This window comes from Rhizomonospora bruguierae, from assembly GCF_018397995.1.
Lineage (GTDB): Bacteria > Actinomycetota > Actinomycetes > Mycobacteriales > Micromonosporaceae > Rhizomonospora > Rhizomonospora bruguierae.
Genome location: NZ_BBQH01000020.1, coordinates 112745 through 159047, shown reverse-complemented (window position 1 = coordinate 159047; position 46303 = coordinate 112745). Strand labels below are relative to the sequence as shown.

Here is a 46303-nt window from a genome sequence, read left to right as displayed (position 1 = left end):
CGTTGCGTTGGACGTGGGTGTCCGCTGCGCCTAGGAACCCGCAGTCTACTGCTCGTCGGGCTGCCCGTACGTCGGCTCCCGGCGGGTGCCGAGCAGGACGCCCAGGACCGGCCAGCGCGACTCCAGCGCGCGGGCCAGCGCGTAGTAGGCGGCTGCGGCCAGGCCGACCGCGCCGGCAGTGAGCGCCGTCGACGTGCCGTCATCGAGCACGACGCCGAGCGTCGACGCCAGCCAGGCCAACGCGGACCCAACCGCGATCGGCGTCCACGTCCTGATGAGCGATACCAGGTGATCAGACATGCTCCCCCTCCTCAAAGCCTCGTGATGATCGACAGGGCCAGCGCCGCCAGCGCCAGCAGCACCGACACAGTTGGCAGCGGCCACAACCGGGCCTCGACCGACCGCATCCGCTCCTCCAGGTCCCGAATCCGGGGGCCCGGCCGCACGTCCTCCACTAGCCGCAACCGCTGCTCGTGGTCAGTCAGGTCACGGCTGGTGGACTCCGCCCGGTCCGCGAGCCGCTCGACGGCGGAGCGCACGGCGACCATTTGGTCGCGCACGGCGACCATTTGGTCGTAGATGTCCCGCGGTGTGATCTGCACCGGCCCGAGCGGGTCGTGCACGGTCACGACGTGACGCCGGCCAGACGCCGGATCAGCTCGTCGACCACCTGGGCGACGGTCGCGGTGACGTCCCCCGGGGCGCCCTTGTCGCCCTTCGGGCCCGGGTCCCCCTTCGGGCCCCTGCTGGCCTGCCGCTGCGCATGCACCCGGAACAGGTGCTCCAACGCCGCCGGGGACAGCGTGTCACCCGACGTGGCCGTGGTGCCGACACTGCGGCGCAGCGCGAGCAGCGCCGCCGCGGTCTTCGGGCCGTAGTCGCTGTCCACGTCACCCGGGTCGTAGCCGGCAGACCTGAGCATCCACTGGAGCCACTCGACGTTCACGCCCTTGTCGCCCTTCTTGCAGAACAAGTCGCTCACCCCTCTGGTAGCGGTCGATGGTTCGGGCAGTGCCTGCCCGTCGACGGGCAGCCCCGCGTGCACCCACCGGTGCAGCGTGTTCCCCGGGCACTCGGTGGAGGCCAGGTCCCGGTGACCGTCGCGGGTGAGGTGCCGGCCGGCCAGCCGGTCCGCCTCGTCGGCCAGCCAGCGGATCGCCTTCTTCGCCGCCTCGGTCACGTCCGCGTCGCGGCCGATGAAGCACACCCCGATGCCGGCGGTGTTGTGGCCGGCGATGTGCGCTCCGAGGTTCGTCCAGCCGCGGCCCTCGAAGATTTCGCCCTTGGTGTTGACCAAGAAGTTGTAGCCGATGTCGGCCCACTTCCTGGTGTCCATGTGGAAGTCCTGGATGACCCGTGGCGTCTGGGTGGCCGGCCCGGCGCTGTAGTGGACATCGACGCGTTGCCGCTTCGGCCAGGGCACCGTTTCGGTGCTGCGTGGCGGGCGGGCGCCCCACTGGGCGCGGGAGATGATGACCATCACGCCGACTCCCCTGGGTCAACGGCGGGCAGGACGGGCAGGACGTTGTGGGTCGGGATGAACTCCCGCAGTGCCAGTGTCATGAGCGCTCCCGCTAGCCGATGACGAGGACGACGAGGTTGGTGTCGGCGAGGGTGGCTGACCACACGCCGGCCGTGACGCACGATCCGCGCAGCTTGAAGGTGTGGTTGCCGGCGGAGGCGAGGGTGCCAGAGAAGGCGCGGGCACAGGTAACGGTGGCGAGGACTGCCGAGTTCAGCCGCACGGGCACCTGAGGGGGCAGGTCGACGCCGGCGACGTTCAGGCGGCCGATGCCGTGCGCCGAGCTGTTGGCCGTGGACCGGTCGAACCTGAAGGTCGCGAGCGCGATGTAGCGGGCGCCGGCGGCCTGCGCGGTGACGGTGACGGACGCGCCGGGCACGTCGGTCAGCGTGGGCGTCAGCGGCAGGTCCGCAGAGGCTGCGCCCTCGTAGTGGCGGACCGCGGCGTCGAGGCGCTGCACCTCGGCCTCGACCGCCAGGGCCAGGGCCTGGCCGAGGATCGGTCCGTCCGGCGGGTCGTTCGTGCCCTGGTAGGGCAACCCGTAGACCGGGGTGGTGGGCATGACAGAACTCCCTCACTGGGTTCTAGAACGGCAACACGACGAGGACGCGGTGATTGAAGAAGGCAGATCCGTTGCTGACCCGGTATTTCGCGGTGAAGGTGTAGTCACCGGCCGGCAGACCACCGATGAAGTCCACAAAGGAACCTTGCTGGACGTTGATCGACGCTGACACGGTGGGGCTGAACGAGGCACCGTCGCCCGCGCCGCGGGCGGATGCGCCCGAGTAGGCGTAGCTCACGTACGCCTCCAACTCGGTGAAACCGCCGCCGTCGCCCCACATCACCATCGCGCCGATCATGACCAGCGCCCGGCCGCTCGGCCCGATCTGCACCGTCATGGTGGGGCCGACTGTCGCCAGGTCCGCGTAGGCGGTGCTGTTCGTGCTCTCACTGTTGTGCACCACCCGCCCCTCGGTGCGGCCGAGCGCCAGCGCACTGGCCGCCGCCGGGGTGCCTGGCACGGTCACCCGGCCGAGGATGAACCAGTTTCGACCGCTGGCCAGCAGTCCCACGACGGCGCCGGGAGTGAGGCTGACCGCCTCGTTGGTGTTGAGGATCGGGACGTCGGTCAGAGTCGCGCCGCGCACCATGATCATGTTGCGAGCCGTGAGCGGATCCCACTCCACGACGACACCCTGCCGGAACCGCACCCCCGGGCCCGGAGCCTGTCCCGGGCCAAGTAGGGCAGCCAGGTCGTCTGCGGTGGGCATTAGAGCATTCCGATCAGGATGCGGGCCTGCTCGCGGGTCTTCGCGGTCACCGGCTCCTCCACAGTCAGCGGGATGGTCAGCGACTCGAGCACGTGCGTTTCCGGGGCGCGCCGGCTGGAGTAGGTGATCCGGACCGGATCGCCGGGCTCCAGCGCCGGGTTCGGGACCGCGGCGAAATCAACGGTGTAGGGCAGGCCGAGCTGTTGACGCAGCATCGACACGGCGGCGGACCGAGCCTGCGCCACCGTGGTGATGAACGGTGAGCTGTAGTAGCGAGGCACCTTGCCGAACCGGCCATACCACCACGTCGGCGACCGAGAATCGTCGTCCACGGCCACAGCCCGCGGTGGGGTCTCGGTGTCGGCCGCCTCCCCGTAGGCCGCGACCCCGTTGTAGACGCTGTCACGGCTCAGCTCCCGCGCCATGGCAACCAGCACCCCGCCCTCGCCGGCGTTGACCTCCCACACCGGGGCGGCCGGGTCCGGTGGGGTGCGGATCACCAACACACCCCGGTGGTCCCAGTGACCGGTCTTGCCCACTGAGTCCCACAGCTCCTTGAGGACGTCGTACCGCTCCTCCTCGGCGATCACGGACCGCCCGATCTGCCGATCCCGGGCCGCAGGGTCGTCCCACTCGATCGTCGCTTCCGGGCACACCTCCCGCACGAGAGCCTCGGTCACAGCCCCGAAGGTGTCGGTAGCGGCGAACTGGATCGGGGCCAGCAGCCGCGCGTCGACGATGCCGGCCATGCGGTCTCGGGCTGAGAGGCGGATCGGCCCGTCCGGCGCATTCTCCTGCTCTGCCGCCTGGATCCGGTGGTACCCGAGGCTGACCCACTCGGTGGTTCCGTTGCCGAAACTGATCCCGCGGGCGATGTGGAGCTCGTTGCCGTACGGGGCGAGCAGCCCATCAGCCCGCTCTGGCCACATCGCCCGCCCATCGGTGGTCAGATCCAGGGTGGAGCGGATCGCGGCGGCACCGTCCATCTGCACGTCGCCGGCGACGATGGGGATCTCCACGCCCACCGGGCCGACCCCGGTCTGCCACGTCGCGCAGATCTTGGCCCTGAACACCGCGGTGTGTGAACCGCGGACCGTGCGCAGGAAACGGTCGCTGACCGGCCTCACGGGACGATCACCTCAGACGGGTCACCGATGAGGGTCATGAGGTCCACCCACGTCGGGTGCGCGGCGAGCACATCCGCCCACGTCGCATACCTAGCCAACACGGTCTGCCATGTGACCGTCGCCCCCACCACGTCCGGCCCGGGCGCCGCCACCTCCGTCAGCGGCAGAGCCACCTCCGACACCGCATCGAAGGCGTGAATCTGTTGGCTGGTGTCGCCAACTGACACATAGCCGGCCGGCACCCGGCTCCCCGCAGGGACCTGCACGAGCAGCGTGTCGCCTGTGGCGAGCAGCAGTTCGAGGTTCCACCGCTGCTCATCAGTCAGGGTGACCACGCTCATGGTCCACTGTCGGCTGCCGCGCACATCCGACACGGCAACCGGAAGGGAGCGGCCCTTCACGTCGTGGATGCCCCTGCGTGCCGGGCGGGCAATGTCAGACACGTCGGAGACGGTCACCGTCCGGTTCAGGAACGGGCGGGCGATGGACTTCAGCCACACCTCGCCGATGACCGGCGTGATCTGCGCGGACTGTGAGTTGTTACCGCGCACCCGATACCAGTTGGCCACCCCGGGAGCGAACTCGTAGTCATCTGCGGCGACGCTGCCGGAGGTGACGGCAACGGCGGCGCCGCCGCGCACCGCCGTCCACCGGATCTGATCCGTCGACCGCTCCACCACCGCGGTGTCACCGGTCACGCCGCCAGCGGACAGGCGCACCCGGGCCAGCCGCGGGTCATAGGTGAGAGTGACAGCCATCAGCGCGCTCCCGCCAGTGCCCCGCGGGCGGCGGCCCGCCGCTTGATCTGCCGGTTGTTCTCCCGCAGGTTGATGCGCACCACCTCGCGGATGCCCTCACCCAGGTCGAGCGTCAGCTCCAGCACGTCCGGGCCGCCGCCACGACCGCCGAGCATCCGCTCCAGCTTGTCCAGCGGCGCGATCGCCTCGGCCTTGCCCGCCTCGGCCACCCGCACGATTCGGCCTCCTGGCGTCGCCGGCACGATGCCACCCTCGGCCAGCTTCGGGATCTGCGCGGTCCGCAGCGTGAAGCCCCCGATCTTGCCGATGCCAGGGATGTGCGTATCAATGGATGGGATCTTCAGCGACAGCCCGTTCCACTTGCTGATCAGCCAGTTCAGCGCCGACCGGAAAGCATTCTTGATGCCGTCCCACATGCCCGACGCCGCCTTGCTGATCTTGCCCGGCAGGCCCTTGACGAAATCGACCAGCGACGTGAACTTATTGACCATCCAGTCCTTCGCCGAGCCAAGCCAGCCCTTGACCTTGTCGAAGATCAGCTTCCAGCCCTCAAGCGACTGCTTGATCTTGCCCCACAGCCAGGCCGCGAAATCCGCGATCTTCTGGAAGGCAGGCTTGATCGCCTTCTCCCACAGCCACTTCGCCGCCGCGCCAACGGCCCGGAAAGCAGCGTCAACGATCTTGCGGAACGTGTCCGATTTCTTGTAGGCCAGAATCACCGCGCCGACCAGCGCCGCGATCGCGAGCACAATCAGCCCGATCGGATTCGCATTGAGGGCGACATTCAGCACCCATTGCACGGCCGCCCACGCCTTCGTAGCTGCCGAAATGGCGAGCTGAACGGCCTTGTAGGCGACCAGCTTCGCCGCCTGCGCCACCCAATTCCCCGCAGCGACCGCCGCATTCAAGGCACGCTGCCCCACCGCCGCCGCCTTCGACGCCGCGCCGAGCGCCACCGTCTTCACCTTCAGCGCGGCCAGATAACCGGCGATCTGCGTGTATTTCGCCGCGTTCACCGCCGTCGTCCATGCCTTCTGGCTGGCCGTGGCCACCTTCGTGGCCGTCGAAAGCGCCTTCGTCCGGGCGGTGTTGATCGCCGTCCAGGTCGCCTTCGTCTTCTCCACCGCCGCCGCGCCGATGGACGCGAGGCGGTACGCAGTGTAGGCCCCCACTAGCACGGTCACCGTGCCCTCGTGGTCGGACATCCACCCAGCCAGGCCCTGGATCGCCGGCACCAACACGGAGTTCAGCACACTCGCCAGCGCGTCGACTGTGGTCAACAGCAGCCGCCACGTGCTCACGCCGATCTTGGCCGACGCCTCGCCCAGCGACTTGCCGATGCCCCCGACCGCCGGGGCGAGACCAGTCGCCGCCGTCTTCAACTTCTCAAAAATGCCCTGAATGCGGTCCCAGCTGCTGTCGAAAGCGTCGCGGACCTTCGACCCGATGGCGACCACGCCATCCAATTCGGATCCGAAATCACGTGCCTCATCCCGGCCCAGCGTGAAGCCGGCGATGAAGTCCATGACGTTCTGCTTGGTGGCAACCACGAAATCCTTGACCCGGGAGCCGACCTTCACCAGGCCGTCAAGGTCACCGGCCATCGCGCTAGCCTCATCCCGCGCGAGCGTGAACCCAGAAATGAACTGCTGTATCGGCCCCTCGCTGCCGAGGAAGAAGCCGCCCAGAGCCTCACCGAGCGGCTTGATCGCGTCGGTCGCCCAGTCCGCGAACCTGGTCACCGACCCGAACACCAGCTTCGCGATCGGGAAGACGCCAATCATCAGGGCAGCACCGAAGCGGCCAGCCGCCGCCATCATGTTATCGAAGGCGCCTTGCGTCGTGCTTCCGGAGGCCAACGCGGCACCCGCGAAGTCGCCGTTCATCGCGTCGGAGAAGTCCTTGAAGGACACCTTCCCCTTCGACACCATCTTGGCGATTTCCGCAGCATTTTTATTGTATTTCTTGCCAAGAATGTCATAAATGGGGATCTGCCGCTCCAACATCATATTCACGATGTTGCCGTCGATCTTGCCCTTGGCCGCGGCCTTGGACCAGATCATGCCCATGTCCTTGAGGTCGACGCCGGCAATGCTCGCCGAGTCAGCGACCCTCTTCAGCGTGGATTCCAGCTGCGTGCCAGGCTTGATGCCGGAGGCGACCAGGGTGGCCGCGAGACCAGCAGCATCGCCGAGCCCGAAAGCTGTTCCGCGCACCGATGCCAGGGCGTTGTCCATGATGGTCTTCACGGACTTCGCGTCATGGCCGAGACCTTGGAGCTTGGACTGGGCGTTCTCGATCTGGGTGAGCCGGCCCCAGCCCTTCCACAGGCTGGTGGCCAGCGCCCCGCCGGCGGCGGCGCCGACGGCGAGGACGCCACGCTTGAGGACCTTGCCGAGCGCGCCAGAAATCTTGCCGCCCGCGGACTTGCCGGCCTTCTCGGACGGGCCGCCCAACTGCTCGTTGAGCTTGCCCTGGACGCCCCTCATGCTAGGAATAATTTGCAACGTAGCGTAACCGACAGAGGAAATTTGAGTCACCACCTCTCGGTGTACGCAATTGCGCTTACGTCATATCCGGTTCGACTTCCGGATATTGCATATGAGATGAGCAAGCGCCAGATTCTCCGGCTCATCTGTTCCACCCCGGGACCGGGGTATGCGATGGTCAACCGACGGGCACATGAGGCTGTCCGTACGCCGGAGCTCCATGTCTATAGCGGCTCCGCAGATGGAACAGTCGGTGCCATCTCTCGTGGCCAGCTCCGAAATGGAGGGAATCCCGTACGCCTTACGGTTCCACGGCCTGCACTTATCGCACAGCCCGATCGAAGCCTTTCGCCGCCGGCCTTCCCCCACGACCAGCTGAATCGGGACCGAGCACTGGCCGCATACCGCAAGGCTTGGCACTTCGCCGTCATGCCTGATGAAAAGCTGTTCGCAGCGGGAAGAGCAGAAGCGGCGGCTCTTGATGGCCTTCGCTGTCTCCCCGCAGACGACGCAGGGCTGGTTCTCATGCCATGTTCGTTCGGCATGACTCGTGTCACCATGACGGCGCATGCGCGTGTAGTGCTTGAGGCAGAGCTTCTGCGCCTTCGCCGACGTTTCGCACCCTTCCACCGAGCAGGTTGCGCGTTCGCGCTTCTTCGGCGGCGTTTGGGATGGCGGCCTAGGCGTTGCCTGCCCCCACTTGTAGAGGAACGGCTTAGGCTCTTCGCCCGTCCGCTTCCATTGGGCGTAGTGGCTGGCACACCAAGTGCGCTTCCGCATCGGCTGGTCGCAGCCGTCGACCGAGCACGGCCCGACGTTCGGCTGCCGCTGAAGCGGCGCAAGTGGATCGCCGAGGGTCCTCGCGCGCTGGGCGTGCGCCCCGCACCAGCCCTTCGAGTGCGCCGGCTTTCCGCATCCCTCGATGCTGCATCGTGGGGCGGCGGCGGCGCGGTGCTCGCGATAGTGCGGCAGGCACATGCCCTTGCCGGCCTTCGGACTCCGGGGGCTGTCGCATCCGTCAACGACGCAGGTACGATCTGCCATGTCGACCTCTCACCAGGTTGGCCATGCCCCGGGGGTGTTACCAGCACCCGCCGGGGTCCCTTCATTCTATGTGATCTCGCCTGCTTCGATCTGCCGCTGCCGCTCGCGGGCACGGCGCTTGGCCTGGGCGCGCGCCTTCTGCCGCTCCGGATCAGCCTCCGGGTCGTGCTTCGGGAGTTGGTCGCGCAGCGGGTGGTCCTTGCCGGACCACGACTCGATCAGCTGCATCAGCAGCACCTCGGTACGCGACGGCGGAGGTGCGCCGCCGTTCTCGACCGCGGCGACCGCCGACTCATGCGCGGGGACATCGCGCAGCCGCACGTAGATCTGCCGCAACGTCAGCCGGCGGCGGCCATGCTCGTCGAACCGCCACCGATCACACAGGTCGATCTGGTGGTGCCGGGACAGGTCGGCCTCCACCGCGCCCTCATGCTCACGCAGAAGGCGCAGGAGGCTTCTCAGTTTCCCGCGTCGTCCAGGCCGGCGGCCTCGGCGAACTTCTCGAACAGGCCGGTGGTCTTGCGGTTCGGCCAGCTGTCGATGCCGAGCCGGTCGTAGCGTTTCGCCCCGATGAGCGCGCGGATCGCGGTGAACGCCTTGCCGTCCTCGAAGGCGCGCATCGCGCCGGTCGGCCAGTCCTCCGGGTCGGTGGGGACGACGAACTCGTGGCCCTCCCATTCGATGGTGACCGTGGTTTCGCCTTCGGCTTCACGCTGGGCGGCGGTCTTCTTCTTCGGCAGGTGGTCCTGCGGGACCTTCCTCGTGGTCATGGTGTGCGGTCTCCTTGCTGGTGATCAGCCCGTCTCGGGCGATGAGCGCCGGCAGCACGGTGGCGAAGATGGCGCCGGCGATGTCCTGGCCGTGGAAGCCCGCGGCAACCATCTCGGTGTGGAAGCGGTCCAGGGCCTGCGCGGTGGTCCGTGGCTCCGGCTCGTCCGGCTCGTCGGCGGGCAGGTTGCGCATCTTCATGGCGACCGCCGCCAGCTGGGTGCGCTTGTCGCGGGGGTAGTCGCCGCGCTCATCGACCAGGCCCAGCTCTGCGGCCACGGCCCGGATCTCGTCCTCGGTGGGCAGGGTGGTCACGGCGTGACCCGCTCGTACGTCGCCTCGAAGATGTCCGGCTTGCACGGGTAGTGCTCGCCCTGGACGCCCCGGATGATCCAGTCGCCGACGATGGCCCGCATCGTGCCTTCGAGCGTGTCGACGGCGATGTGCTCGGGGATCGGATCGCAGCCGTCGCCATCCTCGCCGGGCTCGACGCCGGCGACGAACTCGTGCCAGCGCGCCGAGCCGGTGCCGGTCGCCAGCACCCAGCCGATGACCTCGCTCGTGTTGTCGCCGGTCCACTGCACGGCTGCAATTTCCACGGGCTTCTTGCGGAACTTCATGTGCGGTTCCCTCCAGGTGTGCGGTTCGATGGACCGGGCCGGGGCGAACCGCACAGAACTCCCCGGCCCGGCGTCTACGGCTCAGTCCTCGGGCTCGTCGTCCTCGTCCTCGAACGTGAGGGTGTCCTGCGGCACGAACAGCACCCCGTTGCCGTCCGGGAAGATCGTCGACACGAGGCTGACCTTCGCCAGGTCGGTCTCGGTCTCGGTGATGTCCCCGTCGACCGACACCAGCGCGTAGTTCTTCGTGATGCGCCGCTTCTTCCGCCCGAACTTCCGCAGCTCGAAACCGAGCTTGACGGGCTCCGGCTTCGGGACGACGATCTTCGTGGAGTCCGAGCCCGGCCAGATCAGCTTCCGGGTGGTCGGGTTGTCCTCCAGCACGGAAAATTTCCGGGTCAGCTTGAACTTCGACTTCGTCGAGGCGACCAGGCCGCCGCCCCACGCGAAGTGGTCGGCGTCCTCGCCCCACTCCGGCGTCTCACCGAAGCCGTCGCCGCCGTCGAGCAGGCCCACGAGGGCCCACGCGGCGGGGAACGGGCTGTCGATGTCGGCGGGGTCCTGCGCGTCGAGAGGGCCGACGTACACGTCCGCGTCGGCCCAGATTGCAGCGTTGCTCGGGTCGCCGGCCATGGCGATCCCTCCCTCTCCGGGTAGTGGTGATTGGTGTGCGCGGTTCGCCCACCCGCGAGAGGGGTGGTGGTCAGAGCGGCTGCGCGAGCAGGTTCACGGCGGCCGTGAACGACGCCAGGCAGCCCTTCGTCGCCGGATCCAGCGCCGGCAGAATGCCGGACACCCCGTCGGCGGGCACGCTGGCCACCTGGTCGTCGCCCGGGTGAATCAGCACCAGCCCCAGGCACAGGCCAGCCAGCGCCTTGCCGCGACTCTTGTGGCCCGACCAGGTCGTGATCCGCACCGTCTTCCGGTGGAGGATCCGCTGATACACGGGACCGCCGTCATCAGCGACCTGCACGAAATCCGGCGACGCGGTCGTCCAGCCGCGTGGCAGCTCCGTGCCCACCTCGCGGTCATCGCCTCGCGCCAGCAGTTGAGCGGTCAGGTAGTCGACGATCGCCCGCTCAGCGTCCGGCGGCACCAGCAGCGGCTTCACTTCTTCTGCCTGACTTCGAGCCCCACTGCGGCGGCGGCACGGGTCAGCGCACCATCCCGGGCCTGCCGGTCAGCCTTCACCTTCACCAGCGCGGCAGCCCGGTCGGTGGTGTACGACTCCATCTCCCCACCAGACGCTGCCGCGACCTGCTTCGCCACCGCGTTCACTGCGCCAGCGAAGCCGGAAGACCTGAGCAGCTCGGCGATGCCACCGTGGTCGAGTGTCACCTTCGGTCCTGCCATGGCTCACCCCTCCGCCGCGTTCGCCCGGAACTGGCTACCGAACGCCGTCCCGGTCAAGGCGTTGCGCCAGAAGAACGGCCGGCCCACCACGTCGCACAGCAGCCCGCGGATCTCAACCTGGTCGGTGTGCAGCACCGCCGGCGCGTCCGCCGGCGGCAGCACCAGGTAGTCCGTCACAATCGGGTCGCGGCCGTAGGTGGCCGGCTCCAGACCGGCCGCCGAGCTCGTGGCGCCGTCCGCGACGATGCAACGCCCAATCGGGATGCGCTCCACGGTGGACGGCAGCGGATCGCCGTAGGGGTCCACGCCTGACGGCGCGGAGCGCACGATCGTCACCGTCTCCCCGCGGCCGTCCTGACCGTCGCCCGGCGCCCAACCCGTCGCCCGCACCGACAGCACGACCCCAAGGTCCGCAGCCCCCGAAGCGGGAGCCACGACCGGCGCACGCCCGACCGCAGCGACAGCCAGAGCGAGCGCCGCGCCGGCAGTCCCGGCGGACCGGCGGCCACCGACAGCGGCCACCTCCAGGTCAAGGCCCAGTGCGGCGGACCCCTGCGCGGGCTCCGGGGCGCCGCCGCCAACCTCGACGTCGATGCCGTACCACGCCCCGCCGCCGTTGCCGGCGGCGAACCCGACACCCTCCAAATAGCGGCCGTTAGCCAGCGGATCACCCGGCGGCTCAGTCGCGTGCCGGATCGCCGTGAGGTCACCATTGGTGACCGCGGCGGCGGTGAAACGCCCCGGCTCGGCGGCGTACGGGCCGTTGGAGCGGTACTGGGCGCAGTAGTGCTCACCCACCACCACCGGCACCGGCTCGTCGAACTGGACGAGGTTCCAGGCGCCGGACGTGAGCGGCGCGGCAGCCGCCTTGCTGGCCAGCAGCGTGCCGCTGATGTCCGAGGTCACCTGCCACCCAGAGACGGTCACCGAGGTGGGTGGTATGTCCGGCCCCCACACCCACACGCCAACCCACGACGTGTCAACCGCGGACCGCCACACCATCCCCAGCTCGATCGTGGTGCCGTCATCAAAGGTGGCGGACGGCCCCGGCGCACCGCCGAAAATCGTGGCCACGGCGAGCCCCCCGTCAGGCCGGCGAGGTGCCGGTGATCGTCAGGCTGGTGGCCTCGTAGCTGCCCGCGGCATTGAAAGCTTGGTCGCCGGCGAGGGGCACGAAGCCGAGGAACGTTCCGGACGTCTGCGCGGAGAACAGCAGCACGTGCGTTGCGGCGGCCTCCGGGTCGCCGGTGAACTGGAACGGCGTCCCCGACGCGGTCAGCACCGCCCCGGACGCCGGATTCCAGGTCGCCTGGATCCGCTCGTTGCTGGTCTGGTTGCCCGCGCCCGTGCCCGAGCCGACCGCCACCCAGATCGTGGCTGCGCGGCCTTGGTCGAGCAGGGCGTTGAGTCCTGCGGTGTTGAGCCCCACGGCCCCTCCTCACTCGTACAGTGGCTGGTCGCCGGTCAGATCAACACCACACGAGCAGTACACGGCGCCGAAGTTGAGCGAGCACCACGGCACATGCAGCGACCCGCCACCCGGGGCGGTGTCGACCGTGAACGCCCCCGACTTCCCCGCGGACCGGCACAACTCCTGCAACTGCTGGATCTCCGACGGCCACAGGTTGTAGCCCGTCCGCGGCCGGGTGTCGATCGTCGTCGTCGCGGCATATGGGCCGGCCTGCTCCGTCCTGCTGGACACAGCGCCCGAGCCGGCCTCCGACCACCGCGTCACCGCGCCGATGAGGATCAGCCGCGCCTCGGCCAGCTGATCCTCGGTCGGCTCCGGATCCTCGGCGATGAGACATGGGGCGACCCTGGCTGCCTTGGCGTTGGCGCCAGCGACCATCACGTCGACCAGCTCCGCAGACCGCAGGTTCGCGGGCAGGTCGGCCACCTTGATGATCTCAGCCATGAGTCGCCCCACCCCCTCACTCGTTGTCGGCGTCGTCCGCCTCGAGGGCGGCGACCAGGTCGGCCTTCTTCCCCTCGGCGGGGATCCGTTCTTCCTCGTCGCGGCCCTCGTTGCGCCGCTCGATCTCGGCCCGCAGCTCGGCGACCTTCATCCCGGCGTACCCGTCGACCGCCGCGGCTTCGGCGGTCGGCTTCGGCGCCGGCTCCCACCCCTCGGCGAGCAGCCGCTCCGCGGTGACGTCGTCGACGTTCACCACCGAGCCGGACTTGCCGCGCAGGCGTTGCAGCCGCATCAGCTCTCCAATGCCTCGACGCGGGCGGTCAGGTCGGCGACAGCCGCCGCCAGGTCCGCGATGTCGATGGGGTTGCCGTCGGCGTCGAAAAACGCCGTCGGCTCGAAACTCTGACCCGGGGTGGGGGTGGCCTTAGCGACCACCCGCACCTGCTTCGTCGACTGCGCCACCCGGTCAGCCCTCCTCGATGACAGCGAAGCGGTTCGCGAACACGTACCAGCCGTAGACGATCTCCAGCCGGAGCGCGATCTGGTTCTGCCGCTTCAGGTCGCCCTGCCCGTCCGGGTCACCGAAACGGATCAGCTCCACCGGCAGGTTCCGCTGCACACCCCAGCGGATGCCGGAGCGGAAGTCACCGACGACCGCCCGGACCTTCGTGTCGGTGGCCTCCGGGCGCCCCGACACGGTGTCGGACACCGACGCCGGCAGACCGCCGAAGTTGGTGATGTTCACGCCGAAGCCCAACTCCGGAAACTTCTTCCGGCCGTCGCTGTAGCGGGCCGTGGCCAGCTGCCACGCGTACGACGGGTCGAACGCGATGCCGTTCACCGGCTTCTGTGCGCCGATCACCAGACCGACCGCCGTCTCGACATCTACGTCGGGACCGGGGTCGTCGCTGCTGGCCTCCACGCGCATCGTGGTGGCGTTCAGGTAGTTCGTCCACCCCGAGATCGCGGTACCCGCCAGCGGGTTGATCCGGTAGTACAGACCCAGGTCCAGGGCCCGAGCCAGCGCCACCGCGCCGGCCGCCGACAGCTCGCTGAAGATGCCCAGCTGGTAATCCTCGCCAGCCCACTGAACCTCCTCGTTGAACCGCATCGTGACCTGCGCCTTCTTCGGCGTGGCGGTCACGTAGCCGAAGCCGTGCTTGCTCGACGACTTCTCCGCACCCTCAGTGACGAACTCCGCCTTCGGGAAGTCGTTGAAGGTGATGATGTCGGTGTCGCCGAACCGCATCGGCTCACGCCCGGACAGGGCGGCGACGGTGGATCCGGTCTTGGTGTCCTTCACCATGCCGTCGGCGATGCTCCGCGGCATGAGGACCTTGGCGTCGGTGCTACCGAACACGGCCATGGTGGTTGGTTCCCCTCGGATCAGCCGCCCGACCCGAACAGCTCACGCACGAACTCACGCTCGTCGCTCGCGCCGGTCCCGGCAGTCTTGGTTTTGTTGCCCTCACGGGGCACGTAGTTGCCCTTCTTCTTGCCGTCCGCGCCCAGCCGCGCGGCCAGGGCGCGCATCGCGGTTTCGTCGAGGATCGTGTCGAGCAGCGCCGCGTCGTCCTTGCCGAGCTTGTGCTCCAGGGCGACGTCACGTCGCAGGACGGCGGCCTGGGCGTCGGCTGCGGCCTTCTCCGCGGCAGCGAGCTTCTCGGCCGCCTTCTGCTCGGTGGTCTTGTTGGCCTCTTCGATCTCGCCGAGGCGCTTCGCCGCCTCAGCGTTCGCCTTGGCCTCGGTGCGGTACCTCGCGTTCTCCTTGCGGAGCTTCTCGACGTACTCGGCGTCGAAGGTCTTCGGCTCGCCACCCTCCGGGGGCGTCGGCTCGGTGACCTGCGGTTCGGTTTCGGTGCCTTCCGGCATGGCGGCCCTCCTGGGGTCCGTGCTTGGTGATGCCAACCCGCCACCTGGGCGGGGAGTCAGTTGATGCCCAGGTCTTCGCGCATCTGGGCGGCGATGGCGCGGGGATCCCCGCCGGCCTTCGCCCGGGCCGCGTTGTACTCCTGCAACAGCGCGTCCACGTCGTACGGCTCCGACTGGCCCGGCCAGATCGGCGTCGCCACGCAGCCGCACTTGGTGTGGTAGCGGGTCATCAGCGACCCGCCGGCTTTCGCCTGCGAGTGGTACACCGCCCCCCGACTTGCGGTCAGGCGGCAGAAGGCGCAGGCGTTCGCCCGCCCGGGCACTCGCGCCCACCGCACGCCGGCCGGATCCCGTCCGGCGCTGGTCGCGATCGTCGCCCGGGCCGGCTGCAAGACGAGGCGCTGCACGCCACCAGCAAGCAGCCGCAGCACCTGTGCCGGATCGGCCTGCTCGGCGTACAGCGGACCGGCAGCCCACCGTGCGACCGCCGATGCCTGCTCGGCCGGGGCCGGCGCCGCCATCGACGCCCGGAACCGGCCCGGCGCCTGCGCCTCGGCGCGCAGCTCGTCATACCAGTCCGCGGCGATCACCGAAGCCATATCCCCGTACGCGACGACCAGATCCGCGACGTACTGCTCCATGGCCACCGTGAGCGCGTCGGGCGCCCAGCCGGACACCTGCAACCACCAGCGGTTCAGATCCGCGGTTGCCAGCGTGACGATGTCCTGCTGCGCCGCACGATGCGCGGCGACGTCAGCCGCCGTTGCCACCGGTGCCCGCCTCGAGAGCCGCCACCGCCGGATCCTGGCGGGCCGCCTGCGCCGCCGCAGCCAGCTGCTCACGCAGCCGCTGCCCGGCCTGCGCCCGCTGCTGCTCCGCCATCGCCCGCTCAATCTGCTGCCGATCCAAGCCCAACAGCTCCAGGCCGACCTCCGTGTCGGCCAGCCACGGGATCGCAGAAAGCTGCTTCGTGCCAGCGTCCGCCTGGGCTGCCCTGCTCAGGTACCGCGGGTCACGCCACTTCGTGTCAATCGTCGCCCACTTGGCGGGGATGTCCTTGGCCGCGATGCCGTTCGCCATCGCCAGAGCCCGTATCCCGGCGCGGCGCAGATACGGCGACCAGTCGTCGGTCGCGCCCTCCGCCTCCGCGATCAGTTCATGCTGAGACGCGTCGTAGGATTCCGCGCTCGTCGGGTTCGCCATATCGGTGATCGCCACCGCCGTGTCCGGCAGCGACTTCGCCCGGGCGAACATCTTCGCGAACGCGTTCAAGGCTTCCAGATGCGGCGCCGGCGATGCTGCCGGGAACTGCTTCACGTCCGCCCGGTCGAGCTGGTCGTCGCGTGCGTCATCGCCCTCACGGTCAGGGACGCCCTTGATGCGGCCCATCACGACCTGCCACGCGGCCTTCAGCGACCCGTCGGCGTTCTTGAAAATCGACTGGTCGGCGCCGAGCAGCCACAGGTCCGGGATGGCGTAGATGTCGGAGTGCGCCTCCAGTCGGATCAGCGCCCGGGTCGCCTGATCTTGCAGCTTCATGGCCTCGCGGCAGATCCGCGACGACCCGAACGGCCGGTCCAACCGCGGCTTGTACGGCAGCGGCTCAGCCGGCACACGCCAGTCGTGTTCCTGCACGTCCACCGACCAGCCGGAGGAGTCTTTCTTGGCGGTGATGGTCCGGCCATCCAGGTACAGCGCGAGCTCCGTCGGCTGGTCCTCGCCGTCGCGGGCGATGATCGACAGCAGGCTGTCCAGCCGTCTGGTGCGGCCGTTCCACTCGCCGGTGGCGTTCTTCGCGTCCCGAAAATGGATCAGCGCATCCGGCTCGCCCTCGCCGCCCTGCGTGTTCACGATGAACGCCGTCGAGTGGATCAGCGCCGAGGTCGTGCCCTGCGACACCTCGGAGCGAAGGTTGTTGCCCTCCCACACCTCACGCCACCCAAGGCTGTTCAGGTCGCCGTCGGGCCACACGAAACCGTCAAGGTTGGTGCGGCGGGCCAGGATGTCCACGGCCTTACCCGACCAGCCGAGCACGGTGCCGAGCTTCCAGTACGTCGGCGGAATCACCGACCCGACCAGCTTCGTCATGTGCTTCATGTCGTAGTACGCCGACCGGAGCTTGTTCCGCCGGGCCTTCGCGTCGAGCTGCTCCAGCAGCAGATTCAGGGTGCGGTTGTCGTCGTCAGAGACGGCCGGCAGGGTGATCGCGTCCATCAGAGCAGCACCGCCTTCCTGCCTGCGCTGTTGCTACGCCCCGCGCTGCGCATGGGCTTCTTCGGCTTGCTCATCTGCGCCCCAACCAGCGCCAGGGTGCCCGCCTGAATCGGCGTGATATCCGACTCGGCCGTCTTGCGGGACCACACCCACATGCCCGTGTCCCCGAGCGCCCGCTTCCCTGCAGGGAGCGCCGCCGAGGTGAACTGCGGCTGCCCGATATGCCAGAGCCACCCGGTCACGATCCCGTCGAGCACCCGGGCGCATCCGGCGCCCAGCTCGGCCACCTTCACCGGCGTCACCTCGATGCGCGTGCCCTTGAATCGCCACCGGCCCGGCGAGTACTGCTCCAGCAGCGCCGCAATCGGCCCCGCCACATCCGCGACCACAGCGCGGATCTGCGGATTCAGCTTCAACACCGCCTCGAGATGCGGCACCACCCACGCAACCCCGCGGCCCTTCGTGTGCTGATCCTCGTCCAGCTCCATGTGCCAGCCGCCATCGGTGCGCTGGCCGGCCAGGACCACCGATGCCCAGGCGAGATCCGGGCCGCACTCCACGCCCAGGGCGAACCGGTCCGCGGCGACCGAATGCTCGTCGAGCTGGTCCTTCCACGACTGCTTCGGGATCACGCCGGAAGACTTGGTCGCGTCCCAGATGCCCAGCCCCTCACGAAGCCACGCCTCATCCGACGCGAGGTTCTCCCGCAGCCGAAGCATCGACACAAGCGGCGTGCGGTCCGGGAACGAAGGGTTCGCCTTCTCCCACTGCTCCCGATCGTCCGGGTCCGCGTCCTCGTCGGCGGAGCACTCGATGTAGACCATGTCGCGCGAGTCGCCCGACAGGGCCTTGGCCCGCTTCAGGCTGAACGCTTCGCCCGGGTCGATCGGCCTGGGCGGGGTGCCCATGTAGAACAGGAGCGCGCCGTGCGGGTGCCGGGACTGGTTCGTCGCGGCAACCATGTCCTCGAGGGCCTTCTCCGTCAGGATCTGCGCCTCGTCGAAAACTTCGACATCGATCTCGTCGAAGCCGCGACCGAACCCGGCCTCGCGGGCGCCGAACATGATGATCGACCCGTTGCGGAACGCGATCTCCTGCTCGCCGTTGGCGGTGCGAATCCCATCGTTCCTGCCCGACGCCAGGTACGGACGCACCCGCTTCCGGCGGGCGAACGCCTGCAAGTTCCTGAACGTCATCGTTGACGTGCGCGTCCGGTGCGCCGTCCACGCAACCTTCAGGCCGGGAAACAGCACGCACAAGGCGAAGATGATCCGGCCAACGAGGAACGTTTTCGCAACCTGTCGGGGGATGGAGAGGACCACCCCGCCGACCGTGGCCGCGTAGATGCCGTCGGCGCGCTTGCCGAGGATCGCCCGGCCGGCGCCCTCCTGCCACTCGTCGAAGACGTCCCCGAACTCGCGGCACTTCTCCCGCACAGCCGGCCAGCCCGTTGACACGATGCCGGACGGCAGAACGACGTGGCGGGCTACCTCAGATAGCCTTCGCGTCGAACGCTTCGTCGGAGACCGGGCCGTCACGCTCGACCTCCTGCTGTTCCCGGGCGTCGATCGCCTCGATGTCGCGCACCACCTCAACCAGTCGCTTCGTCAGTGCGGCCAGGTCACGCGGCGGCGTGTTGCGGTCCTCAACCGCCTTCGCGATCCGGGCCCGCATCGCCACCAGCAGCTCCCGGGTGGTGCCAGCGTCGGCGGCCTCCGTCACCGTTTTCGGCTTCATCGGCGCCGCCGGCTCATCGGCGGTGACCACCCGCAGCGTCCGGGCCACTCGAATCACCCCCTCAGGGCCGGAATCGGCCCCACCCCACGCATAGATTTCCGCCTGCGCGGCCTTCTCGTCCGCCACTGCCGAGCACCGAAACGCCGAGAACGGCCGGCACTGGACGACCACAGCCCGCTAGGGACCCCGCGTGGGAAAAACCCGGAGAGAGATGCCGCCTATGCCGGGAAGGAAGGCCAGGACCGGGGCGGGGGGGCATTCCCCCTGGTCTATGTCTTGCGTTTGAGGCTGCCGCTGCGTCGCAGGATCGGTCCGCCGTCAGCGCTGTCGCTTTTCTGCCTATTGCATCGCCAATGTGCTGGCTGCGTGTTGTCGAGCGTGTCTGTGCCGCCGCGGTTGAGCGGCACGATGTGGTCGACGACGAAACTCATCGGGTGTGGCACACAACCCTCACAGCCGGCCCTCTTGCAGCGCCTGCCGTGCTCGGGCAGCACCGTCAGGGTGAAGTCGATGGGCCCCCCGCACAGTGCACATGGGGGCTTGGCTCGGGCGATGACGGCGCGGTGCCTGTCGCGGATGGTGGTGCTGCGCCTGACTGCCACAGCACCACCCCCCGCTACCCCCGGGCCGCTGTGTTGACGGCGTCGGCGAACGCCCGTGCCTTGTCGATCTTGTGGGCGGGGACCTCGGCGGTCCACTCCCAGTCGGGGCCCGTGATGGTGAGGGTCTGGGCGCCGATGCGGCCGAGCGCTCCGGCGGCGGCGGTCACCGATCCAGTGAGGACCCGGGCCGCGGTGATGCCTTTCTTCGCCTTGCCCCGCTGGAGGTCGCCGAGCTCGGCGGTGACTCCGGCGACGGGTCGGCGGTCGAACAGCCCGCGCTGGATGTGCCCCTCGTCGAGGATGAACTTGCCGAAGGTCATCGGCCCGCTGGCCGGCTCCGCCTCGGGCTTCGCTTCGGCAGGCTGGGTGCGGATGGCGTCACGTCGGGCATCAAGGTCCCGTCGGGCCTCGGCGTGCTGGGCGCGGATCTCGGCAAGGCGTTCGTCGCGGCGGGCGTTGATCTGGTCGGCGCGCTCACGGTAGTCAGCCTTGACCTGCTGCATCTGCTCCCGGGCCTCGGCCTGTTTCCGCTGCGTCTCAGCGAGCTTGGCGGCGAGTCGGTCGGATATGGACATGGGTCCGCTCCTGGTGGTCTGTGCGGTTCGGTCGCAGACCACTGTGGCATCCGGGCGCACGTCGGAGTGTCGGGTGAACGACGAAGGCGCCCGCTTGAGCCGCCCCGCGGGGTCAGGGCCGGAATCGGTCACCCCACGCCCGGACCTCGGCGTGCGCCTGCTTCTCCAAGGCGATGGCGGGATGCGGGATCGGTTGGCCTTTCGCGTCGGCGACGACGAGCCCTTCGGCGTCGATGCGGGCCTGTGCGTCGCGCATGCGGGCGACCTGGACGCAGAACGCCTCAAGGTCGGGGCCTTCGATGACTGCCGGGTCGGCGTGGGCCTGGGTGATCTCGGCCCAGACGGCCTTGGCTGCGTCGGACAGGTGCGCGGGCGCGGCCATCAGCGGGCACCCATCTTCACGCCGTGCCCCATGGCGAGCTGGGCGACGGGGAGGATCTGGTCGACGCCGTCGAGGGTGGGAAGCGCTTGGGAGCGCAGGTCGGCGGCGGGCAGCTCGGCGAACAGCTCGTCGACGATGCCGAGCATGAACGCGGCGAAGTCGGGATCGTCCGTCACCTCGATGTTCTCCAACCGCCTGTTTTCGTTCAAGTTCATCGATGTGCGGATGACGACGTGCCACGTCTCGTTAGTGATCAGAACGAATTTAGCGTGCGTGCCCAGCGTGCGGATCGCACCCGCACCGAAGAGGTCGACGATGGTGGATGCATAGTCGGGTTTGCGGGTCAGGAACGACCCGTCGATCAGCCACCGCATCGCGCGGATGCGCTGGTCGCGGAGGAACTCCGCCGACCGGGACAGGTCGGCGGAGGCTGCGGTCCACGTCGACACGACCACGTCGGCCGGGCCGGTCTTATCCAGCACCGCCTCAACCGCGTCGAAGAGCGAGAATTGTCCGAATGTGAGGCAGTAGGTTTCCGTGCCGCGGCTGAAATCGGCCAGCGCGTCACGCGCGTTGCTGACCTTCGACAGTCGGGGGCGCCGCGTCGACGCCTTGCGCGTGTGCGACTGCGCGCGACGGGTAGACTGGGCCATGTCGATCTCCTTAGTGGGTCGGCCGCACCCCGGGGCCGTTGCAGCGGTCGCCGGGGCTTATCGATATCCATCTTACCAGGTCAGGGCCCAGATCGCGCCCCTCGCGCGACCCCGAATCATGGTGGTCGCGGGCCACTGTGGCAGGTGCGTGCACCCCGAAATGTCGGGCAGACGACGAAGGCCCGCTCGTGGCGGGCCTGTCGCCGGGCACGGTCAATCTGTCCCAGACAGCGGTCACAGTAGCAGATCATGGTCACGAAGCGCGTCGGACGGGCCCCTCCTCGGCGGGTCGGCTGAGCCGGTCGAGCACCTCACCGACGCGGTAGAGCGGGGCGCCCGCCGCGTCACGTCCGCGCATGGTGATCAGCGGGACACCACCCCTGCGGCGGGTGGCCCACACCGTGATGAGGTGCCGGACCCGGCGACGGTCAGCGTCCGGGTCCAGGTACAGCGCCATGGTGGCGATCTCGGCGGGGGTGGCGAGCATCTTGGCCAGGTGCCGACGCAGGATGTCTCGACTTTTGTCGACGTCCCACCGCTGGCCGCAGTCGCGGCAGGTGGCCACGGCGGCGCCGCGGGGCGCGTAGAGCCGGGCGCCGCAGTCGCAGGCGCCGACGATGACCCGCTCGGGTGGCCGGTCGGCGATGGTGGTGACGGTGCGCTCGGCGTCCCCGAACGCCTCGAACGCCTCGAACGCCTCCTCGCGGAAACGCAGCCACTCGACGTGTCCGGTCAGCCACCGCGCCGCCACCTCCAGCGGGTCGGCTCCGGCCGGCGTCGGCAGCCCACGCTCTCCGGCGACGTGCCGGGCCCAGCCGGTCAGCTCGTTCTGGGCGGCGTCAAGCCTCGCGGTAGCGGCGAGGTTGAGCGGCAGCCGCACCTCACCACCACCACCGCCGACCCGTCCCGTCCCGCGCCGTGCCTGCCCGTGCGCCACGTCCCGGGCGTCGCCGGTGAGGTCGGCGACGATGTGGAGGCTGCGCCTGGCCCGCCCCGCGCAGTCGTGGCAGCAGACTCCGCCGGTGGGGTCGGGCCGCTGGCAGGCGGCGCAGGTCGGGTCGGACATCGGCTCTCCCTCGGATGTGGTGCGAGCGGCGGGTTGGTGGTGCGGGTGGTGGGCGGTCAGGCGGGCTTGGATGCTTCCCGTTCGGCCTGGGCCATCTCGCACACCCGGGCGTAGGTTGCCCGGTCGCGCTGGCCCTTCAAGATCGCGGCGAGTAGCCGCATCCGGTCGAGCAGCGCGGCGGTGGCCTGGAACCGCCGGTACGAGCCGCAGCGGATGCACAGCCCGTACGGCTGACCCTTGGAGTCGGCATCGCCGCAGATCGGGTCGGCGCACAGGCACATCCGGTGGGCGCGCTGGATCGCCGAGCAGTCGATGTGCAGCAGACCGGGCTCGCCCCGCCACCACCGTCCGCGCTCCCGGCTGCCGCCATTGGAGACGTTGACCGCGTCGCCCTTGCGGGACCGACCGCCGCACCACTCACAGCGGGTCAGCAGCCGCCGGCGCCAGTGCTGGAAGGGGTGGATCTGAAAGCGCCAGTGCCACGCGTGCCAGCGCCAGCCGCGTAGCACCCGGGACGTCCAGGTGCCATCAGGCTGTCGGATGCGCTCGTAGTGTTTGCAGACCTCGCCGGAGTCGTGGCCGCCGGGCTCGACGTGCCAGATCGTGATGAGCGACGGCCAGTACCAGCCCCGGCCGGCGAGAACCCAGAACGCGGAGTAGGAGCCGGGACGCCACCACGGGAACGGGTTGGACGCTTCGTGTTTGGCGCGGTCGCTGCCGCAGTGGTCGCCGCAGGTGTGGTGGTAGCGGATCTGCCAGCGGGGCTTGCCGGGCTTCGCGTCGTGCATCGTGGAGCGTTGCGGCCAGGGTTGGCGGATCTCGAAGGCAACGGCCATCGGGTCATGCATGGCGTCAGTCCTTTCGGGTGGGTTGGGTTGGTGCGGTCCCCGCGACCGCACCGGCGTCGGGCCCGTCGGCCTGGCGGATGGCCTCAGTGAGGGAGATTCGCTCAGCGGCGGGAACGGCGGGCATGTTGCGGTCGCGGCAGATCAGGACGATGGCCCAACCCCGCCCGGCGGCGATGGCACGGAATCGGCCGGCTCCGCCGAAGAGGTGGGCCAACACGGCGATGCGGCGGAGCGGGGCCGAGCAGGTGGCGATGCGCATCACGCCACCTGCTCGGCCGGCAGCGCGTCCACGGCGGCGATCAGCGCGAAGTCCTCGTCGTCGGCCCACAGGTTCGGGTGCGACGTGATCCGCTTGCGCCAGGCGATAGCGGCGGCCACAACGGCCTCTGCCGTGTCCGGGCTCCCGTCACCCTCGCCCGCCCGTCCCGGGTCGCTGGCGGCCGTCTGGGAGGGCTGGGCGGCATCCTGCGCGCGGACCCGAGTGGCGTAGCGGGTCATCGCCCGGTCGCGCTTCTCGTCGAGGTCGGTGAGGGCGTCGAGCACCAGGGGGTGCCACTCCCGCCCGCCGTGAGCGCCCCCCAACGCCTCAGAATCGCTCTCAGCGGTCGCAGTGTGCTCGGTGGTCATGGGGCTCCTTCGAGTCAGGCTCGGATCAGGTCCAGTACCGGCCTCTGGGCCCGCCGTTGCTGGCGAGCGCCACGACGACGCGGGTCAGGGTGCGGGTCACGGGGACTCCTCGGGTTGGGTGGGTGATGTCCGGCGCAGCCCTGATGCCTTCGCCAGCGGTCGGAGCACGTCACGGCAGCGGGCCAGCCCGGCGCTGATCCGCACGGCACGCGCGGGGTCAGCCTCGAACCGGCTCGGCAGCGCCAGTGCCTCGCTTCGCTCGCGGCGTTCGGCGCGCACCTTCCGCGCCAGGCGGATCACGTCAGACGGCATCAGCCAGTCACGGGTGTCGCGGTAGTGCGCGGCGACGGCGGCGAGCGCGTCGTCAACGGCGACATCCGCGAGGATCTCGTGCCAGGCAAGGATGTCGGCGTCGCCGACGGTGCGCCGGTCGAACGCGGCGGCCTTGGCGAGCACGGCGGCGGCCTCGGCGACGTTCATGCCAGCTCCCTTCGCTGCTGCTGGTCGTGGATGGCTTGGAGGCGGGCGCCAGCGTCGAGGGCCTGAGCGACGCGTTCGTCGGTTGTGGATCGGGCCGGCCCGGCGGCGGGCCGGATGCGGGAGCGGTTCTCCTGAACGCGGCGCATCCAGTTGCGCCAGGTCGCCTCCCAGTCCCGCTTGACGGCTCGCTGCCCGGTCTGGGCGCGCCAGTGGTCGATGAACATCTCGTGGTCGGTTATGCCGGCCAGTGGGGCGTTCTCCCTTGCCCACGCCTTCATGGCGTCGGTGATGGCGAATTCCTCGGGGAGCCGCGTTCCGCGGCGACCGTCGGACGACGGCGGCGAGGATTCGGAGGGGGCTACAGGGGGAGGTTTCTGATGGTCCGTAGGACCATCAGGTCGGGACGGGTCGGGACGGGTCGGGGCAGCGTTTTGCTTAGCAACACCGCTAACACTTGCTTGACGCTTGCTAGCGTTTTGCTTGGCTCTCGCCAGACCCCCCCGACGGCCGGCTTCGGCCCGCTTCGCGCGGAGATTCCGCACGTCATCGGCGGTTGGTTGGTACTCCCGCCAGTCGTGGAACTGGTAGCCGCCATTCGTTCGCCTCCACAACCCGCGGCGCACCAACTCCCTGACCGCCGTCTCGTGGTCGTCGCAGAGGCGGGCGGGCAGCCCGGCCGGCACGAACCCGTCAGTGAGGTTGCGTGCGGACCAGGTGCCGGCGCGCGTCCACAACGCCACGGCGGCGTCAGGTGCGTCGAAAACCTTGGGATGGTCGTAGAACGAATCGTCGACCTTGAACCACGTCATCGGGCGGGTCGCTCCTTGCCTCGCTGCTCTGTGTCGTGCGCGCGTCTCGCGCAGCACCGTGTGGGCATGTCCGCGGCGTCCGGCCGCCCCCGCCACCGATACGTGCCCCGGCACGCCTGGCCGAGGACGCACACGCACGGGTACCGGCGGGCGGTGCTGGTGCCAGCGATCAGCCACCGTCCGGACCCCGGCGTCGGCTTGGTGGTCACGCCCCAACCGCCGTGCTCCGTGACCCAGTGGGCCTCCAGCTCCCCAGTCGCGACGTCGACAGGGCCGTACTCGCCGGTGGCGGTAACGGGCTGCCAGGTGTGCGCCCAGCAGCCCGGGTCGCCGCACCGCCACCGCGGCGTGCGGGACGGCTTCATGCGGCACCGGGCGTGGCCGCCTGCTGGCAGTCCGCGCACGGGGTCCGGTCGCAGTGCTGATGCCGCAGCGGCGGGATGCCGCGGGCCCAGGCGGTCAGCTGACGCCACGACCGGTCGGTGGGGACGGCGGCGGCGAGCACGAACAGCAGCCGCCACCAATCCGCCGCGTCGGGCAGCTGGGCGGCGAGCCAGCGGGCGTTGGCGTCCGGGTCGTCGTCGCGGACCCGGCCGGCGAGTTGCTGGGCGACGCGCTCCAGCTCCGTGACGGTGGTCATCGCGCACCCCGGCGACGGATGTTGCGACGCTGCTGCGGATTGAGACCACCCCACACGCCCCACTCCTGTCCGGTCCGCAACGCCCAGTCGAGGCAGGGTCGCCAGACGGGGCAGGCGGCGCAGATGGCCTTCGCGCGGGCGTCCCAAGCCGGTCCGGCGCCGCTACCGTCCGGTGGGAAGAAGATCCCCGGGTCGCTGTCGCGGCAGGCCCGGGTCGGGTCGGCGGCGACGGGTGGTGTGTCGCGGTAGTGCGCGGTGACGTTGGGCTGGTGCTGCCTGGTCACCGGGCACCGCCCTTCCGGGGCCGGCCAGTCGGCGGAACAAGACCCGCCTCACGCCGGCAGTCGAGGCACATGCCCTGACTCTTGGCCGGGTTGCGGATCTGCGCCCCGCACACCTCGCACGGCAACGGGCCGAGGCCCAACATCGGCAGCAGGTCCGTGTGCCCACGCCGGGTCAACCACCGGGCGGCGTCGGCGTCCCGCTCGGCGCGGGCCCGCCGCTCCGCGTCGGTGGTCGGCACCGGCACCCGTAGCGTCTCCGGGCTGTGCTCGATCGCGCTGACGGCGGCGCTCATCGGGCGTCACCGCCCGGGGCCCCGACCGGCGGCGGAGCGCCCTCAGCGCCGCCGGTCGGGGAGTCCCACATGGGCTGTCGGGTCACCGGTCAGCCCTCGCCCGACTCGCCGCCGTCGGGGCTGAGCACCATCTCCAGGCCGGTCGCGACCGCGTCCAGCTCGTGCCGGATCTCCGACGTGGCCAGGTTCGGCACGCCCAGGGCACGGCGGGCGTAGGACGCCCAGTGTGCGACGGCGGTCCGCCGCCGCGCCGCCTCGACGGCGTGCAGGAGACCGCTGGTGAGCTTGATGGTCCGCTCGGACAGCTCGATGTCGCCGTCCTCGCCGAGGGTGCCTTGGGCGGAGCGGTGCAGGTAGAGCGCCTCCATCGCCTGCCGGAGCGAGTCCTCCTGCTCGGGGTTGGCGACCTCCAGGTGGACGACGCGCAGCTTGACCGTGGGCTCCTTGTCCTCGTCCGGCGCCGGCTGGGTGCGCTCCACGTGCGCCAGTTCGCAGACGCCGACGATCCGGACCCCGGGCCGCGCGTAGAGCCTCTGGGCGTGCCGCTCCAGGGCCAGCGCCGCGTTCGTGGCGGGTTTCGTGTCGAGCTTGATGACGGTCACTGCTGCTGGTCTCCGATCAGGATGGGCTGGCCCGACATGGGGCTGGGCAGGCCAGCGGGGGACACGGTGATGTGCGCGCCGGGGGCGAGCAGCGTCCACCGCTTCGCGACAGCCAGGTCGACCACCTGGCTGTCGTTGCGGACGACCCCGGCGTCCTGGAGCGCGTCGAGGACGTTGCGGGCGTGCTTGTCGACGTCGCCGGTGTTGCCGCCGGACGGGTAACGCAGGTCCTTCGGCCGGGCCGGCTTCGGCAGCTCCAGCACGATCGCCACCCGCACAGCACCCAGGTGCGGGGCGCCCCCACCCCACGCGGCGTGCGCGGCGGCGACCACCGACGCCCGCCAGTCCGGCGAGCCGGCGAGCTGCTCAACCATCCGTCCGTGGCCGACGTGCCGCAGCGACCCCTTCGGCTTGGGCGTGCCGGGGACGTGGATCTGAAGGAGGGTCGCGGTCACGGCTGGCCGCCGCCCGGCTGGGCCGTCTCGGGCCAGTCCCCCTCGCCCACCGGTGGGTCTTCAACGTCGACCACATCCCCGTCGACGTAGTCCGTCTGCGCGGTCGCAGCCCCGGCCGGCGCCGACGGCGCGGACGCCACCCGCTGCGCCTCCGCCGCCGCGCGTAGCTGCTCCCGCCGGAACTCCGCGCTGGTGGGAACCCACTTCTGGAGCTGCCGCACCGCCGACTTGAGCCACATCGCCGCCTCGTGATTGACCCACGGCGAGTACTCGGACTTCGCGCCCTGCGATGACTTCTTGATCCGCTCGATGTCCGCCGCGTTCAGCACGACCACCTTGGACGTGCCGCCCTCCTTCATCCGCGCGTAGGCGTAGACCAGGCGCAGCGGTCCGCGGTCCTCGGCGTCCCAGTCGATCTCGTGGTAGGGCACCTCGTCCCGGCCGGGCTGGTAGCTGAACGCGTCACCCCGGTGCACCACTTCGGCTATGACGGACTGGACGGCGCCGGCCCGGTACATCAGCTCGATGTGGCCCTGGTAGCCGGTGATGCCGAGGATTTCCAGCCGGCCGGTGACCTTGCGCGGAGTGAGGTAGTACTGCTCCGTCCCCGGCTCCAGTCCGAGCCGGGCAGCGTCGAGCAGGGCGGCGAGGAACACGCCGGGGTTGTTCGCGGCGGCGATCTCCAGCTCGAACCGGTCGCCCTGCTTCTTGCCGCGCCGCAGGGCGCCCTGGGCGAGCCGAACCCAGGTCTCCGCCTTGACGTGCGACGGGAGCACCTGGGCGAAGCTGGCCGAGTACTGCTTGATGAGCCCGGCGGGGGTGTTGTCACGCTGGGCGACGGCGTTGCTCACGGTCTCAGCCGGCATAGGTCTTCGATCTCCCTGGGTTGAGCCGGTCCACGACCGGCCAGTCGGTCTCGATCGCGGTCAGCTCGGCGGCGTCGCCCGACTGGTCGTAGACCGACCGGGAGGCGACGAGCTTGCCGTTGCAGACCGCGCGGGTCTTGGCGCCGAGGGCGGCGCGGATGCGCGTCTCGTAGCCGTCGGCCACCGCCTCGACGCGGGCGCGGAGGGCGCGGGCGCGACGGTAGCCCTCGGCCAGGGCGACGGGCACCTCGACGTCGCCGGCCTCCAGCGACGGGTGCAGCGCCTTCAGCGCCTGCCCGGTGGCCGGGTGGTCGTCCACGTCCGGCGCCTCACCGGAGGCGAGCCGGGCCATGAATCGCTCCCCGGCGGCGCGCAGGAGGCGCAGGTCCCGCTCGTCACGGCGCACGACGTAGGCGCGGAACCCGCCGGGGCCGAGGACGGCGACGTGGCCCTCGTCGACGCCGAGGACGTCGATCTGCCAGAGGACCTGGCAGCGGTAGTAGACGGGGATGTCGTCGGTGCCGTCGTCGCCCCAGCCGTCCCACCGCCCGGTCCACTTGCACTCCAGCACGGCGCACGGCGGGCCGCCGTGCCCGGCGTTGAGGCAGTCGGCGCAGTTGCCGTACAGGCCGCAGACGCACCCGGCGGCGCAGCACGCGCAGGTGGGGTGCACCAGCCGGTCGGGGGTGGCGAGCTGCCACGGCCGCTCCGGGTGGGCGTACAGCCCGGCGTACGCGACGGCGAGGTTCTCCAGCGGGTCCTGCGTCTCCGCCCACCAGTCCGCGACGGCGGCTTCGAGGCGGTGCCCGTTGGTCATGTCCTCGGTCTGTTCGACCTTCCACCCGTTCGTCTTGCGCCAGTGCAGGCTGAACGCGGACTCCCATGGGGACAGTCCGACGACGGCGGCGATCTCCGACGCGGACAGTCCGGCGCGGCGCAGCTCGTGCCAGCGCGGGTTATCCGGCCGGGCCCCGGTCGGCGGCAGCAGTTCGACGGCTGTCACGCCGCCTCACCGCCAGCCGGCCACCACGCGGCATGCATGGCCTCCAGCTCCGCCCACACCGCGTCGTCGGCCAGGTCGGCGGCCACGATCCGCTCCCACGCCGGCCGGCTGATGCGGCCCACGATCGCGTCGAGATCGCAGCCGGCATGCGCCGGGCAGCCCCACGCCGGAGGCTCGGCGACGGACTCGTGGGCGGCGAACCCACACAGCATCCAGTGACCCCCATCGCCATCGGGCACGGACATGTGCACCAGCGGCTCGCTGGCCATGTGCAGGACGGTGAGGACGATCGAGCCCCGGCTGTCGCCGACGGTCCACCGCTTGAGCAGGTTGCCGCCGTCGGTGGGCTCGGTGGTGATGTCGCGGGTCAAGGTGCTCACGGGGATCTCCTCGGGACTGGCCGGGGCGCTGGGCGTCATGACACGGCCGCCATCTGCTGCGTGTCGCCCAGCTCCCGCATCAGCGCGTCGGCCTCATGCACGGGACGCACCGTCCACTCGGATGGGCGGTCGACTCCACCCCACGCGTCGGCGGGGATGATCCCGAGTGTGCGGTCGTGGTCGCAGCTGGCTAGGACCTGGCTGGCGGGGCGCGGGTGGTGGCGCATCCGGCCACCCTGCGGGCGGAGCGGGTAGGCGCCAGCGAGCAGCAGGGCGGCGGGGAAGACGGTGGCGAGCAGCGGCGGGAACAGTGTGGTCATCGGGGCACATCCGTCGGGTTGATCATGGTGTGGAACAGTTCGATCGCGGAGGTCTGGAGCTGCTCGACGGTCGGTCGCAGCACGGCCCTGGCGGCGGCCCAGGCGGCGGCCCAGGCGGCGGCCCAGGCGGCGTCCCTGGCGGCGGCCCCGGCGGCGGCCCCGGCGGCGGCCGCCTTCGTGCGTGCCTCGCGGACGATCGGGCCGGCGGCCTGCGCGGCGGTCAGGTCCACGATGCGGCGCAGATCCCGCAGCGCCCGGGCCTCATCGGCCAGCCCGGCCAGGTCCAGCCACGCCGGCGCGTAGGTGCGGATCAGCCAGTCCAGGGCCAAGTAGCCGCGGGCCTCGTCGTGGCCGTCGTCGCGGGTGCCGACCAGGGAGGGGATCAGCGGCACCAGCTGCTGCCGCTTGTCGTGGGGCAGCACGTCATTGAGACGCTGCCCAAAATTGGTCAGGACGGGGGATGCGCACTTGGGGCTGTCGGTGTGATGCTCACCAGCCCACCAGGCGACGGCTTCCATGAGGCATGTGCCCTGGTCGCGGTCGGTGTGGCCGCCCTTGGCGAGGGTGATCGCGTTGAGGTCAATGGTCATCGGGACTGCGCCTCCTGAGTGGTGTCGGGTGGGGTGGTCTGGTCGCGCAGCCAACCCTCGGTTTCCCGGGCGAGTGCCCGGCCGGCGTCCGCGATCAGCGCCAGCTCGGTCAGGCAGCCGTGGCAGCCGCACGCCTCCATGTCCACCGGCTCACCGCCGGTGACCAGGTCGTGGTCGGGGACGAGGATCGCGGCCGCCACCCGCTGCCGCGCCTCGGTCCGGGCAGCCGCGGCGTCAGCGCGGCGCCGCCCGGCGGTCGCCCCGACCCCGAACCCCAAGGCCAGCAGCCCGAGGGCGAGCCACGCGACGGCGATGATGATGGGAGTCACCGCGCACCGCCGCTCTCGCGCTCCCGCTGGAGCACCATCCACGCCTCGGCCTCCAGGGCCTGGCTGTCCGGGCGCGGGTCGGACACCATGTCGGCCTCGTCATCGACCGGCGCCGGCTCGGGCATCGACTCCATCGCCTGCACACACACCTCGACGCCGCCGAACACGAACCCTCCGGGGCGGGGGCCGATAGTTGGGATGTCTCCGGCGACGCCGCCGCCGGAGACGACGGTGCCGAACGCCTCCGCCCACGCCGCGACCGTCGCGCGCCGGTCCATGACGAAGGTGACGCTCGGCGTCACGCGCCGGTCGATCGGCAACCCGTCGACCGCGATCTTGTCCGCCAGCGTCCGGAGGCCGTCGACGATCCGCGACCGGGCCCGCGCCTCGATCTCCGCGTCGCCGGCCAGGCCGACCGGGGTGGCGCTGGCGACGCGGAGGATCTTGCCGCCCGCGACCACGGTGACCACCGTGTCGCCGCTGCCGGTCGGCTTGACGTGCCGCACCTCGTGCACCTGATCCCGCCACATCCCGCCGAACCGGTCGGTCAGGATGTGGTCGCCGGGACGCAGCTCAGAGACGAGCTTGTATGCCCGCTCGGCGTCCAGCTCGCTCTGGTTGGTGACGGTAATCTTGGTCATCTCGGACCAGTCCTCTCCGATTGATGGGTCCGGGGTCGCGGGTCGCCGGGGGTGGCGACCCGCGGCGCTGTCTAGGGGTCAGTCGCGGTCGCTGCTGGACCACGCCACGAGCAGGGCCACAACGACGAGCAGGAAAAACGCGGCCGTCACTGCGCCGCCTCCCGCTCCCACGCGAGCCGGTCCCGCTCCGCGATCAGGTCGTGCAAGAGGGACTCCTGCGGGGTCGCGTCGCGGTGCCACGTGGTGTGCGGCCCGGTCGGTGGGGCGGGCAGGTCCGCGATCGCACCAGCCAGACCGACCGCGAGCAGCCCAGCCAGGGCCACACCACGGGCGTAGGCCAAAAAGCGGTCAAGGGCGGTCATGCCGCGCCATCTTTGACGTCGGCGGCCATCACGCGGCTTCGCTCTCAGAGAGCGCCCGCTTGGTCGGCGGCGGCGGAGGGGGAGGCGGCGGGGGCGTGACTGGCCGCGTGGGGGTCGGCCGGGTAGGGGTCGGATGCGTCTTGCTCGCCTCGGGGCCGGCCAGGAAGCGGGTCACCGGCACGCCCAAGAACTCGGCGACCTGGATCAGCTCGGTCACGCGCCAGTCGACCGTGCCGAGCATCCGGTCGGACACCTGCGGCTGTGAGACGCCCAGGACGTCGGCCAGCTTGGCCTGTGTCACTCGCTGACGCCCCATCTCAGCCCGAAGCTCAGCCGCTATGTCGGCAGGGGACGGGTTGCTCATGGATGGGACTGTCTCATTCTGAGGATGAGACTGTCAAGTAGGGGAGGAAGGACATGGATAGGGGTTGACGGTATAGGCTCAGGCCATAACACTGTCCTTATGGCAGTGATACGCACCGACCGGGCCGCGAGCCTCTCGGCCGACACCGCAGCCGAGATCAGGGCATGGATGGGCCGCCTCTCCGTGAGGCAATCCGAGCTCGCCAGGCGGCTGGGCGAGACTGATCAGTGGCTCTCAATGAGGCTGCGGGGAAACACCCCGATCGACCTGGACGAGTTGTCGCGCATCGCTGACGCCCTAGGGGTACTCGTTAAGGACTTGCTGCCGTCACGCGCGATGAGTCGCGTTACCCCGGACGCGAGTGGGGATACTGTTCGGTAATGCCGGAAGCCGTCATCGTCGCCACCGCCCGCTCCCCCATCGGCCGCGCGGTCAAGGGTTCGCTGCGCGACCTGCGCCCCGACGACCTCGCCGCCACCATCGTCCGGGCCGCCCTGGACAAGGTCCCCCAACTCGACCCCACCCTGATCGACGACCTGTACCTCGGCTGCGGCCTGCCCGGCGGTGAGCAGGGCTTCAACATGGGCCGGGTGGTCGCCACCCTGCTCGGCCTGGACAAACTCCCGGCCGCCACCGTCACCCGGTACTGCGCCTCGTCGCTGCAGACCACCCGGATGGCCTTCCACGCCATCAAGGCCGGCGAGGGCGACGTGTTCGTCTCCGCCGGCGTCGAGACGGTCTCCCGCTACTTCCGCGGCAACTCCGACGGCCTGCCCAAGGAGGCGGCCGCCCTGCTCGGCGGCGGCTGGGAGAACCCCCGCTTCGCCGAGGCCCGCGAGCGCACCGCGACCGCGGCGCAGGGCGGCGGGCCCGCCTGGCACGACCCCCGCGCGGACGGCGACCTGCCCAACATCTACCTGGCCATGGGCCAGACCGCCGAGAACCTCGCCCAGGCCGAGAACGTCACCCGCGCGGAGATGGACGAGTTCGGCGTGCGCAGCCAGAACCTCGCCGAGAAGGCCATCGCGGACGGCTTCTGGGCCCGCGAGATCACCCCGGTCACGCTGCCCGACGGCACCGTGGTCAGCACCGACGACGGCCCCCGCCCCGGCGTCACCCGCGAGGCGGTGGCCGCCCTCAAGCCCGTCTTCCGCCCCGACGGCCGGGTCACCGCCGGCAACTGCTGCCCGCTCAACGACGGTGCCGCCGCGGTCGTCATCATGAGCGACACCAAGGCCCGGGACCTCGGCATCACCCCGCTGGCCCGGATCGTCTCTACCGGCGTGACGGCCCTCTCCCCGGAGATCATGGGACTCGGTCCGGTCGAGGCGTCCCGGCAGGCCCTGCGCCGCGCCGGCATGACCATCGACGACGTCGACCTCGTCGAGATCAACGAGGCGTTCGCGGCCCAGGTCATCCCGTCGTACCGCCACCTCGGCATCCCGATCGGGAAGCTCAACGTGCACGGCGGCGCGATCGCCGTCGGGCACCCGTTCGGCATGACCGGCGCCCGCATCACCGGCACCCTGCTCAACGGCCTGGACCGGCGCGACTCGACCGTCGGCCTGGAGACCATGTGCGTCGGCGGCGGCCAGGGCATGGCCATGATCGTCGAGCGGCTGTCCTGACCGGCCGCCCCGCGCGCCGATCAACCCGCCTTATCCCCGCCACCAGTCCGAGATCGCGGGGGCCCGGAACGGTCAGAGGTGGTGGGCGGTTTCGGTGATGGCGGCGACCGCCTCGGACAGCAGCGGCGGCGCGGGGTTCGCCGCGGCGAGGTCCGCGGAGACCACCCGGAACTGGTCCGGCAGGACGCGGTCGTTATCGAGGCGGGGTACCGGGCGGCGGTCGATGCCTTCCGCGTCGGCGGCGTGGTCGGCGATCCGCTGGACGAGCGCGTGCATGAGGTCGGCGCGCGAGGCGGACCCGCCGTCGCGGGCGGGCACGGGGCCGGACCATCGGGGCGGCTCCCAGTGGCCGACGCGGCGCACGAGGCGGTCGACGGCACGGGTCAGGTCGGCCATGGATACCACGCCGGGGAGGGTACCCCCGGGCGGCCCGGTGCGCGCCGGAGACGGCGACGCCCGCCACCGCGGTGCGCGGTGACGGGCGATCCGGTGCGGTTCCGGTGCCTCGCGGCGCTATTCGCGCAGGTAGCCGAGGAGGCGGAGGATCTCCAGGTAGAGCCAGACGAGGCTGAGCACGATGCCGAACGAGACGTACCAGGCGTAGCGCTCTGGCATGCCGTAGCGGACGGCCTGCTCCACCTCGGCGAAGCTGAGCACGAAGCTGAGCGAGGCGACGACGATGCAGACCAGGCTGAACCCGATCGCGAGCGGGCCGCCGCTGCGCAGGCCGCTGTCGATGTGGAAGAACCAGAGCACCAGGTTGACCAGCATGAGGGCGGCGCAGCCGATCATCGCGGCGATGACGCCTCGGACGAAGCGCGGCGTGGCCCGGATGGCGCGGACCTTGTAGAGGGCGGCCATCACGAAGAACACGCCGAAGGTGCCGCCCACGGCCTGGAGCACGATGCCGGGGTACCGGCTCTCGAACAGTTGGCTCCACGCGCCCATGAAGACGCCCTCGGCGACGGCGTAGGCGCCGATCACGAACGGGTTGGTGATCCGCGAGAACGCGATGACCAGCCCGAGGATGAGGCCCGGCACGCTACCCACGACGGCGGCGGCGAGGCTGAGTTCGACGGGGACGACCGCCCAGGTGGCGGCGCCGACGACGCCGATGATGGCGAGCATGGCGACGGTGCGGACGACAACGTCGTCCACGGTCATGGTGCGCACGGTGGGTGGCGCCGCGTACCCGCCCGCGGCCGGGTAGCCGGACCCGGCGACGCGCTCCCGCGCGGCCGCCTGACCCAGTCGGGTGAGGACCGGGTTGGACGTTCTCACTAAGGCCTCCCTCGCAGATGGTGAGACCCAGGGTAGACGCCGGAGGCCGTCGGTGGTATCCACTGAAAAGCGACGAACTGGATCGGTGCCCGGGGCGGGGATCGAACCCGCACGCCTCTCGGCAGCCGCTTTTAAGGCGGCCGTGTCTGCCGTTCCACCACCCGGGCAAGCTCGCGACCTGGGCAGTCGCGCCATGTCACGGTAACCGGTAGATCGCGAACACACACCGGCCGACCGGCCGGTGCCGGGGTATGCCATAGGGTCGATGTCGTGATGAGCACTGAGGCCGACCGGGTGGCTGACGCTGACCGTCCAGCGGAGCCCGGCGGGCCGCCCGCGGCACCGGCCGGGGCGCCCTGGCGCCGACCGTGGGCCCTGGACGCAGCCGTCTGTCTGGCATATCTGGCGATCGCATTCTGGCTCGCGAGTGCCCTGTGGCCGGACCCGCACAGCCGCGCGCTCGCGGACAACGCCGCCGACCAGACCCTCTACGAGTGGTTCCTCGCCCACGATACCCGCCTGTTCACCGGGGACTTCGGGTTTCTGACCCACCGGCTGAACTCGCCGGACGGGGTGAACCTGCTCGCCAACACCTCGGTGATCGCCCTGGGCGCGCTGTTCACGCCCGTGACGCTGCTGTTCGGGGCGCCGGTCACGTTCGCGGTGATCGCGGTGGCGAGCCTGGCCGGCACGGCCGCCGCGTGGTACCTGCTGCTGGCCCGGTCGCTGCGGCTGCACCGGGCCGCGGCGCTGGCCGGCGGCGCGTTCTGCGGGTTCGCGCCGGGCATGGTCTCGCAGAACAACAGCCACCTGCACATGACGGCGCAGTGGCTGGTACCGGCGATGGTCTGGTGCGTGCTCAAGCTGTACCGCGGCGGCCGGCCGTGGGTGGGTCTCCTGCTCGGGTTGCTGGTGTCGGCGCAGGTGTTCATCGGTGAGGAGGTTCTGTTCCTCACCGCGATCACGCTGCTACTGGTGGCGGTCGGGTACGCCGCGGCCGCGCCGGGCGAGGCGCTCCGGGCGGCGCCCCGGTTCCTGCTGGGCGGCGCGATCGCCGTGCTGACCGCGCTGGCGCTGCTGGCGTACCCGCTGTGGTTCCAGTTCGCCGGGCCGCAGAGCGTGCCGAACGCGCCGTTCTCGGCGGAGTACTACTCGGCGGACATCGTCAGCTACGTGACCAGTTCGCCGCTGGCGCTGTTCGGCTCGGCGCAGGACGCCCGCCTGGCGACCGGGGCGGCCGAGTACAACACGTTCCTGGGCTGGCCGCTGCTGGTGCTCGCGGCCGGGCTGGCGATCTGGCTCCTGTCGCGGCGGGCGACCCGGCCGGTCGTGGCGGCGATCGTCTTCGCCTCGGTGGTGATGGCGGCGTTCTCGCTCGGACCCCGGGTGGTGATCGACGGCCGGCGCACCGAGCAGTGGGCGCCGTTCTCACTGATCGTGGACGCGCCCGTGGTCTCGGCCGCCCTGCCGCAGCGGTTCGCGCTGGCGCTGATCCCGCTGCTGGGCACGCTGCTGGCGCTGGCCCTGCACCGGGCGCTGGCCCACCCGTCGGTGCTGGTCCGGTCGGGGGTACCCGTACTCGTGCTGGTCGCGCTGCTCCCGGTGGTCCCGCGCCCGCTGGACGGCATCGACCGGGCACCCGTGCCGCAGTTCATCTCGCAGGGGCATTGGCGGCAGTGCGTCGCGGAGAAGGGCGTGCTGGTCCCGGTGCCGCTGCCCACGCCGCCCGAGCCGTGGCCGATGCGCTGGGCGGCGGCGGCCGAGGGCCGGTTCGGGCTGCCCGAGGGATTCTTCATCGCGCCGTACGGGGCGGACGGAAACGCCTCGATGGGCACCTACAAGCAGCCCACGTCGCAGTTGCTGGCCGACGTGGCGGCCGGCAAGGGCGTGCCGGAGATCGTCCCGGAGCAGCGGGACCAGGCGCTGGCAGACGTCCGGTTCTGGCGCGCGTCCTGCCTGGTGCTGGCCGACGGCGAACCGTACGGCCCGGACCTGAAGACGGCCCTGGAGGGCCTGTTCGGACCGGGTCAGCGGCTCGCCGACGCCTGGTACTGGAAGGTGGGTTAGCCCGGGCGGCCGGAGCGGGCCGGCACCGCCGGGGTCACCTCCGAGAAGGACTCGCGCGGCTCGTGCAGCTGGCCGAGCGAGACCACCTCGCGCTTGAGGAACAGCGCCAGGGTCCAGTCCACGACCACCCGGACCTTCCGGTTCAGGGACGGGATCCGGCTCATGTGGTAGGTGCGGTGCATGAACCAGGCCGGCCAGCCCCTGAGCTTGATCCCGTACACCTGGGCGACGCCCTTGTGCAGGCCGAGGCTGGCCACGCTGCCCGCGTACCGGTGCCGGTACTCGACGGGCTCCCGCCCGCGGATGACGGCGCGGATGTTGTCCGCCATCCGCCGCGCCTGCCGGACGGCGTGCTGCGCGCTGGGCGAGCAGAACGCGCCGGGCGGGCCGGTGAGGTCGGGCACCGCGGCGCAGTCACCCGCGCTCCACGCGCCCTCGACGACCCGGTCGCCGTCGACCACCTGGAGCGTCGCCCGGCAGGTGACCCGGCCGCGATCGTCGCGCGGCAGGTCCGTGCGCTCCAGCATCGGGTGCGCCTTCACGCCCGCGGTCCACACGATCGTGTCGGCGGCGAACGAGTCGCCGTCGGAGAGCTTGACCAGCCCGTCCGCGCAGGACTCCAGGCGGGTGTCCAGCCGGATGTCCAGCCCCCGCCGGACCAGCTGCCGGACGGTGTACGCGCCCATGTCCGGCCCCACCTCGGGCAGGATGCGCCTGGTCGCCTCGACCAGCACCCAGCGCATGTCCTCCGGGTGCAGTTCGGGGTAGTACCTCAGCGCGTCCCGGGCCATGTCCTCCATCTCGGCGAGCGCCTCGATGCCGGCGTAGCCGCCGCCGACGAACACGAACGTGAGCGCGCACCGGCGGGTGTGCGGGTCGGCGGTGGCGGCGGCGATGTCGAGCTGCTCCAGCACGTGGTTGCGCAGCCAGATCGCCTCGCCGATGGTCTTGAAGCCGACCGCGTTCTCCTTCAGCCCGGGGATCGGCAGGGTGCGGGAGACCGACCCGGGCGCCACGATGATCTGGTCGTAGGGTTCCTCCCGCGCCGGCCCGATGACCGGCTGCACCATGGCGACCCGGCGGGCGTGGTCGATGCGGGTCACCTCGCCGGTGACGATCGTGCACCGGCGCAGCTCGCGCCGCAGCGGCACCACCGAGTGCCGGGGGGAGATGTTGCCGGCGGCCGCCTCGGGCAGGAACGGCTGGTAGGTCATGTGTGGCTGCGGGTCGACGACGATGACCTCGGCCTCGCGTGACCGCAACTTCCTGGACAGGTGCAGGGCGGCGTACAGGCCGACATGGCCGGCCCCCACCACGAGGATCCGCTGCCGCTTCACGTCATCAATCATTCCCCGTCCGCGCGGGGCATGCGCGTTCTCGGCGCCTGATGTGACTCAGGACGCCCCCGGCTCCCGCCGGTTCAGCCACGGCAGCAGCGCCACCAGGGCGATGGCCAGCGCCAGCCCGGCGAGGGTGGCGGCGAGGAAGCCCGGCCCGCGGGCGGCGCCGGTGACGATCAGCAGGCCCATCGAGACGACCCCCGAGCCGGCGGCCACCGCCAGCGCCCGGATGATCCATCCGCCCAGCGCCTCCGGGGCCACGATCGCGTCGTACGGGAGCACCGCGGCCAGCGCGGTGAGCGTGTGCGCCAGGTACAGCAGCGCGGAGAGGGCGACCAGCCGCCCGGGATTGACCCCCTCGGCGAAGACGGTGGTGGACATCAGCCAACCGAGGACGGCCAGCACCACCACGACCGTGGCCATGCGCCCGCGCGGCAGCAGCGCCGGCAGCGCGGCAATCACCAGCATCAGGGCGGCCCCGGGCCCGAAGACCAGCTTCGCCGGGTACGCGGTGACCAGCGCCGCCGCGCCGGTCAGCGCGACCGCGGCGCGGATCAACAGCGGGCCGGGCGTGCTGCGGGTGAACACCCGGTGCACGGCGCGGGCCCGCTCGCCGACCCCGTACGCGACGTCCTGGAGCAGGCTCATCGCGGCACCGCCGGCCCGCTCATCGCAGCACCGCCCGCGGTGCGCCAGGCGAGCCGGGACACGTCCCGCAGGACCAGGTCGAGGCTGCCGGCGCCGGCCCACGGCACCACCGGCACCCCGTGCTCGCGCAACTGGCCGACCACGTTCTCCCGCTCCAGCTTCCACAGCCGGTACGCGACGCGGGTCCACGCCCCCCGGACCGGCGGCTCGACCCCGGCCGGCATGGTGTCCACGGCGACCACGAACCGGCCGGAGCGGGCCAGCCGGGCCAGCATCGGCCCGGAGCGCTCGTCGATCAGCGGGGTGAACACGACCAGCAGCGCGTTCGCGGAGAGCGGTTGGAACGCGAAGACCCGCTCGTACGGGTCGAACGGGGTCGCCTCCGCCTTGACGTCGAGCAGCCACTCCAGCACGGTCAGGTACTGTCGCCGGCCGCTCGCCGGGCGCAGCCGGCGATTCTCGCCCCCGTACTCCAGCAGCGAGACCCGGTCCCCCCGCTGCAGGTAGTGCTCTGCGATGGCGGCGGCGGCGCGGACCGTGGTGTCCAGCACCGACGCCTCGCCCCGGATGCCGCCGGAGCGCCCCGCCTCGGCGAGCACGTCAAGCGCCAGGACCACCTCGGCGTCCCGGTCGGAGAGGGTGGCCGCGACGTGCAGGCGTTCGGTGCGCAGCGAGACCCGCCAGTCGATCCGGCGCAGCCGGTCCCCCGGGCCGAAGATCCGGACGCCGGCCAGCTCGCCGCCCTCCCCCGGCCGCCGGGAGCGGTGCCCGCCCACCAGGCCGGCGGCCCTCGGCATCGCCTCCACCGCGTCGAACGGTTCGGTGAGCGGGTACACCTTCACGCCGTGCGCGCCGGTGACCACCGGGCGGCTGACGAGCAGCCCGTCCGCGGCGACGAGCTGGGCGGCGGCGGGCCCGAACGTGTGCCGGCCCCAGCGCAGCGCCGTGCCGGTCAGCTCGATGTCGACGGTGCCGCCGCGGGGCACGGAGGTGGCGTGCGGCCGGTCGCCGTCCGGCACCCGCAGCCAGGACGAGACGAGCGTGCGGGCGATCACCAGGTCGTGCCCGACGTCGTCGGCGTTGCCGAGGCTGACCGTGGTGCCCACCTCGCTGCCCTCGGCGAGCAGCTCGTCCCGGGTGATCAGGCGCAGCCGGGGAGCCCGGCGGGGGCGGCGGCGCAGGCCGAACACGGTACCGAGGGCGAACGGCGCGGCCAGCACGACCAGGTCCACCCGGCCGAGCGCGACCGCGCCGATCAGGAGCAGGCCGACCAGCAGGACCGCCCGGCCCAGCGCCCGGGTCGGCGTCAGCTCGGGGCCGCCGGCGTCCGCAACCGGGCCCGGCTGCCGTGGCGGCGCGGCCGACCGCAGCGGCGGCCCCTCGGTCACCGTTCGCCCCGCGGCGGCGCCGTATAGCGGTACGGGTCGGGCTGGTCCTCCCGCGGCCCGCCGGGGACCGGCTCGGCACGCCGCTGCGTCACGGCCAGGCCGCCCTGTTCCGTGGCGTAGGACGGCAGCGCCCCGCTCGCGGGGGCGGGCGTGCCGGCCAGCACCTCACTGACCACGAAGGACGGGTTCACCCGGCGCAGCCACATCTCCGGCCGCAGCGTGATCCGGTGCGCCAGGGCCGGCTCGGCGACCTGCTTCACGTCCTCGGGGATCACGTAGTCCCGGCCGGCGAGCACGGCACCGGCCCGGGCCAGCAGCAGCAGCGCCAGCGACCCGCGCGGCGACGCCCCGACCAGCACCGACGGGTGCTCGCGGGTGGCCGCGGCGAGGTCCACGATGTACCGGCCGATGGAGTCCTCGACGACCACGTCCTCCAGCGCGGCCTGCATCCGCAGCAGGGTCGGGGCGTCCACGACCGGCTCCAGCACCGCCTCCTCGCGCCGGCGGCCCATCCGGCGCCGCAGCACGTCCCACTCCTCCTCCCGGCTGGGGTACCCGAACGACACGCGCAGCAGGAACCGGTCGAGCTGGGCCTCGGGCAGCGGGTAGGTGCCCTCGTGCTCGATGGGGTTGGCGGTGGCGAGCACGTGGAACGGGGCGTCCAGCCGGTAGGTGACGCCCTCCACCGAGACCTGCTTCTCCTGCATCGCCTCCAGCAGGGCCGCCTGCGTCTTCGGCGGCGTCCGGTTGATCTCGTCGGCGAGCAGCAGGTTCGTGAACACCGGGCCGGCGCGGAAGCTGAAGTCGTGCTGCCGCTGGTCGTACAGGAACGAGCCGGTCACGTCGGCGGGGAGCAGGTCCGGGGTGAACTGGAGGCGGCGGAAGTCCAGCCCGAGCGCCTGCGCGAAGGAGCGGGCGGTGAGCGTCTTGCCCAGGCCCGGCAGGTCCTCCAACAGCACGTGCCCGCCGGCCAGGATGCCGGCCAGGACCAGCTCGAGGGAATCCCGCTTGCCGACCACCACCGTGCCGACGGCGTCCAGGACCGCCCGGGCCAGGCGCCCCACCTCGCCGTTCGGCAGGGGTGCGTGCTGCTCGGTCATCGGTTCTCCTCACCTTCCACGGCGGTCAGATCCGCTCCACGTCGCCGATCAGCTCGGCCAGTGCCCGGGACGACTGCGGGCGGACCACCGGCTCGGTGAGGAACCGCCAGAGCCGCTCCCCGAGCATCTGCCGGGCGCGCACCGGGTCGGCCGCGCGGGAGATCCCGTGCCGCTGGCGCAGCCGCTCGTCGACGGTCTCCGCGATCTGGTCCCGCACCTTGCTGGTGAACCGCGGCGCGTCGTCCCGCACCCACGCCAGGCGGTTCTCCCACCTGCTCAGCGCGGAGCGTAGCGCGTCGCCGGTGCCGAACATGTACTCGCTCTCGTCCCGCGTGGCGCGGCGGCGGGCCCGCGGCACCGGCGCCGGCTGCACCTCGCGCAGCACCCGGCGCAGCACCAGCAGGGCGTATGCGGCCGCGAACAGCAGCGCGAACGGCAGCGTGACGCCGCCGGCGCGCAGCACCAGCAAGACGATCAGGGCCCCGATCGCCGCGGCGAACGCCGACTTGGCAATCCAGCCGGCGGCGCTGCCCGCCCGCCCGGGCCGCTGCTCGCCCTCCTCCGGGTCTTCGAGCAGGTCGTCGATGCTGGCCAGCCCGCCACTCACGGTGCCTGCCTTTCGCTCGCGACTGCGGTGCTTCCTGCGCGGTCGCGAGCCGGCACGCTCCGGGCGCTCCTCGCGCTCACAGTGCCTGCCTTTCGCTCGCGACTGCGGTGCTTCCTGCGCGGTCGCGAGCCGGCACGCTCCGGGCGCTCCTCGCGCTCACAGTGCCTGCCTTTCGCTCGCGACTGCGGTGCTTCCTCCGTGCGCCAGTTCGGCGCGCAGCCGGCGCAGGGCCGCGATGGCCTGCTGGCGCGTCTGGTCGTCCACCGCGTGCGTGGCGTACCGGGCCTCCCGGTAGACCGCCGCGAAGCCGGCCAGCACCTGCGGCGTGAGGTCGTGGCCCGACAGCAGCCGGGTCACCAGGTCGGTGGAGGTGTCGCCCGGCTCGCGCGGCACGCCGGCCGCCGCGGCCGCCTGCTCCAGCCGCACCCAGCAGGCGATCACCGCCCGGCGCGGGTCGGCGTCCTCGGCGGAAAGGTCCACCAGCCCGGCGTCGACCGCGGCGACAACCTCCTGCGCCGTTCGTTCCTGGCTGACCCGCGGGCGCTGCGCGGCGTCCACCCCCCGTCGCGACCGGAACCGGTCCCGCAGCAGCATGACCAGGATCGCCACCACCACCGCCACGACCAGCGCGACGCACAGCACCCCGACCAGCACGGTCACCCAGCGGGGAACGAGCGGCTGCCCCCGCTCGGCGGGCGGCACGTCCACGGGCGCGGTCGGCGGTGGCGCCGCGGTGACCTCGCCAGCGTGCCGCGGCGCCTGGTAGCTGATCTCGGGCGTCGCCACCCGGCCGAGCCGGGGCGTGCTGAACGCGGCGGCGGCGGCCACCGCGGCCAGCAGCAGCGCCGCCGCCGCCAGCGGCCACCAGCGGCGCAGCGCGTCCAGCGCCGTCGGCGCCCCAGCCTTCATGGCTACCGATTCAACCCGACATCGCCGGGCCCGGCGAACCCGGCCACCTCCCGGGCGGCGGTCAGAACCTCGTCCAGCATCGACGGGGTGAGCCGGCCGGTGAACGTGTTCTGCTGGCTGACGTGGTAGCAGCCGAGCAGGGCCGGCACCCCGTCGCCGCGCCAGACCGCGCCGTGGCCGAACGCCGGGCGGGGCACCGGCGGCCGCACCCCGTACACCGCGGTGAGGGTCGGCCACCAGGCCGCCCAGGCGAAGGCGCCCAGCGCGACCACCACCCGCAGCGTGGGCCGGATCAGCGCCACCTCGCGGTGCAGCCACGGCGCGCACGCGTCCCGCTCGGCCGGGGTCGGCTTGTTCACTGGCGGCGCGCAGCGGACCGAGGCGAAGATGCGGGTGTCGGTCAGCTCCAGGCCGTCGTCCCGGGACACGCTGGTCGGCTGGTTCGCCAGCCCCACCCGGTGCAGCGCGGCGAACAGCACGTCGCCGGAGCGGTCGCCGGTGAAGATCCGGCCGGTGCGGTTGCCGCCGTGCGCGGCCGGCGCCAGGCCCAGGATGCCGATGCGGGCGTCCGGCGGGCCGAAACCGGGGACGGGGCGGCCCCAGTACTCCTGGTCGCGGAACGCCGCGCGGCGGGTCGCCGCCACCTCCTCTCGCCAGGCGACCAGGCGGGGGCAGGCGAAGCAGTCGGAGACCGCAGCGTCCAGCGTGGCCAGCTCGGGCGCCGCCGCGGCGTGCGCCCGGACCTGCGCGGGGGTCTGCGTCCTCATCCGCGCACCCTCAGGTCAGCCTCGCGCGCAGCAGCTCCAGCGTGCGCGCCCACGAGGTGCGGGTCGCTTCCCCATCGAAGGTTTCCGGGCGGTCGTCGTTGAAGAACGCGTGCCGGGTGCCGGGGTAGTCGTGGATGGTCAGTTCCCCGCCGGCCGCCTCGATCGCCTTGCCGGCCGCCCGCACGCCGGCCGCCGTCGACGCCCCGTCCTCCTCCGAGCAATGGATCATCGCGGCCTTGCCGGCGTAGTTGCTCCACTCGGGACTCATCCGCTCCCACGGCAGGACGGGGTAGAAGCCCACCGCCACCACGATGTCCGCGGAGAGCGTGGCGGACCACAGCGCCAGGCTGCCGCCCGCGCTGAAGCCGACGCTGCCCACGCCGCCGGCGGTCTCCGGCCGGCTCCGCAGGTAGCTCGCCGCGCCGGCGATGTCCCGGGCCGCCTGGTCCATCGCCAGCCCCATGATCAGCTTGCCGGCCTCGTCCGGCTCGGTGGCCTGCACGCCGTGGTACAGGTCCGGGGCGAGGACCACGAACCCCGCCTCGGCGAAGCGGTCCGCCAGCGAACGGATGTGCGGCACCAGCCCCCAGTACTCCTGGATCACCACGACCGCGGGCCCGGTGCCCTCGTCCGGTATCGCGAGGTAGCCTTCGCTCTCGCCACCGTTGCTGGGGTAGCTCACCATCTCGCCCATGGCCCGTCTCCCGTCGGTCAGTCATCATTGGCTGGTCGACCAGTCGCCGCCGTGCGATGGCACGCCGCGTGGTTCGGGTAGCCAATCATGACCGGGGGTCGCGGGGAAGGAGTCGGCGACGTGGTGTTCGTCCCTGATTTGCCGGACGTACACCACGTCACCGCCGTAAACGCCTACTTCGTCACGGGCTCCAGGCAGAGCACGTAGCCCTTGCGCCCCGACTTGCCGCTCCAGAACGCCGTCTCGGCGCTCGGGAACGGCTCGCAGATCGCCTCGTAGTTGGCGTTGAAGTCGGACTCGGTCTTGCCGTCGACCTTGCCGACGACCTTGCCGGTCGCGTCGGCGCTGGTGCAGTCCGCGACCTTGATGTTGTTGGGGTCCTTCTCCGAGCCGGAGACGCAGTCGCCGACGCTCGCCGTCGACGGGTCACCGGTCACGTTGCGCCAGATGGCGCCGCCAACGACCAGGACGACGGCCACCACGACGAGGCCGATGATCCTGAACAGGAAGCCCTTGGCCTTACCACCGGACGTCGGGGTCGGAGTCGGGGTCGGCGTGGCGGCGGGCACCCCGGACGGCGCGGGTTGCTGCGGCGGGATGTCGCCACCTTGGTACTGGGGCGGAGGGGCTTGCTGGGTCAAGACACTCAGCTTTCTCTCAGGAGTATGTGCGGCCGACAATGTATCGACCCGTGGTCCTTCCCGCTGCCCCCTGCCCCTTGGCCGAACAGCCGATCACCGGGTCGGCGCAACGGTCAGTGTTGCGGTCGGCGAGCCGCCGGTGGGCTCGGTCGTGGCGGGCGGTGGCGACGCGCTCACGCCGGGAAGCGGGGCGAGTGTGGGCAGGGGGTGTGGCCGGTCGCACAGCGGGTGGGCGAGCGGCCCCGATCCGGGCCACCCGTCCTCGGCGTACCGCGGCGACGCGTAGACGCACTCCTGCGCCCCTCCGATGCGCAGTTCGACGCCGTTCTGATCCAGCAGGCGCACCCCGGTCAGCGGTCGGCCCTGCTCGTCGTAGGGGAACACCGCGGTGTTGCCGTACGGATCCTCATACGCGTGCGTCGGCTCGGTGAACATGGTCCGGTCGGCGAAGGTGAACATGCCGAACACCAGGAGCACCGCCAGCCCGGCGTTCGCGCCGGCGACCACCAGGCGGGCCTCCGGCCGGCGCCACCCGGTCGAGACCACACCGAACCGCACCGAGACGACCACGCAGGCGACCACCACCGCGAGCCAGACCCAGAAGCTCTCCGAATTCGGCGGCAACAGGCCGGTCGACTGCGCGGCGAACGCGTTGAGCAGGATCGCGGCCAACACGTACCCGCGCAGCACCCACCACCCCGGGTGCAGCAGCCGCCCGAAGTCGCTGGCCCGCCCGCACCCGAGCAGCCGGCCCAGCCGCAGGTCCGCGGCCCGCAGCCCGGCCCGCCCCCGGCGCACCACCTCGGTCGCCTCCCAGGCCACCCGTCGGCCGCCGGCCGCGATGCCGGCCACGGCGCGCAACTCCGCCGCGTACGCCTCCGGCGAGCCCAGCCGGTCCGCCAGCGACCCCTCGCCCTCCGCCGAGACCTCCGCCAGGTGCTGCGCCAGGTCCTCCAGCAGCTCCTCCCGGGCCACCGGCGGCAGGTCCGCCAGCGCCGCGCGCACCCGGCCCAGGTACCCCTCCGCCTCGCTGGACACGATCGCGCTCACGCCGCCACTCCCTCATCACCGAGCAGTTCGTCCATCGTGCTGGCGAAGGCCCGCCACACCTTCGCGGACCGGCCGAGCTGGTCCCGCCCGGCCGCGTTGATCGCGTAGTACTTGCGGTGCGGCCCCTCCTCCGAGGGCACCACGTAGGTCGTCAGATAGCCGGCCTGGAACAGCCGCCGCAGCGTGCCGTAGACCGACGCGTCCCCGATCTCGGCCAGGCCGGCGGTGCGCAGCCGGCGCAGGATGTCGTACCCGTAGCCGTCCTCGTGCCGCAGGACGGCGAGTACCGCCAGGTCGAGGACGCCCTTCAGGAGCTGGGTGG

At 71.3% G+C, this 46303-nt stretch carries 66 protein-coding genes, 1 tRNA gene and 1 pseudogene (1 of these 68 only partly in view); 3 read left to right on the top strand and 65 right to left on the bottom strand.

All coding sequences use genetic code 11. The features are described 5' to 3' along the window. Positions 1-45: 45 nt before the first annotated feature. From KJS59_RS11945 to KJS59_RS11695, 51 genes are all read right to left on the bottom strand, one after another. Positions 46-300 (bottom strand): hypothetical protein, encoded by a 255-nt coding sequence (locus KJS59_RS11945; protein ID WP_213452905.1) that lies wholly within the window; start codon positions 298-300, stop codon positions 46-48. Positions 301-311: 11 nt separating this feature from the next. Further along, positions 312-629 (bottom strand): hypothetical protein, encoded by a 318-nt coding sequence (locus KJS59_RS11940; RefSeq protein WP_213452904.1) that lies wholly within the window; start codon positions 627-629, stop codon positions 312-314. Then, a complete protein-coding gene (locus KJS59_RS11935; protein WP_249714059.1) occupies positions 626-1480 on the bottom strand; it encodes a peptidoglycan recognition protein family protein in 855 nt (284 codons plus the stop codon). The genes KJS59_RS11940 and KJS59_RS11935 overlap by 4 nt, the downstream gene beginning before the upstream one ends. Before the next feature lie 94 nt (positions 1481-1574). After that, a complete protein-coding gene (locus KJS59_RS11930) occupies positions 1575-2084 on the bottom strand; it encodes a hypothetical protein (RefSeq protein ID WP_213452902.1) in 510 nt (169 codons plus the stop codon). A 22-nt stretch (positions 2085-2106) separates the two neighbouring features. Next, positions 2107-2709, bottom strand: a complete 603-nt coding sequence (locus tag KJS59_RS11925) for a hypothetical protein (RefSeq protein ID WP_213452901.1) — start codon at positions 2707-2709, stop codon at positions 2107-2109. 83 nt (positions 2710-2792) lie between these two features. Next, positions 2793-3920, bottom strand: coding sequence for a DUF5047 domain-containing protein (locus KJS59_RS11920; RefSeq protein WP_213452900.1), 1128 nt, complete (start codon positions 3918-3920; stop codon positions 2793-2795). Next, the gene (locus tag KJS59_RS11915; RefSeq protein WP_213452899.1) at positions 3917-4678 is read right to left on the bottom strand and encodes a hypothetical protein; all 762 of its coding nucleotides are present in this window, start codon (positions 4676-4678) and stop codon (positions 3917-3919) included. The genes KJS59_RS11920 and KJS59_RS11915 overlap by 4 nt, the downstream gene beginning before the upstream one ends. After that, positions 4678-7167, bottom strand: a complete 2490-nt coding sequence (locus KJS59_RS11910) for a tape measure protein (protein ID WP_213452898.1) — start codon at positions 7165-7167, stop codon at positions 4678-4680. Before KJS59_RS11910 ends, KJS59_RS11915 begins: the two co-directional genes overlap by 1 nt. A gap of 81 nt (positions 7168-7248) precedes the next feature. Then, positions 7249-7737 (bottom strand): HNH endonuclease, encoded by a 489-nt coding sequence (locus KJS59_RS32195; protein WP_376771156.1) that lies wholly within the window; start codon positions 7735-7737, stop codon positions 7249-7251. Positions 7738-8277: 540 nt separating this feature from the next. Further along, positions 8278-8631 (bottom strand): hypothetical protein, encoded by a 354-nt coding sequence (locus KJS59_RS11900; protein ID WP_213452896.1) that lies wholly within the window; start codon positions 8629-8631, stop codon positions 8278-8280. 38 nt (positions 8632-8669) lie between these two features. Continuing rightward, on the bottom strand, positions 8670-8981 hold the full coding sequence (locus KJS59_RS11895; RefSeq protein ID WP_213452895.1) for a hypothetical protein: 312 nt from the start codon (positions 8979-8981) through the stop codon (positions 8670-8672). Further along, entirely contained in the window at positions 8920-9294 is a 375-nt protein-coding gene (locus KJS59_RS11890; protein WP_213452894.1) for a hypothetical protein, read from the bottom strand. The genes KJS59_RS11895 and KJS59_RS11890 overlap by 62 nt, the downstream gene beginning before the upstream one ends. Further along, positions 9291-9599 carry a hypothetical protein gene (locus KJS59_RS11885; protein ID WP_213452893.1) on the bottom strand — a complete coding sequence of 103 codons (309 nt, stop codon included), beginning with the start codon at positions 9597-9599 and terminating at the stop codon, positions 9291-9293. The genes KJS59_RS11890 and KJS59_RS11885 overlap by 4 nt, the downstream gene beginning before the upstream one ends. Positions 9600-9680: 81 nt before the next feature. Further along, a complete protein-coding gene (locus tag KJS59_RS11880) occupies positions 9681-10232 on the bottom strand; it encodes a hypothetical protein (RefSeq protein WP_213452892.1) in 552 nt (183 codons plus the stop codon). Positions 10233-10302: 70 nt separating this feature from the next. Beyond that, complete coding sequence (locus KJS59_RS11875; protein WP_213452891.1) at positions 10303-10710, bottom strand: hypothetical protein; 408 nt, start codon at positions 10708-10710, stop codon at positions 10303-10305. Continuing rightward, the gene (locus KJS59_RS11870) at positions 10707-10937 is read right to left on the bottom strand and encodes a hypothetical protein (RefSeq protein WP_213452890.1); all 231 of its coding nucleotides are present in this window, start codon (positions 10935-10937) and stop codon (positions 10707-10709) included. Before KJS59_RS11870 ends, KJS59_RS11875 begins: the two co-directional genes overlap by 4 nt. A gap of 18 nt (positions 10938-10955) precedes the next feature. Continuing rightward, positions 10956-12026: a DUF4082 domain-containing protein gene (locus KJS59_RS11865; RefSeq protein ID WP_213452889.1), complete on the bottom strand. Its 1071-nt coding sequence runs from the start codon at positions 12024-12026 to the stop codon at positions 10956-10958. Between the two features lie 13 nt (positions 12027-12039). Next, entirely contained in the window at positions 12040-12381 is a 342-nt protein-coding gene (locus KJS59_RS11860; RefSeq protein ID WP_213452888.1) for a hypothetical protein, read from the bottom strand. 9 nt (positions 12382-12390) lie between these two features. After that, the gene (locus tag KJS59_RS11855; RefSeq protein WP_213452887.1) at positions 12391-12867 is read right to left on the bottom strand and encodes a hypothetical protein; all 477 of its coding nucleotides are present in this window, start codon (positions 12865-12867) and stop codon (positions 12391-12393) included. Positions 12868-12883: 16 nt separating this feature from the next. Next, the gene (locus KJS59_RS11850; RefSeq protein WP_213452886.1) at positions 12884-13159 is read right to left on the bottom strand and encodes an SAP domain-containing protein; all 276 of its coding nucleotides are present in this window, start codon (positions 13157-13159) and stop codon (positions 12884-12886) included. Further along, entirely contained in the window at positions 13159-13329 is a 171-nt protein-coding gene (locus KJS59_RS11845) for a hypothetical protein (protein ID WP_213452885.1), read from the bottom strand. Before KJS59_RS11845 ends, KJS59_RS11850 begins: the two co-directional genes overlap by 1 nt. A 4-nt stretch (positions 13330-13333) precedes the next feature. Next, positions 13334-14233 (bottom strand): phage major capsid protein, encoded by a 900-nt coding sequence (locus tag KJS59_RS11840; RefSeq protein WP_213452884.1) that lies wholly within the window; start codon positions 14231-14233, stop codon positions 13334-13336. A 20-nt stretch (positions 14234-14253) separates the two neighbouring features. Continuing rightward, positions 14254-14739 (bottom strand): hypothetical protein, encoded by a 486-nt coding sequence (locus KJS59_RS11835; protein WP_213452883.1) that lies wholly within the window; start codon positions 14737-14739, stop codon positions 14254-14256. A 56-nt stretch (positions 14740-14795) separates the two neighbouring features. Beyond that, complete coding sequence (locus KJS59_RS11830; protein WP_213452882.1) at positions 14796-15509, bottom strand: VG15 protein; 714 nt, start codon at positions 15507-15509, stop codon at positions 14796-14798. After that, positions 15493-16953, bottom strand: a complete 1461-nt coding sequence (locus KJS59_RS11825) for a phage portal protein (protein ID WP_213452881.1) — start codon at positions 16951-16953, stop codon at positions 15493-15495. The genes KJS59_RS11830 and KJS59_RS11825 overlap by 17 nt, the downstream gene beginning before the upstream one ends. Beyond that, entirely contained in the window at positions 16953-18389 is a 1437-nt protein-coding gene (locus KJS59_RS11820; protein ID WP_213452880.1) for a hypothetical protein, read from the bottom strand. Before KJS59_RS11820 ends, KJS59_RS11825 begins: the two co-directional genes overlap by 1 nt. Positions 18390-18444: 55 nt before the next feature. Beyond that, positions 18445-18816, bottom strand: coding sequence for a hypothetical protein (locus tag KJS59_RS11815; RefSeq protein ID WP_213452879.1), 372 nt, complete (start codon positions 18814-18816; stop codon positions 18445-18447). A gap of 143 nt (positions 18817-18959) precedes the next feature. Further along, the gene (locus tag KJS59_RS11810) at positions 18960-19133 is read right to left on the bottom strand and encodes an HNH endonuclease (protein WP_283775770.1); all 174 of its coding nucleotides are present in this window, start codon (positions 19131-19133) and stop codon (positions 18960-18962) included. 173 nt (positions 19134-19306) lie between these two features. Further along, on the bottom strand, positions 19307-19867 hold the full coding sequence (locus tag KJS59_RS11805) for a hypothetical protein (RefSeq protein ID WP_213452877.1): 561 nt from the start codon (positions 19865-19867) through the stop codon (positions 19307-19309). Between the two features lie 112 nt (positions 19868-19979). Then, positions 19980-20249, bottom strand: coding sequence for a P27 family phage terminase small subunit (locus KJS59_RS11800; protein ID WP_213452876.1), 270 nt, complete (start codon positions 20247-20249; stop codon positions 19980-19982). After that, entirely contained in the window at positions 20249-20902 is a 654-nt protein-coding gene (locus KJS59_RS11795; protein WP_213452875.1) for a hypothetical protein, read from the bottom strand. The genes KJS59_RS11800 and KJS59_RS11795 overlap by 1 nt, the downstream gene beginning before the upstream one ends. Before the next feature lie 253 nt (positions 20903-21155). Continuing rightward, positions 21156-21968 carry a DUF1922 domain-containing protein gene (locus KJS59_RS11790; RefSeq protein ID WP_213452874.1) on the bottom strand — a complete coding sequence of 271 codons (813 nt, stop codon included), beginning with the start codon at positions 21966-21968 and terminating at the stop codon, positions 21156-21158. A gap of 56 nt (positions 21969-22024) precedes the next feature. Continuing rightward, the gene (locus KJS59_RS11785; RefSeq protein ID WP_213452873.1) at positions 22025-22816 is read right to left on the bottom strand and encodes a hypothetical protein; all 792 of its coding nucleotides are present in this window, start codon (positions 22814-22816) and stop codon (positions 22025-22027) included. Between the two features lie 4 nt (positions 22817-22820). Then, entirely contained in the window at positions 22821-23075 is a 255-nt protein-coding gene (locus tag KJS59_RS11780) for a hypothetical protein (RefSeq protein WP_213452872.1), read from the bottom strand. Further along, positions 23075-23443 carry a hypothetical protein gene (locus KJS59_RS11775; protein WP_213452871.1) on the bottom strand — a complete coding sequence of 123 codons (369 nt, stop codon included), beginning with the start codon at positions 23441-23443 and terminating at the stop codon, positions 23075-23077. Before KJS59_RS11775 ends, KJS59_RS11780 begins: the two co-directional genes overlap by 1 nt. 96 nt (positions 23444-23539) lie before the next feature. Next, positions 23540-23923: a hypothetical protein gene (locus KJS59_RS11770; RefSeq protein WP_213452870.1), complete on the bottom strand. Its 384-nt coding sequence runs from the start codon at positions 23921-23923 to the stop codon at positions 23540-23542. Beyond that, positions 23920-24732, bottom strand: coding sequence for a hypothetical protein (locus KJS59_RS11765; protein WP_213452869.1), 813 nt, complete (start codon positions 24730-24732; stop codon positions 23920-23922). Before KJS59_RS11765 ends, KJS59_RS11770 begins: the two co-directional genes overlap by 4 nt. 361 nt (positions 24733-25093) lie before the next feature. Continuing rightward, on the bottom strand, positions 25094-25372 hold the full coding sequence (locus tag KJS59_RS11760) for a hypothetical protein (protein WP_213452868.1): 279 nt from the start codon (positions 25370-25372) through the stop codon (positions 25094-25096). Continuing rightward, positions 25369-25656 (bottom strand): WhiB family transcriptional regulator, encoded by a 288-nt coding sequence (locus KJS59_RS11755; protein WP_213452867.1) that lies wholly within the window; start codon positions 25654-25656, stop codon positions 25369-25371. Before KJS59_RS11755 ends, KJS59_RS11760 begins: the two co-directional genes overlap by 4 nt. Then, complete coding sequence (locus tag KJS59_RS11750; RefSeq protein ID WP_213452866.1) at positions 25653-25949, bottom strand: hypothetical protein; 297 nt, start codon at positions 25947-25949, stop codon at positions 25653-25655. Before KJS59_RS11750 ends, KJS59_RS11755 begins: the two co-directional genes overlap by 4 nt. 89 nt (positions 25950-26038) lie before the next feature. Then, a complete protein-coding gene (locus KJS59_RS11745) occupies positions 26039-26551 on the bottom strand; it encodes a hypothetical protein (RefSeq protein WP_213452865.1) in 513 nt (170 codons plus the stop codon). Further along, positions 26548-27006 (bottom strand): RusA family crossover junction endodeoxyribonuclease, encoded by a 459-nt coding sequence (locus tag KJS59_RS11740; RefSeq protein ID WP_213452864.1) that lies wholly within the window; start codon positions 27004-27006, stop codon positions 26548-26550. Before KJS59_RS11740 ends, KJS59_RS11745 begins: the two co-directional genes overlap by 4 nt. Beyond that, positions 27003-27872, bottom strand: a complete 870-nt coding sequence (locus tag KJS59_RS11735) for a recombinase RecT (RefSeq protein WP_213452863.1) — start codon at positions 27870-27872, stop codon at positions 27003-27005. The genes KJS59_RS11740 and KJS59_RS11735 overlap by 4 nt, the downstream gene beginning before the upstream one ends. Then, entirely contained in the window at positions 27862-28875 is a 1014-nt protein-coding gene (locus tag KJS59_RS11730; protein WP_213452862.1) for a lambda-exonuclease family protein, read from the bottom strand. Before KJS59_RS11730 ends, KJS59_RS11735 begins: the two co-directional genes overlap by 11 nt. Continuing rightward, positions 28872-29255, bottom strand: coding sequence for a hypothetical protein (locus KJS59_RS11725; RefSeq protein WP_213452861.1), 384 nt, complete (start codon positions 29253-29255; stop codon positions 28872-28874). The genes KJS59_RS11730 and KJS59_RS11725 overlap by 4 nt, the downstream gene beginning before the upstream one ends. A 35-nt stretch (positions 29256-29290) precedes the next feature. Next, the gene (locus KJS59_RS11720; RefSeq protein ID WP_213452860.1) at positions 29291-29575 is read right to left on the bottom strand and encodes a hypothetical protein; all 285 of its coding nucleotides are present in this window, start codon (positions 29573-29575) and stop codon (positions 29291-29293) included. Further along, positions 29572-30165: a hypothetical protein gene (locus KJS59_RS11715; protein ID WP_213452859.1), complete on the bottom strand. Its 594-nt coding sequence runs from the start codon at positions 30163-30165 to the stop codon at positions 29572-29574. The genes KJS59_RS11720 and KJS59_RS11715 overlap by 4 nt, the downstream gene beginning before the upstream one ends. Beyond that, complete coding sequence (locus KJS59_RS11710) at positions 30162-30494, bottom strand: hypothetical protein (protein ID WP_213452858.1); 333 nt, start codon at positions 30492-30494, stop codon at positions 30162-30164. Before KJS59_RS11710 ends, KJS59_RS11715 begins: the two co-directional genes overlap by 4 nt. Further along, entirely contained in the window at positions 30491-31135 is a 645-nt protein-coding gene (locus tag KJS59_RS11705; protein ID WP_213452857.1) for a hypothetical protein, read from the bottom strand. Before KJS59_RS11705 ends, KJS59_RS11710 begins: the two co-directional genes overlap by 4 nt. Before the next feature lie 146 nt (positions 31136-31281). Next, positions 31282-31497, bottom strand: coding sequence for a hypothetical protein (locus KJS59_RS11700; protein ID WP_213452856.1), 216 nt, complete (start codon positions 31495-31497; stop codon positions 31282-31284). A gap of 28 nt (positions 31498-31525) precedes the next feature. Next, positions 31526-31861: a helix-turn-helix domain-containing protein gene (locus tag KJS59_RS11695; protein ID WP_213452855.1), complete on the bottom strand. Its 336-nt coding sequence runs from the start codon at positions 31859-31861 to the stop codon at positions 31526-31528. A 24-nt stretch (positions 31862-31885) separates the two neighbouring features. Between KJS59_RS11695 and KJS59_RS32190 the strand changes: the two genes are divergently transcribed. Beyond that, positions 31886-32242 carry a helix-turn-helix domain-containing protein gene (locus KJS59_RS32190; RefSeq protein WP_376771155.1) on the top strand — a complete coding sequence of 119 codons (357 nt, stop codon included), beginning with the start codon at positions 31886-31888 and terminating at the stop codon, positions 32240-32242. Next, complete coding sequence (locus KJS59_RS11685) at positions 32242-33489, top strand: acetyl-CoA C-acetyltransferase (protein WP_213452853.1); 1248 nt, start codon at positions 32242-32244, stop codon at positions 33487-33489. Before KJS59_RS32190 ends, KJS59_RS11685 begins: the two co-directional genes overlap by 1 nt. Before the next feature lie 72 nt (positions 33490-33561). Here the strand turns inward: KJS59_RS11685 and KJS59_RS11680 are convergent, their stop codons facing one another. The 3 genes from KJS59_RS11680 to KJS59_RS11670 all read right to left on the bottom strand — a co-directional run bounded on the left by KJS59_RS11680 (position 33562) and on the right by KJS59_RS11670 (position 34937). Beyond that, positions 33562-33885, bottom strand: coding sequence for a hypothetical protein (locus tag KJS59_RS11680; protein WP_213452917.1), 324 nt, complete (start codon positions 33883-33885; stop codon positions 33562-33564). A 117-nt stretch (positions 33886-34002) separates the two neighbouring features. Next, the gene (locus KJS59_RS11675; protein WP_213452852.1) at positions 34003-34770 is read right to left on the bottom strand and encodes a Bax inhibitor-1/YccA family protein; all 768 of its coding nucleotides are present in this window, start codon (positions 34768-34770) and stop codon (positions 34003-34005) included. An 86-nt stretch (positions 34771-34856) separates the two neighbouring features. Continuing rightward, a tRNA-Leu gene (locus KJS59_RS11670) sits at positions 34857-34937 on the bottom strand. 106 nt (positions 34938-35043) lie between these two features. Here KJS59_RS11670 and KJS59_RS11665 point away from each other — a divergent pair. Then, the gene (locus KJS59_RS11665; RefSeq protein ID WP_249714057.1) at positions 35044-36837 is read left to right on the top strand and encodes a hypothetical protein; all 1794 of its coding nucleotides are present in this window, start codon (positions 35044-35046) and stop codon (positions 36835-36837) included. On the opposite strand, the gene KJS59_RS11660 is transcribed toward KJS59_RS11665, so the two are convergent. From KJS59_RS11660 to KJS59_RS11610, 11 genes and pseudogenes are all read right to left on the bottom strand, one after another. After that, entirely contained in the window at positions 36834-38174 is a 1341-nt protein-coding gene (locus KJS59_RS11660) for an NAD(P)/FAD-dependent oxidoreductase (protein WP_213452915.1), read from the bottom strand. The two genes, KJS59_RS11665 and KJS59_RS11660, sit on opposite strands and share 4 nt — an antisense overlap. 57 nt (positions 38175-38231) lie before the next feature. After that, the gene (locus KJS59_RS11655; RefSeq protein WP_213452851.1) at positions 38232-38825 is read right to left on the bottom strand and encodes a hypothetical protein; all 594 of its coding nucleotides are present in this window, start codon (positions 38823-38825) and stop codon (positions 38232-38234) included. Continuing rightward, positions 38822-40213, bottom strand: a complete 1392-nt coding sequence (locus KJS59_RS11650; RefSeq protein ID WP_376771154.1) for a DUF58 domain-containing protein — start codon at positions 40211-40213, stop codon at positions 38822-38824. Before KJS59_RS11650 ends, KJS59_RS11655 begins: the two co-directional genes overlap by 4 nt. Positions 40214-40323: 110 nt before the next feature. Further along, positions 40324-41313, bottom strand: a pseudogene (locus KJS59_RS11645) (AAA family ATPase); the annotation flags it as partial. 25 nt (positions 41314-41338) lie between these two features. After that, positions 41339-41920 (bottom strand): hypothetical protein, encoded by a 582-nt coding sequence (locus KJS59_RS11640; protein ID WP_213452850.1) that lies wholly within the window; start codon positions 41918-41920, stop codon positions 41339-41341. A 156-nt stretch (positions 41921-42076) separates the two neighbouring features. Next, entirely contained in the window at positions 42077-42829 is a 753-nt protein-coding gene (locus tag KJS59_RS11635; RefSeq protein ID WP_213452849.1) for a DUF4129 domain-containing protein, read from the bottom strand. 2 nt (positions 42830-42831) lie between these two features. Then, positions 42832-43596 (bottom strand): uracil-DNA glycosylase, encoded by a 765-nt coding sequence (locus KJS59_RS11630; protein ID WP_213452848.1) that lies wholly within the window; start codon positions 43594-43596, stop codon positions 42832-42834. A 10-nt stretch (positions 43597-43606) separates the two neighbouring features. Next, a complete protein-coding gene (locus KJS59_RS11625; RefSeq protein WP_213452847.1) occupies positions 43607-44290 on the bottom strand; it encodes a dienelactone hydrolase family protein in 684 nt (227 codons plus the stop codon). Positions 44291-44463: 173 nt separating this feature from the next. After that, positions 44464-44931: an LppU/SCO3897 family protein gene (locus KJS59_RS11620; RefSeq protein ID WP_213452846.1), complete on the bottom strand. Its 468-nt coding sequence runs from the start codon at positions 44929-44931 to the stop codon at positions 44464-44466. A 93-nt stretch (positions 44932-45024) separates the two neighbouring features. Further along, positions 45025-45981, bottom strand: coding sequence for an HAAS signaling domain-containing protein (locus KJS59_RS11615; protein WP_213452845.1), 957 nt, complete (start codon positions 45979-45981; stop codon positions 45025-45027). Next, positions 45978-46303, bottom strand: the 3' portion of a protein-coding gene (locus tag KJS59_RS11610; protein WP_213452844.1) for a PadR family transcriptional regulator. Its footprint extends 7 nt past the window's final position; only the last 326 of its 333 coding nucleotides appear in the window; the start codon falls outside the window, past its right edge; its stop codon occupies positions 45978-45980. Before KJS59_RS11610 ends, KJS59_RS11615 begins: the two co-directional genes overlap by 4 nt.

What these genes read in the sequence shown, in the direction of transcription:
- KJS59_RS11945 (WP_213452905.1), bottom strand. Translation starts at nt 300, where the DNA reads ATGTCTGATCACCTGGTATCGCTCATCAGGACGTGGACGCCGATCGCG.
- KJS59_RS11935 (WP_249714059.1), bottom strand. Translation starts at nt 1,480, where the DNA reads ATGGTCATCATCTCCCGCGCCCAGTGGGGCGCCCGCCCGCCACGCAGC.
- KJS59_RS11930 (WP_213452902.1), bottom strand. Translation starts at nt 2,084, where the DNA reads ATGCCCACCACCCCGGTCTACGGGTTGCCCTACCAGGGCACGAACGAC.
- KJS59_RS11915 (WP_213452899.1), bottom strand. Translation starts at nt 4,678, where the DNA reads ATGGCTGTCACTCTCACCTATGACCCGCGGCTGGCCCGGGTGCGCCTG.
- KJS59_RS11910 (WP_213452898.1), bottom strand. Translation starts at nt 7,167, where the DNA reads ATGAGGGGCGTCCAGGGCAAGCTCAACGAGCAGTTGGGCGGCCCGTCC.
- KJS59_RS32195 (WP_376771156.1), bottom strand. Translation starts at nt 7,737, where the DNA reads ATGCGCCGTCATGGTGACACGAGTCATGCCGAACGAACATGGCATGAG.
- KJS59_RS11895 (WP_213452895.1), bottom strand. Translation starts at nt 8,981, where the DNA reads ATGACCACGAGGAAGGTCCCGCAGGACCACCTGCCGAAGAAGAAGACC.
- KJS59_RS11885 (WP_213452893.1), bottom strand. Translation starts at nt 9,599, where the DNA reads ATGAAGTTCCGCAAGAAGCCCGTGGAAATTGCAGCCGTGCAGTGGACC.
- KJS59_RS11880 (WP_213452892.1), bottom strand. Translation starts at nt 10,232, where the DNA reads ATGGCCGGCGACCCGAGCAACGCTGCAATCTGGGCCGACGCGGACGTG.
- KJS59_RS11855 (WP_213452887.1), bottom strand. Translation starts at nt 12,867, where the DNA reads ATGGCTGAGATCATCAAGGTGGCCGACCTGCCCGCGAACCTGCGGTCT.
- KJS59_RS11850 (WP_213452886.1), bottom strand. Translation starts at nt 13,159, where the DNA reads ATGCGGCTGCAACGCCTGCGCGGCAAGTCCGGCTCGGTGGTGAACGTC.
- KJS59_RS11840 (WP_213452884.1), bottom strand. Translation starts at nt 14,233, where the DNA reads ATGGCCGTGTTCGGTAGCACCGACGCCAAGGTCCTCATGCCGCGGAGC.
- KJS59_RS11835 (WP_213452883.1), bottom strand. Translation starts at nt 14,739, where the DNA reads ATGCCGGAAGGCACCGAAACCGAACCGCAGGTCACCGAGCCGACGCCC.
- KJS59_RS11825 (WP_213452881.1), bottom strand. Translation starts at nt 16,953, where the DNA reads ATGGACGCGATCACCCTGCCGGCCGTCTCTGACGACGACAACCGCACC.
- KJS59_RS11805 (WP_213452877.1), bottom strand. Translation starts at nt 19,867, where the DNA reads ATGTCCATATCCGACCGACTCGCCGCCAAGCTCGCTGAGACGCAGCGG.
- KJS59_RS11800 (WP_213452876.1), bottom strand. Translation starts at nt 20,249, where the DNA reads ATGGCCGCGCCCGCGCACCTGTCCGACGCAGCCAAGGCCGTCTGGGCC.
- KJS59_RS11795 (WP_213452875.1), bottom strand. Translation starts at nt 20,902, where the DNA reads ATGGCCCAGTCTACCCGTCGCGCGCAGTCGCACACGCGCAAGGCGTCG.
- KJS59_RS11790 (WP_213452874.1), bottom strand. Translation starts at nt 21,968, where the DNA reads ATGTCCGACCCGACCTGCGCCGCCTGCCAGCGGCCCGACCCCACCGGC.
- KJS59_RS11785 (WP_213452873.1), bottom strand. Translation starts at nt 22,816, where the DNA reads ATGCATGACCCGATGGCCGTTGCCTTCGAGATCCGCCAACCCTGGCCG.
- KJS59_RS11780 (WP_213452872.1), bottom strand. Translation starts at nt 23,075, where the DNA reads ATGCGCATCGCCACCTGCTCGGCCCCGCTCCGCCGCATCGCCGTGTTG.
- KJS59_RS11775 (WP_213452871.1), bottom strand. Translation starts at nt 23,443, where the DNA reads ATGACCACCGAGCACACTGCGACCGCTGAGAGCGATTCTGAGGCGTTG.
- KJS59_RS11770 (WP_213452870.1), bottom strand. Translation starts at nt 23,923, where the DNA reads ATGAACGTCGCCGAGGCCGCCGCCGTGCTCGCCAAGGCCGCCGCGTTC.
- KJS59_RS11765 (WP_213452869.1), bottom strand. Translation starts at nt 24,732, where the DNA reads ATGACGTGGTTCAAGGTCGACGATTCGTTCTACGACCATCCCAAGGTT.
- KJS59_RS11760 (WP_213452868.1), bottom strand. Translation starts at nt 25,372, where the DNA reads ATGACCACCGTCACGGAGCTGGAGCGCGTCGCCCAGCAACTCGCCGGC.
- KJS59_RS11750 (WP_213452866.1), bottom strand. Translation starts at nt 25,949, where the DNA reads ATGAGCGCCGCCGTCAGCGCGATCGAGCACAGCCCGGAGACGCTACGG.
- KJS59_RS11735 (WP_213452863.1), bottom strand. Translation starts at nt 27,872, where the DNA reads ATGCCGGCTGAGACCGTGAGCAACGCCGTCGCCCAGCGTGACAACACC.
- KJS59_RS11720 (WP_213452860.1), bottom strand. Translation starts at nt 29,575, where the DNA reads ATGACCACACTGTTCCCGCCGCTGCTCGCCACCGTCTTCCCCGCCGCC.
- KJS59_RS11715 (WP_213452859.1), bottom strand. Translation starts at nt 30,165, where the DNA reads ATGACCATTGACCTCAACGCGATCACCCTCGCCAAGGGCGGCCACACC.
- KJS59_RS11705 (WP_213452857.1), bottom strand. Translation starts at nt 31,135, where the DNA reads ATGACCAAGATTACCGTCACCAACCAGAGCGAGCTGGACGCCGAGCGG.
- KJS59_RS11700 (WP_213452856.1), bottom strand. Translation starts at nt 31,497, where the DNA reads ATGACCGCCCTTGACCGCTTTTTGGCCTACGCCCGTGGTGTGGCCCTG.
- KJS59_RS11695 (WP_213452855.1), bottom strand. Translation starts at nt 31,861, where the DNA reads ATGAGCAACCCGTCCCCTGCCGACATAGCGGCTGAGCTTCGGGCTGAG.
- KJS59_RS32190 (WP_376771155.1), top strand. Translation starts at nt 31,886, where the DNA reads ATGAGACTGTCAAGTAGGGGAGGAAGGACATGGATAGGGGTTGACGGT.
- KJS59_RS11685 (WP_213452853.1), top strand. Translation starts at nt 32,242, where the DNA reads ATGCCGGAAGCCGTCATCGTCGCCACCGCCCGCTCCCCCATCGGCCGC.
- KJS59_RS11680 (WP_213452917.1), bottom strand. Translation starts at nt 33,885, where the DNA reads ATGGCCGACCTGACCCGTGCCGTCGACCGCCTCGTGCGCCGCGTCGGC.
- KJS59_RS11665 (WP_249714057.1), top strand. Translation starts at nt 35,044, where the DNA reads ATGAGCACTGAGGCCGACCGGGTGGCTGACGCTGACCGTCCAGCGGAG.
- KJS59_RS11655 (WP_213452851.1), bottom strand. Translation starts at nt 38,825, where the DNA reads ATGAGCCTGCTCCAGGACGTCGCGTACGGGGTCGGCGAGCGGGCCCGC.
- KJS59_RS11635 (WP_213452849.1), bottom strand. Translation starts at nt 42,829, where the DNA reads ATGAAGGCTGGGGCGCCGACGGCGCTGGACGCGCTGCGCCGCTGGTGG.
- KJS59_RS11630 (WP_213452848.1), bottom strand. Translation starts at nt 43,596, where the DNA reads ATGAGGACGCAGACCCCCGCGCAGGTCCGGGCGCACGCCGCGGCGGCG.
- KJS59_RS11625 (WP_213452847.1), bottom strand. Translation starts at nt 44,290, where the DNA reads ATGGGCGAGATGGTGAGCTACCCCAGCAACGGTGGCGAGAGCGAAGGC.